We start from the raw sequence: 48,453 nt of genomic DNA on the forward strand, positions 1-48,453 counted from the left end.
GGCGCCTGTCTGCTCTACTGGTTCTTCGGACAGTATCTGCCGTCACCGCTCAACCATCGCGGCTATGGCTTCGACCAGATCGTCACGCATCTGTCGTTCGGCACCGAAGGCTTTTACGGCGTGCCGATCTACGTCTCGGCGACCTACATCTTCCTGTTCATCCTGTTCGGCTCGTTCCTGGAGCGCGCCGGTATGATCCAGCTGTTCACCGACGTCTCGCTCGGGCTGTTCGGCCGCACCCGCGGCGGACCGGCCAAGGTCGCGGTGTTCGCCTCGGGCATGATGGGCACGATCTCCGGCTCCGGCGTTGCCAACGTCGTCACCGTCGGCCAGTTCACGATCCCGCTGATGATCAGGTTCGGCTATCGCCGCGCCTTCGCCGCCGGCGTCGAGGCCACGGCCTCGATGGGCGGCCAGATCATGCCGCCGGTGATGGGCGCGGTCGCCTTCATCATGGCGGAGACGCTCGGCGTCCAATATTCGGAAATCGTGAGGGCGGCCGCGATCCCCGCGATCCTCTACTTCGCCTCGGCGTTCTGGATGGTGCATCTGGAAGCCGGCAAGCACGGCCTCACAGGCATGAAGAAGTCGGAGACCCCGAGCGCCTGGAAGGCACTGGTGAAGGGTTGGTACCTTGTGCTGCCGCTCGCCGCGCTGGTCTACATGCTGTTCGAAGGCTTTACACCGCTCTATGCTGGCAGCATGGGCCTAGCGCTGACGGTCGCGCTGATCCTCGGCGCGAGCATCACGGCGGGCGTCTCGGCCACCGCGATCCGTTACATCTTCTGGATCGGGCTCGCGCTCGTCGTCGCCGCGCTGTCGCGTGACGGCCTTCAGATCGTGCCGGTCGGGTGCGTCGTCGTCGCCCTGATCCTCATCACCGCCTTCGTCCGCGGCGGCGTGGCGGCGCTGCGTGCCTGCCGTGACTCGCTTGCCGAGAGTGCAAAGTCCGCCATCACGGTCGGTATGGCCTGTGCCATCGTCGGCGTCATCATCGGCATGATGTCGCAGACCGGCGTCGGCACCATCTTCGGCGGCTGGGTGATCGGGCTCGGCGAGAAGAGCCTGTTCCTGGCACTGATCATGACCATGCTGCTCTCGATCCTGCTCGGCACCGGCATCCCGACCATCCCGACCTACATCATCACCGCCGCGCTCGCAGCGCCTGCGCTGGCCAAGCTCGGCGTGCCGCTGATCGCAAGCCACATGTTTGCGTTCTATTACGGCATCATGGCCGACCTCTCGCCGCCGGTGGCGCTCGCCGCGCTCGCGGCGGCGCCGATCGCGAAGGAGAATCCGGACAAGATCGGCTGGGAGGCGATGCGCATCGCGCTCGCCGGTTACGTCATCCCCTTCATCTTTGTCTATTCGCCGGCGCTGATGCTGCAGGCTGGCGATCCCATGGCGGCAACGCTCGGCTTCTACGGCGCGGTGGCGCTCGCGAGCTTCAAGGCGCTGGTGGCGATCGCACTGTTCGGCATGGTCGCGATCGGCTTCCTGTTCACGCGGCTGACGCTGCTCGAACGGGTGGTCGCGCTCGGCGCCGCGATGTGCCTGCTCGGCGACTTCCCGTTCAGCGACACCGCGGGCTTCCTGCTCTCGGCAGCGCTCGTGCTGTGGCAGTGGCGGCAGCGGCCGCCGGCCGTGGTCGAGGCAGTGTGAGCCTCTGCCTCGCAACAGCCGGAGGCGTGAAGGCGCTCGCGCTGTCCGCCTTTACGCTGGTGTGGACGCATTCGATCGCCAAGGTCGATTGGCAGGAGGACTGGCGCGTCACGCCCGCCGGCCTCGCGCTGGTGCAGGCCCGCGTCAAGGGCACCGGCCCCGGCATGGAGCCGCCGCCCGAGGCGCGGCTGGTCGATGGCTGGTTTCAGTGGAGGCCTGAGCGTGCGCCGATGCCGGAGGTGGTGCTCGGGAATTCCGGCGCGGCGGGGGAGTGGCGGCTGTGTCATGGTGGGGAGTGCCGGACATTGTCGGAGATTGTCGGGCATCCCATCGGTGCTAACGTCACCAAGATGAGCATCTGCAAAGATCCGTAGCCCGGATATCGCTTCGCTCATTCGGGTTACAATCAGAACAACAACACGGGAGACACGGGATGGATCGGCTCAAGGGCAAGGTTGCGATGGTGGTGGGCGCCGGCTCGATCGGGCCCGGCTGGGGCAACGGCAAGGCCACCGCGGTGACCTTTGCGCGCGAGGGCGCGCAGGTGTTTTGCGTCGATCGCAACGGTGCGGCCGCCGAGGAGACCGCGAAGATCATCACCGGCGAAGGCGGTAAGGCGACGGCGTTCACCGCGGACGTCGCGCGCGCGAGCGACATTGAGGCGATGTTGGCGGCGTGCCTGAAGGCTTATGGTCGCATCGACGTGCTCGACAACAATGTCGGCATTGCCGAGATGGGCAGCGTCGTCGAGGTCGCCGAGGAGAGCTGGGACCGCGTCTTCACCGTCAACCTCAAGAGTGCCTATCTCGCCATGAAGCACGCCATCCCCGTGATGGTGAAGCAGGGCGGCGGCTCCATCATCAACATCTCCTCGATCGCCTCGATCCGCCATGTCGGGATTTCCTATGTCAGCTACAACGCCAGCAAGGCGGCGATGAACCAACTGACGCGCTCCACCGCGGTCGAGTTCGCGAAGGACCATGTGCGCGTGAATGCGATCCTGCCCGGCCTGATGAAGACGCCGATGGTGGAGCATTCCGCGGGCCTTGCGAACAGCTACGCCAGGGGCGACGTCGAGGCAATGTGGCGCGCCCGCGATGCGCAAGTGCCGATGGGCCACATGGGCGAAGCCTGGGACGTCGCGAACGCGGCGCTGTTCCTGGCGTCGGACGAGTCGAAATATGTCACGGGGATCGAGCTGGTGGTGGACGGCGGGATCACCTCCAAGGCGGGGGCGTAAGCACAGTCTCACACTCCGCTGTCGTCCCCGGGCGGCGCTCGCTTGTCCGGGACGACAGCGGCGCTTACTGCGCCAGCGCCAGAATCCCACCGGCAAACGAATGCCACGCGGCCGTCTCGCTGATCGGCCAGTTCAGCACCTTCACCGCCAGCAGCGCGAGCGTGCCGGTGATGTAGACAGGATGCACGCGGCCTTCGGTGCGCCAGTCGCGTACCATGGCGACGACGAGCAGGAGCGAGGCGACCATGGCTGGCGCAATCGTTACCGGCACCGGCGGCGGGCCGGGCGGTCCGGGAGGGGCCAGGAAGGTCAGGAACCAGCGCGCGATCGCGGCATCGAGGATCGAAACTGCGGCGAGCAGTATCAGGCGCTTGTGAATCTCGGGCCGGCGCGTGTTCATGATCGCAAGCACGAACACAACGGCAAAGAACGCGATGCCGCTCATCGGCACGATCGAGAAGGCGATGCCGGCCTCTCGCTGCCCGAGCGCGGCGGAGTGCTGCATCACATGCACGGACGCAAGGAAACCGAAGATCGTCATTGCGGTCGCGAGCGAAACGCCGACCATCCCGAGCGCGCGGTGATTGACCACGCGGCCCGACGCGGCGAGCCAGGTCTGGATCACGAAATAGAGAGACCAGGTGAAGAACAAGAGTCCGTGAAAATGAATCACCGGGCTTGCAGAAAATGTCCGGTGAGCGAGCGGCACAAAATAGGTCGGTGCGAAGCCGAGAAATGCGGTGGCGGCGCAGGCCAGGGCCATGTGGAGATAAAAATATCGTGCAGGCGACGCATCACGCGCGCGTACACGACGGTCGTCGATCAAGGTCGTCATCAGGAATGAGTCTGGAGGGGCGGCGTTTGGTTCAAGCCGCTAGCCATCTGTATGGGTTAACGCGCGCTGCACCGAGCTTACCCGCCCGCGCTCAATTCTGCGAGATCGAGCTCGCCCTCAAGGCGGTGGAAAGCATCGTCGCCGATCACTTCGGTGGCGCGGAGGTGGAAAATCGATTTGCGCGCGGCTTCGATGGCGCGGCGGCGCAGGGGATCGGCGGGAAGCTCGCCATTGGGGATGCCGCCGTGGGGATCGTCGTCGGCCTGCATCAGGAGGGCACGATATTCGAGCCGCAGGATTTCGGCTTCCTCCGACGGATCGTCCTCGATCGCATCGAGCGCCGCGCGATAGGCGACCGCGCGGGCGCGCGCGACCTCGATGCCGACGGGATCATCGTCCTTGAGGCCGAAGGCGAGGATCAGCGGCCGCAAGGTCAGGCCCTGGATGATAAGCGATCCCAGCACCACGGCGAAGGCGATGAAGACGATGAAGTCGCGATAGGGAAAGTTTTCCGGCAGCGCAAAGGCGGTGGCGAGCGTGACGAGGCCGCGCATACCGCACCAGGAGATGATGAGGCCGCCCTTGAGCGAAACGACGGCGCCGGGGTCCTTCGGATGATAGAGCCCGTAGTTGATCAGCACGCGCAATGTCGTGCGGTAGAACGTCACCCAGAGCAGCCGCACCAGCACCACTGTGACCAGGATCCAGGCTGCCGCCACGCAATATTCCCAGCGGACCTCGGCGTCCAGCCGCGTCCAGATCGGCCGCATCTGCATGCCGATCAGCATGAAGGCGAGCACGTTGAGCACGAACACCATCGTCTCCCACACCGCATAGGACGGCACGCGCAGCCGCGCCGGCATGCGTTCGCCCGCGCTGCGCGCGAGAGCGATGGCGTAGACCACGATGGTGAGGATACCGGAGAGGCCGAGATGCTCGGCGGCGATCCAGATCATGAAGGTGGTGGCGAACTGCACGATGATCGCGCTCGGCGCCTCCGTCACGCGTTCCATGATCGGCGGGATGAGGCGGGCTGCGACAAGACCGGCGACGACGCTGCCGACCAGCGCCAGCGCCATTGTCGGCGCGACCTGGCTCCATGCCAGATGCTCGGTGGCGACCGCGCCGACGGCGATGCGATAGATCAGCAGCGAAGTGGCATCGTTGAGCAGGCTTTCGCCCTCCAGGACCTTCACCATGCGGTGGGGCAGCTTGACCTGACTGAGGATCGCGACCGCGGCCGCGGCGTCAGGCGGTGCCACGATGGCGCCGAGCGCGATGGCGGCGGCCCAGGGCATGTCGGGCATCAGCCGGTGCGCGACATAGGCCACGCCCACGGTGGTCAGGCCGACCGCGGCGACGACCAGGGTCGCAACCGGAACCCAGTTGTTGCGCAGATCCCGCAGCGAGGTGTCGAAAGCGGCATCCAGCAGGACCGGTGCGACAAAAAGCGCCAATGCCAGGTCCGGCTCCAGCGCCCAGGTCGGGCTCGACGGCACGAAAGCGATCAGCGCGCCGCCGATGGCGAGGAAGGTCGGGTAAGGGACCTTGATCCGCCGCGCCAGCGCCGATAATGCAACAGCGCCGAGCAGAAGTGCGATGATCCATTCGAATGTCGACACGCGTGTCCCCGAAACCGATTTGAGCCGTGCCACAAGGTAGTACCAATCCGGCCGTATGATGGATAGTACGGCCCCAAGGCAAGACTGAAGAAGACTTTCCGACAGCAACAAGCATGCGCTTTCAAAAACTCGTTCAATTGTCGGGGGCCGTGGTGCTCTCTGTGCTTTCGCTCAGTGCGGCCCATGCGGCGACCGGCGGTGAGCCCGCTGTCGTCGTGCAGGTCGATATCGCACCGTGCCTCGCGGCAGGCGCGGCGGACGACATGGACAAGGCGACCTCCGCCTGCGCCGCCGTCATCGACAATGAGAAGACGGCCAAGGCGGACCTGGTCAAGGCGCTGATCGCGCGCGGCGCGCTTTATGCACGGCACGACGAGATCGATCGTGCGATCGCCGACGACAGCCGTGCTCTTTTACTCGACGCCACGCTGGCGGACGTTTTCAACGCGCGGGGCGAGCTCTGGCTGAAAAAGGGCGACAAGCCCAAGGCGGTGCAGGATTTCGGCGCGGCGCTGAAGATCGATCCGAACCACGAGAAGGCCAAGGCCAATCACAAGGCGATTGCGCGCGAACTCGAACGGATCGGCGCGCAGATGGCTGTCGCCGGCAAGCCCAGCTTTAATTGCAGGAGCGCGGGCCGCGCCGTGGAGAAGGCAATCTGCGGAAATCGCGAGCTCGCCGATCTCGATCGCGAGATCTTTGCGTCGAACGCCCGCGTAATCAGGGAAGCGCGCAACGCAGCCGAGGCCAAGGCGCTCCAGCGCGAGCAGGACGATTTTGTTGCCCGCCGAAATGCAGGGTTCGCCCGGCCGGGCTACGATCTGAAGAAGGTGATGCAGGAGCGGCTGCAACGGATCAACGGGGTCGATGGGTATTGAGGGGATCTTTCGCCTCGTGAGAAGTCGTCATGCCCGGGCAAGCGCGGCCATGACGGTGTGGACGGGTCCGAATTGAACCCATCCCTTCCCCGCCGCGACAATGGTGAACACCTGATGTCACGGAGCCTACGCCATGTGCGGCATGTATCCTTCCGCGCAAATGTCCCCGTTTGCCAGAACATCGCTTCGCGCCGTCCTCTTCGGCGCTGCGATGAGCCTTGTCCTTGCCGCGCCGGCCTCAGCCGGCACCGATTGTGTGATGGGCAGCAAGGCCACTCCCGCTGAGCTGATCCCGGCATGCAGCGCCATCATCGATCAGGCCACAAATCCATCGTCCGATCGCGCCGCGGCGCTGCTGGTTCGTGCCGATGCCAATGCGCGGACCTCGGGCGGCCTCACGCAGGCCTTGCGCGACATCGACCGTGCCATTGCGCTCGACGGCAAGAATGCAAAAGCCTGGCGCCTGCGCGGCGACCTCTTGCGTGAGGCCGGCGGCGATCTCAGCCGCGCGGCGGCCGATCTCAGCAAGGCGATCGAGCTCGATCCGCAGGATGCTGAGGCCTATAAACTGCGCGGCGTGGTCTACACCAACCAGCGCCGGCTCGACCGGGCGCTGGCCGATTACGACCAGGCGATCAAGCTGAAGGGCGATGATGCGCAGGCCTGGTCGGACCGCGGCGTGACCTATTATCTCAGCGGCGACAACGAAAAGGCGATCCGCGATCTCAGCGAGGCGCTCCGGCTCGACCCGAACCGGGCGCGCAGCTATACCAATCGCGGCGCTGCCTACAAGAAGCTCGGTCAGTTCGACAAGTCCGTCGCCGATGACGGCGAGGCGATCAGGCTCGATCCGAAGGTGCCGGAATATTACGACAATCGCGGCCTGTCGCTGGCGGCGATGGGCGAGTACGACAGGGCGATTGCCGATTACGACCAGGCGCTGCGGCTGGCGCCAAGGCCGAACTTCTTCACCAACCGCGGCGATTCCTATCATCTCAAGGGAGAATTGGGGGCGGCGCTGAGCGACTACGAAGCCGCGCTGAAGCTCGATCCGAACTTCGCGCAGACCTACAACAACCGCGCCGTGCTCTACAAGAAAATGGGCGAGCGCAAGAAGGCGCTGGCCGATTACGAGACCGCGTTGAAGCTCGATCCCGGCAATGACAACGCGACAGCCGGCCGCCACACCATGATCGCGGAGATCGCGAAATTCGGCGATGAGCCGCTGCGTCCACTCGCGGCGAATTCCGGCAACGGCCCGTCCTTCGATTGCGCGACGGCGAAGCGCGAGGTCGAGAAGGTGATCTGCGCCGATCCGCAACTGGGCGTGCTCGACCGCCAGATCGCCGAGACCTACGAGCGCGTGCTGAAGGTGGTGAGCAAGCGATCGGCCGGCGATTTGCGCAAGACCCAGCGCGATTTCCTCACCACCCGCAACGCCAGCTTTGGCCGTCCTGGCTATGATCTGAGGAAGGTCATGCAGGACCGGCTGCAGCGGCTGAATGCGATGGAGAGCTAAGCACCGTTCTTTTCAGCTTGAACCGCGGCCCGTTCCCGGGAAAATAGCCGTCAAACAAGGCCGGTCCTTGATCCCTGTCATGGCGGGACGCTCGTCCCGTCGGTCAGTTCAGGGCCAGGCCAATACAGGGAACGGGAGCGCGGGAATGAACAGCCAGGGAAAGAGTCGCTATCACGAGGTCCATGCGCGCTCGCTGGCCGATCCCCAGGGTTTCTGGGCTGAGGCGGCGACGGAGATCGACTGGATCGAGCCGCCGAAGACAATCTTCGATGCTGCGCAAGGCGTCTATGGGCGCTGGTTCACCGGCGGCGTCGTCAACACCTGCTACAATGCGCTCGATCGTCATGTCGAACGCGGCCGCGCCGACCAGGTCGCGCTGATCCATGATTCGCCGCTGGCGAACAGCGTCACCAAGTTCACCTATGCCGAGCTTCTGGCCGAGGTGCAGGCACTTGCCGCCATCATGCAGGATTTCGGCGTCGCCAAGGGCGACCGCGTCATCCTCTATATGCCGATGGTGCCGGAGGCGGTGGTTGCGATGCTTGCCTGCGCGCGGATCGGCGCGGTGCACTCGGTGGTGTTCGGCGGCTTTGCCGCGAAGGAGCTCGCCACCCGCATCGACGATGCCCAGCCGAAGCTCATCCTGTCCGCGAGCTGCGGCATCGAGCCCGGCCGCATCGTGCAGTACAAGCCGCTGCTCGATGAAGCGATCAGGCTCGCGGGCGTGAAGCCGAAGGCCTGCATCGTGCTGCAGCGTCCGCAGCTCATCTGCGACCTCGCGCCCGGCCGTGACTATGATTGGGCGGGCTTGCGCCGCAAGGCGATGAACGATGGCAAGAAGGCTCCTTGCGTGCCGGTCGCCGCCACCGATCCGCTCTACATCCTCTACACATCAGGGACCACGGGCATTCCCAAGGGCGTCGTACGCGACAATGGTGGTCATCTCGTCGCGGTGAAATGGTCGATGTTCAACCTCTATGGCGTCAAGCCGGGCGAGGTGTGGTGGTGCGGCTCCGACATCGGTTGGGTCGTCGGCCACAGCTACATCGTCTACGGCCCGCTGCTGCATGGCGCGACCTCGATCATGTACGAGGGCAAGCCGATCGGCACGCCCGATGCGGGCGCGTTCTGGCGCGTCATCAGCGAGCACAAGACAGTCGCGTTCTTCACCGCCCCGACCGCGTTCCGCGCGATCCGGAAAGAGGATCCGGAAGGCAAATTCATCCGGCAATACGACCTCTCCAGATTCCGCACGCTGTTCCTCGCCGGCGAGCGCGCCGATCCGCCGACGGTGGAATGGGCGGAGCAGCAATTGAAAGTGCCTGTCATCGATCATTGGTGGCAGACCGAGACCGGCTGGTGCATCGCCGGAAATCCGGTCGGCCTCGGCATGCTGCCGGTGAAACACGGCTCGCCGACGGTTCCGATGCCGGGCTACCAGGTCGACGTGGTGGATGAAGCGGCAAGGCCCGTCGGTCCCAACATCATGGGCTCGATCGTCATCAAGCTGCCGATGCCGCCGGGCTGCCTGCCGACGCTGTGGAATCAGGATGCGCGGTTCAAGGAAGCCTATCTCAGCGAATTCCCCGGCTATTACAAAACCTCCGACGCCGGCTACAAGGATGAGGACGGCTATGTCTTCGTCATGGGCCGCACCGATGACATCATCAACGTCGCCGGCCACAGGCTCTCGACCGGCGGCATGGAGGAGATACTCGCCTCACATCCCGACGTCGCCGAATGCGCCGTGCTCGGCGTCAAGGACGCGATCAAGGGCGAGGTGCCCTGCGGCTTCCTGGTGCTGAAGTCCGGCGTGAAGCGCCCGCCCGCCGAGATCGAAAAGGAGATCGTCGCACTGGTGCGCGACCGGCTCGGTCCCGTCGCCGCCTTCAAGCTCGCCATCACCGTTGGCCGCCTGCCCAAGACGCGCTCCGGCAAGATTTTGCGCGGCACCATCAAGAAGATCGCAGACGGCGAGGCCTGGACCATGCCGGCGACGATCGAGGACCCCAAGGTGCTGGACGAGATCGGCGAGGCGCTGAAGGGGAGGGTGTGAGGCAATCTCCGCTGTCATTCCCCGCCTTCGCTGGGAATGACAGCGAGTGGGGAACGGCCTCCAGGGACTTACAATCTCCTCATTCCGCGCTAAACAGGGCCGGCCAACAAGGGACTCTCGATGCCGCTTTCCGTCGCGCCGCGCCTGCTTGCTGCCTTAGCTCTCGTCATCGCGCTCTCCGCCTGCTCGGCGCGCTACCAGACCCCGGTGGCGATGGGCGGCGACGATGACGACGCGGTGTGCCAGAGCCGCGGCTACGCGCCGGGCTCGCCCGAATACGTGGCCTGCCGCAAGGACCGCGACGTTCAGCGCAATGCCGCGGTCGCCCGCTCCGACCGCCGCCAGCGCGACCTCGGCGAGTACATGCTGAACCATCCCGATCGGCCGTGATGTCAGGTGCGGCATTATCCTGCCGCGGCACATCTGCAACATCCTGCCGCGGCACATCTGCAACGCTTCATCCAAATCGTGGCGCGCCTGTCCTGATTTGATCGGCGTCAAATCCTTCATCGTCCCCTTTCTGCTCTGACGCTGATGTCGCGCAACGAAGCGCGCCTGTGGCTGAAGGGGATTGATATGGACGGAACGATGAGAAATTTGGCGCGGATCGCGACGGTCGGCGCGATGCTCGCGGGGGCTTTTGGCTCAGTGCAGGCAGCCGATTTGCCTGTTTACAAGAAGGCGCCACCGCCGGCAGAAGCCTTCAATCCGTGGATGGTACGTCTGCGTGTGCTCGGCGTATTGCCGGACGCCGGCGGCTCCGCCGTCAGTGTCACGGGCGTGCCCTCGCTGTCGTCGCCGAATTCCGGCCTGTCGATCAGCGACCATGTCGTGCCCGAGCTCGACATCAGCTATTTCTTCACCAGGAACATCGCGGCCGAGCTGATCCTGGGTGTAACGCGGCATTCGATCAGCGGCACCGGCTCGCTCGCCAACCTGCCGATCGGCAAGACCACGCTGCTGCCGCCGACGCTGACCTTGCAATACCACTTCGACAATTTCGGCGCGTTCAAGCCGTATATCGGCGCCGGCGTGAACTACACTGTGTTCTTCAACAATTCGGCTGCGAATTCACCGGCCGCCATCGTCGACCCGCCTGCGATCGTTGCGACCACCAGCAGCCTGCACGTCAGCAACGCCTGGGGCGGCGCCGTGCAGTTCGGCTTCGACTACATGCTCGACCGGCACTGGGGTCTCAACGTCGACGTCAAGAAGCTCTGGCTGCGGCCGGATTACAGCGCGACCGTCTCAGGTCTGCCGGTCACCGGCACTGCCCATATCGATCCGTGGCTGGTCGGCGGCGGCGTGACCTACAAGTTCTGACACAAAACAAAAACGCGGCAGGTTTCCCTGCCGCGTTTTGATTGCGTCCAAGAGCGAACGAAGAGCGGAGTCTTACTCCTCCTCTTCATCCTGCTTCTTGCCGCCGAGCGTCTTGAGCTTGGCGAAGACGGCGTCGACATTGAGGTCGTCGTTCGATCGCTCGGCTGGCTCGAACTCGTCCTTCTTGGTGGTCTCGGAGGCGGGCAGCAGGGTCGCGCCGCCATAGGCCGTGTCGATCGGCTTTTCCTTGGCCGCACGGGCCACTTCGAAATCGAGCTCGATCTGTGAGCAGAGGCCGAGGGTCACGGGGTCGATCGGGGTCAGCTGGGAGGTGTTCCAGTGGGTGCGGTCGCGGACGCTGGCGATCGTGCTCTTGGTGGTGCCGACCAGGCGCATGACCTGGGCGTCCTTGAGCTCCGGATGGCTGCGCAGCAGCCAGAGGATGGCGCTCGGTCGCTCGTGGCGGCGGGAGACCGGGGTGTAGCGCGGGCCCTTGCGCTTGGGCTGCGGCGGCAGGATCACCTTGCTCTCCTGGAGACGGAGCCGGTAGTCCGGGTTCTTCTCGCCCTTCTCGATTTCCTCGCGGGTCAACTGACCGTTGGAGAGGGGGTCCATGCCCTTGATGCCCTGGGCAGCGTCGCCGTCGGCGATCGCGTGCACCTCGAGGGGATGCATTTTGGTGAAATCGGCGACCTGGTCGAAGGTCAGCGCGGTGTTGTCGAGCAGCCAAACGGCGGTCGCCTTGGGCATCAGCGGTGCGTTGCTCATGGCAAATCTCCTTTGTGCTTCGCCCACCCTTTGGGGCGAAACCGGTGGTCATCAGCGATGACAGGGAATTTCGCTATATAAGCCGGGAGGGGGTAGCCACGCAATGGTTCTGCTATAGATAGTGCCTTGACAGAGGTCGAAAGGGGGCCCAATTCCCTTAAAAGCCCTGTAAGCTCGTACTTAGCCCTTTCCATCCATCGACCGCCCCCGCCAGAAGGCGAAACGGGTGATTCGGTCCCGAGATCGCTCAATGTCAGCCAAACCAGACCTCAAGATCGTGCTTTGTTCTCCCCGCGGCTTCTGCGCCGGGGTGGTCCGGGCGATCGACACCGTGGAACGGGCGCTCGATAAATACGGCGCCCCCGTCTATGTTCGCCATGAGATTGTGCACAACAAGTACGTCGTCGATGGGTTGAAAAAGAAGGGCGCGATCTTCGTCGAGGAGCTCGCCGAAATCCCGGCAAATACCACCGCGCCGGTGGTGTTCTCGGCCCATGGCGTGCCGAAATCGGTTCCGGCCGACGCCACGTCCCGCAATCTGTTTTCGCTGGATGCGACCTGCCCGCTGGTGACCAAGGTGCACCGCGAGGCCGCGATCCACTTCAAGCGCGGCCGCGAGATCTTCCTGATCGGCCACTCGCATCATCCGGAAGTGGTCGGCACGGTCGGCCAGCTTCCGGTCGGCGCCGTGACCCTGATAGAGACCGCCGAGGACGCCAAGACCATCGCGCCGAAGGACCCGAACAACCTGGCCTTCGTGACCCAGACCACGCTGTCGATCGACGACACCGCGGAGATCGTGGCGCTGCTCAAGCAGCGCTTCCCGAACATCAACGGGCCGCACAAGGAAGACATCTGCTACGCCACCACCAACCGCCAGCTCGCGGTGAAGAAGGTGGCGCCGGTGGTGGACGCGCTCATCGTTGTCGGTGCTCCCAATTCGTCGAACTCGCAGCGTCTGCGCGAGGTCGCCGAGCGCGAGGGCTGCGGGATCGCGGTGCTGGCGCAGCGCGCCACCGACATCGACTGGACGAGGTTCGGCAACATCAGGAGCCTCGGTATCACCGCGGGCGCATCCGCGCCGGAAGTGATCGTCGAGGAGATCATGGACGCGTTCGCCGAGCGCTACACGCTGCATGTGGAAACGGTCTCGGCCGCGGAAGAGAACGAGTTCTTCCCGCTGCCGCGTCAGGTGCGCCCCGAAGCCGCCGCCGAGTAGACTTTTATGGCGGTCTACACCGACGTTGCCGCCGACGAGCTTGCGGATTTCTTGAAGCAATACGATATCGGCGAGCTGCTCTCCTACAAGGGCATCGCCGAGGGCGTCGAAAACACCAACTTCCTGCTGCACACCAGCAAAGGGTCGTTCATCCTCACGCTCTACGAGAAGCGCGTGGCGAAGAACGATCTGCCGTTCTTCCTGGCGCTGATGACGCATCTTGCCGAGCACGGCATCAATTGCCCGTTGCCGGTAAAGGGAAGCGACGGCGAGGCGCTGCGCGAGCTGTCGGGACGCCCCGCCGCGATCATCACCTTTCTCGAAGGCGTCTGGCCGCGCAAGCCCAACGCGACCCATTGCGCCGGCGTCGGCGAGGGGCTGGCCCGGATGCATCTGGCCGGCGCGAACTTTGCGATCAAGCGTGCGAACGCGCTTTCGGTTGCGGGCTGGCGGCCGCTGTTCGATGCTGCGTCAGCACGGGCCGACGAAGTCCAGCCGGGCCTACGCGCATTCCTCGCAGCCGAGCTCGACTATCTCTCTGGCGGCGTCTGGCCGAACGATCTGCCCGAGGGCGTGATCCACGCCGACCTCTTCAACGACAACGTCTTCTTCCTCGGCGACAAGCTGTCGGGGATCATCGACTTCACCTTCGCCTGCAACGACATGCTGGCCTATGACGTCGCAATCTGCCTCAACGCCTGGTGTTTCGAGCCGGATCACTCCTTCAACGTCACCAAGGCGCGCGCTTTCCTCAACGCCTACGGCCGGGTGCGCAAGCTGAGCGAAGTCGAAGAGGCCGCGCTGCCGCTGCTGGCGCGTGGTGCTGCGATCCGCTTCCTGCTGACGCGGCTGGTCGACTGGCTCAACGTGCCGGAGGGTGCGCTGGTCAAGCCGAAGGATCCGCTGGAGTATTTTCGCAAGCTGCGCTTCCACCAGAGCGTTTCCAGCGTGCGCGATTACGGGCTGATGCCGTCAGGACTGGTCGCGTGAGCGAGCTTCCCAATGTCACGATCTATACCGATGGCGCCTGCTCGGGAAATCCCGGGCCGGGCGGTTGGGGCGCCATCCTGAAGTTCGGCGACAAGGAAAAAGAGCTGAACGGCGGCGAACGCCACACCACCAACAACCAGATGGAGTTGATGGCGGCGATCTCCGCGCTCGAAGCGCTGAAAAAGCCGTGCACCGTCGATCTCTACACCGACAGCCAGTATGTGCGTCAGGGCATCACCAGCTGGATCCACGGCTGGAAGCGCAACGGCTGGCGCACCGCCGACAAGAAGCCGGTGAAGAATGTCGAGCTATGGCAGCGCCTCGACGCCGCGCTGAAAGCGCATGACGTGCGCTGGCACTGGGTCAAGGGCCACGCCGGCCATCCGGAGAACGAGCGGGCGGATCAGCTGGCACGTGATGGCGTCGCGATGGCGCGGACGCAGCAGAGGGTGGCGAAGTAGGGCGACGCGCTATCGGCGTCGCCCGGTTTCGTAGGGTGGGCAAAGCGAAGCGTGCCCACCACTTCTTCTAAATCGAGAAAAGATGGTGGGCACGGCGCTGACGCGCCTTTGCCCACCCTACGGCACTTCCCGCTTCGAAGGAGTCGGCGCCTAAAGCTTACAGCTGCCCGAGCAGCGTATCGCCGCCGGAGACCTCGACCTTGCCGGGCATCGCTTCGAGGTTCAGCTTCTTGACCACGCCGTCCTCGACCAGCATCGAATAGCGCTTGGAGCGGATGCCGAGGCCGTTGCCGGAGGCGTCGAGCTCCATGCCGATCGCCTTGGCGAAGTCGGCATTGCCGTCGGCCAGGAAGATGGCCTCGTCGCGCTGGTCGGTGTCGCGCTTCCAGGCGTTCATGACGAAGGCGTCGTTGACGGAGACGATCGCGATGGTATCGACGCCCTTGTCCTTCATGGCATAGGCGTTGAGGAAGATGCTCGGCAGGTGCATCTTGTGGCAGGTGCCGGTGTAGGCGCCGGGCACCGCGAACAGCGCCACCTTCTTGCCCTTGAAGATATCGTCGGTGGTCTTCACCTGCGGGCCTTCCGCCGTCATCACGCGGAATTTCGCCTCGGGCAGCTTTTCGCCAGTCTGGATCGCCATCGTCAGTCTCCCTGGAATTCGGTCCCGCTTTGTAGACCGTGCGGCCGGGCGGCACAATATTGCCGGAGAGGGAAGCAGTAGGGGCCTCCGCCCTTCACCGTTATGTCATCAGCCCGCAAAACCGCCTTCGTCGAGGTAGGCCTGCTCCTCCTCGGTGCTGTCGCGGCCGAGAAGGCGATTGCGGTGGGGGAAGCGGCCGAACCGCCGGATGATATCGGCGTGCTCCCGGGCGTATTTCAGGTTTTCCGTATTATCGGTGCCTTGAAACAGCGCGACGCAATGCAGCTGGTCGGGCAGGTGCTCGGAATGCATGAAGGGCATGTAGAGAAATTCGAGCAGGACCGGATCGATCCTGCGATCCGCGCCCCGCTCGACGGCGCGGCGGGCGACGTCGCGTGCCAGCGCGTCGCTGGCAAACGCTTGCGGCGTGCCGCGGAACATGTTGCGGGGAAACTGGTCGAGCACGATGACGAGCGCGAGCGCGCCGTCGTCGCTTGCCTCCCAGGATGCCAGCTCGCCGGCGGCCGCCTTCTGCCACAGCGCAAGAAAGCGGCGCCTGACCTCCGCGTCGAACGCGCCGCTGTGCTCGTACCAGCGCTCGCGGCCGGCTTCGCGCCAAAAGGCGAGAATACCGGCCGGCGTGATGTCGCCGATTTCAGTCATGCATCAACGGCTCAGCTTAAGCCGCCTGAGCCTTCTTCTCGTCGCGAAGCTCACGGCGCAGGATCTTGCCGACATTGGTCTTGGGCAGATCGGTGCGGAATTCGATCTGCTTCGGCACCTTGTAGCCGGTGAGCTGCTCGCGGCAGAATTTGACCACATCGTCCGCTGCAAGGTTCGGGTCCTTTTTGACCACGAACGCCTTCACCGCCTCGCCGGACCCACTGTCGGGAACGCCGATCACGGCGCATTCGAGCACGCCTGGATGGCTCGCGATCACTTCCTCGATCTCGTTCGGATAGACGTTGAAGCCGGAGACCAGGATCATGTCCTTCTTGCGGTCGACGATCTTGGTGTAGCCGGTCTCGTCCATGATGCCGATGTCGCCGGTGCGGAAATAGCCGTCGGCGGTCATTACCTTCGCGGTCTCCTCCGGCCTGTTCCAATAGCCCGACATCACCTGCGGACCCTTGGCGCAGATCTCGCCGGGCTGGCCGAGCGGCACCTCGTTGCCGTCATCGTCGCGGATCGAGATCCAGGTCGACGGCACGGGGATGCCGATGGTGCCGTTGAACTCGGGATTGGTCGTGGTGTTGCAGGTCAGCGTCGGCGAGGTCTCCGACAGGCCGTATCCCTCCGCGATCGAGCAGCCCGTGATCGCCTTCCACTGCTCGGCGACGGGCCGCTGCACAGCCATGCCGCCGCCATTCGAGATCTTCAGCTTGGAGAAGTCGAGCTTCTTGAAATCGGGATGGTGCATCAGGCCGTTGTAGAGCGTGTTCACGGCCGGGAAGTTGTTGACCTGGTACTTCGCAAGCTCCTTGATGAAGCCGGCGATGTCGCGGGGATTGGGGATCAGCAGATTGCAGCCGCCAGCGCGCACCGCGAGCAGGTAGCAGGCCGTCAGCGCGAAGATGTGATAGAGCGGCAGTGCGCAGACGATCAGGAGCTGGTCGACATGCGGAGGTGCTGCCATCGCAGGCTGAAGCCATGCGTCGTTCTGCAACACGTTGGCGACGATGTTGCGATGGAGCAGGGTGGCGCCCTTGGAGACGCCGGTGGTGCCGCCGGTATATTGCAGGAAAGCGACATCGCCGGGCGAGAGCTTCGGCTTGTTGAAGGCCAGAGAGCGACCGGCTGATATCGCATCGTTGAAGGACACTGCGCCCGGCAGCGACCAGGCCGGCACCATCTTCTTCACGCGGCGCACGACGAGATTGACGATCACGCCCTTGAAGCCGAGCAGGTCGCCCATGCTGCCGACAATGACGTGCTTGACCTGCGTCTTCGCGATCACCTGCTCGACGGTGTGGGCAAAGTTCTCCAGCACGATGACGGCTTCGGCACCGGAATCCTTGAGCTGATGCTCGAGCTCGCGCGGGGTGTAGAGCGGATTGACGTTGACGACCGCGAAGCCGGCGCGCAGCACGGCGGCGGTCGCGACCGGATATTGCAGTACGTTCGGCATCATGATGGCGACACGGGCGCCGCGTTGCAGGCCACGGCCTTGCAGGTAGGAAGCGAGCGCCAGCGACATCTGATCGAGATCGCGATAGCTGATCGACTTGTCCATGCAGATGAACGCCTTGCGGTCGGCAAACTTGGAGAAGCTCTCCTCCAAGAGGTCGACCAGCGATGCGTATTGGGTCGGCTCGATGTCAGCAGGCACGCCGGGCGGATATTGCTTGAGCCAGATGCGCTCCATGGAAAACTCCCCTCATTTGCCAGAGCCCGTTGTGTCTCGGGCTTGCCTCATTGCCTGCAGTATCGAGCCTGCCGGAACGGGTGGCAAGCTGTCGAGGCTTAAGACAAAGGTCCGGGAGTGGCTACTGGAATCGTCGCAAACCGCGCTCCCGCAAGTGCGAAGCGCGGGCGATGCTTTAATTCCGAGGGGCGTTAACTGTTGTTGGCCGGCTTGGCTGCAACAGGCTTGGTCGCGGCCTTCGGCTTGGCGGGCTTCGCAGGCTGATCGGCGCTTACCGCAGGCTTCGCTGCCGCATCAGGCTTGGCCGCGGCGTGCTTTGTGCCGGCCGGTTTGGCTGCGGTCTTCGCATCAGGCTTGGTACCAGATTTGGCGGCATCCGGCTTCGCCGCCGCCGTCTTGGCACCCGCGTCTTTGGGTTTGTCGGCGGCGTCGGGCTTCTTGGCGACGCGCGACTTCTTGCCACGCGGTTTGGCTGTCGTCTGCTGGTCGGCATCGGCTGCGACCGCGGCGATCAGGGCGGTGCCGGTGCGGGTCGGGCCGGTATAGACCAGCACGGGTTCGGCCGCCGCAGCCGCCGTGGCCATCAGTTCGGAGGCCTTCATCAGCGGTGGCTGCAGGCCGGCCGTGAAGAAGGTGACCTGGGCTTCGCCGCCAGTGGCGGAGGCCGATCCGGACGTGCCGCCATTGGTGGCGATCAGCGCATCGTCATCGTCGCTGGCCGGCCGCTTGCGATGGCCGCCGCACATGTCCTCGCGCAAATTCGGCGGCGAGGCGTCGACCGGCACCAGCTTGTCGACGGTCCCGAGCGAGGGGCGGAGCCAGGTGAGATTGTCTTGGGCGAAGCCGCGCTCGAGCAGCTGCGCCGCCTTCACCGCGCGCGCGGTGCCGGAATTGGCGCCGAGCACCACGGCGATCAGCCGTCGGCCGTTGCGCGTGGCGGAGGCGACGAGATTATAGCCGGAGGCACAGATGAAGCCGGTCTTGAAACCGTCGGCGCCGGGATAGCGGCCGATCAGCTTGTTGAAATTACCGGTGACGCGCTTGCCGAAGCGGATCGCCGGGATGTGTACGAAATATTCGTATTCCGGCAGGTCGCGCAGGAACGAGCGGGCGAGAATGCCAAGGTCGCGCGCGGACGTGATTTGGCCGTCGGCGGGCAGGCCGTTCGGATTGACGTAGCTCGTCTGCGTCATGCCGAGCTTTTGTGCGGTATCGTTCATCATCGCGGAGAAGCCGTCGATCGAGCCGCCGACGCCTTCGGCAAGCACCACGGCCATGTCGTTCGCCGACTTGACCATCATCATCTTCAGCGCGTTGTCGACGGTGAGCTGTGTTCCCGGACGGAACCCCATCTTCGATGGCGATTGCGAGGCGGCGGTCGGCGACACCGTGATCAGCGTGTCGAGCGTGAGCTTGCCGTCCTTCACCGCCTTCAGCGTCACATAGGCGGTCATGATCTTGGTGACCGACGCGGGATACCACGGGATGGTCGCGTTCTCCGCCTGCAACACCTTGCCGCTATCAGCTTCGATCAGCAGCAGCGCTTCGGCACTCGCCGCGCGCGGCGCGAGCAATGCGGCGCATGCGAGGGACGCAGCGAACAGGTTGAACAGCGATTTGCGAAGCAGCGGACGAAGGGCGTGCACTATCCGATTCCGGTCCTTGGAGATCCGCCTGATACGGTCGGTTCTCGTGATCTGATGTTCGGTTCTGAAATCCGGCGCCGCCGCTTGCGGCGTCGCAAACCTATACCGGCTCTTGCGTCGAGAATAGGGGCATCAGCCGGGTATTCCGCAATGAAGTAGGCCGAATTTCGACGGCCGTACGGGGACTTGCTAGGGGGATTTGACGGCTGTCGCAGCAGCCTCGGCTGCCGTCACACTGGCCCGTGTCGTCTCCTGAACCATGAACTGGGCCCTGGCGAGCTCGGCGAAATGGCCGCCTTTGGCCACGAGTTCATCGAAAGTTCCGCTTTCGATCACGCGCCCGTTCTCGAACACCAGAATTCGCGTGGCGTTGCGGATGGTGGAGAGGCGGTGGGCGATCACGAAAGTGGTGCGGCCCTTCATCACTTCGTCGAGAGCGGCATTCACCTTGGTCTCGGTCACGGCGTCGAGTGCGCTGGTGGCCTCGTCCAGGATCAGGAGCGGCGGATCCTTCAGCAGCGCGCGGGCGATCGACAGCCGCTGTCGCTCGCCGCCGGACAGCATGCGGCCACGCTCGCCGGCATTGGTACTGAAGCCGCCGCTGCGCTCGATGAAGTCAAGCGCCTGCGCACGCTCCGCGGCCTTGCGCATCTCGGCCTCCGTCGCATCCGGCTTGCCGACGCGCAGGTTCTCCTCGATCGAGCGGTTGAACAGCAGTGCTTCCTGGAACACGACGCCGATGTTCCGCCGCAGCGAGGTCAGCGTCACGCCGCGCACGTCCATGCCATCGATCCTGATGAAGCCGGATTGCGGGTCGAAGGCGCGGTGCAGCAGCGCGATCGCGGTCGATTTGCCGGCGCCGGTCGGACCGACCAGCGCGATGGTCTGGCCGGGCAGCGCGGTGAAGGAGAGATCCTCGATCGCCGGTCGCTTGCCGTCATAGGAGAAAGTGACGTCGTTGAACTCGACGAGGCCTGACAGCCGGCCGGCATCGATCGCGTCGGGCCGGTCGTGCACCGCGGGCACGGCGTCGAGCACGTTGAAGAACTCGCGCAGGCGCGGCGCTTCCATGAACACGTTGTTGATGAAGCTCACGACCTGCTCGAGCTTCTGAATCAGCATCGTCGCAAAGCTCACGAACATCACGATCTCGCCGACCGAAGTGAGCCCCTGATCGTGCAGGGCGATGCCGAGCGAAAAGATCGCGAGCACCGTGATGGTGGTGGAAGCGCGCGTGATGACGGTGACGAGCGCCCACCAGGACAGTACCGGCATCTGCGCGGCCAGCAGATCGTCGGCGATGGAGCGCAGTCCCTTCACCTCGGATTCGACGCGCACGAAGCTCTGCACCAGCGCGACGTTGCCGAGCGCGTCGGAGGCGCGGGCGGAGAGCTCGCTGTATTGTTCCTCGACCTCCATCTGCATGCCGAAGGTCTTGCGCACCACGAACGTCGTCAGCACCGTGAAGACGATGCAGAGCACGAACAGCAGGATCGCCATCCGCCAGTTCAGATAGAGCGACAGCGGCAGCAGCACCACGACCGACAGGATCGCGGCGAAATGCTCGCGGAAGAAGCCGAGCCAGAGCCGCCACAGCGCATCGGTGCCGTTGAGCATGACCTTCATCAACCGGCCCGAATGGGTGCCGGAGTGGAAGGTGAGCGGCAGTTGCAGAATGTGTTCGAAATAGTCCGTCAGCACCGCCTGGCGCTGGCGGTGGGAGAGCCGGTCCGCCTGCAAGGCCACGATTGCGCTACAGGCGATGGTGAACAGCCCGAACGCCACCCAGGCTATCAGGAACGGCCAGGCCGAGCTGGAGCCTGCCACCGTCTTGCCGGAGAGCACGTCGACGATCCGGCCGAACAGCACGGGTTCCGCGAACTGCGAGGCCGCCAGCAGCAGATTGGCGACAGCGAGCAGCCAGCCGAGCCGCGCCTCCTTGCCGAGCAGCTCGAGAACGCGGGTGTAAAGGCTGAAGATGGACATGCGGGCGAAGAACCGTGAGGAGGTCGTCAGTCAACCAGTTGAATGGCTGTAAGACTACACTGGTGTGGACGGCTCAGGCCACCTTCAAGGTGGGGATATGACTGACGTCCACCGTCTGTTCTGCGTGCCAGGTGTCGTGGGCCGCCTGCATCCGGACCCAGATTCCGGCCCCGCCTCCAAACAGCTTTCCGACGCGGACCGCCACCTCCGGAGACAGCGGCTTCTTCTCCTCCATGATGTCGTGAAGGTGCTGCCGCGAGATGCCCAACAGGCGCGCGATCTCGACCTTGGTCTTGCCCGAGGCCGGCAGCATGTCCTCGCGAAGCACCGCGCCAGGATGAACGGGACAGCGCCGGGGATTTCTCTTGGCAGTGTATTCGACCATGGCAGCTCCACGCCGAGACAGTCCCGGCTCGGTGTTAGTGATATTGCTCGAAATCGACCCGATGGGCGTCACCATTCTCGAATTCGAAGGTGATGCACCAGGGTCCATTCACATGGACCGTGTACCTGGCCGGCTTGCCGTGCAGACGATGGAAGTCGAAGCCGAGCACATTCATGTCCTCGGAAAGCGTGGCGCTGTCGAGTTGATCGAGCCGCCGCAGGATTCTGGCGTGCATCTTTGAATCGATCTTCGCTGTCTTTCCCTTGGACCAGAGATCGCCAAGAGCCTTGTTCCGGAAGGATTTTATCAAGGTGTCGCCAAAATCCGATTCCGCGGCAATGTAAGCTATTTGCTTACGAAAGTCAAGGTCGGATGCTCAGTTGATCAACCGCGCCGCGACCGGCGGCAGGAACCGGCTATCGAAAATATCGGCCGCCGCAGGCCTCTTGCGGAATTTGAAGTCCTGCGCGATCTGGTCGATCGCGCGCTCCAGGCGCGCCGGGTCGATGCCGCCGAGGCCGCTGCGTTTGACCTCGTCGGTCAGGATGTTGTCGACGAGCACGGTGCGCAGGCGCTCCAGCTCGAGATCGCGGTCGCCATCGTCGATGCGGCTTGCGGCTTCGTCTGCCGCCCGCGCCGGCTCTTTGACTGTCGCGTTGATGCCGGCGATCAGCGCGCGGACGAATCCCTTCACCGCTTCCGGCTTGGCCGCGGCGAACGCGGGATTGGCTACCACGGCAAAGCCATAGGCTTCGCAGCCATAATCGGCATAGCGCAGCACGACGAGATCGCTGCCGGGCACGCCGCGGTCGCGCAGGTTCACCGCGGAGAGATAGCTGAAGCCGGCGACGGCATCGACTTGCCCTGCGGACAGGATCGGCTCGCGGACCGCGGCGCTGATCTTGTGGAATTTTATGCGGGAGGCGTTGATGCCGTTCTGCTGGGCCAGCGCCGGCCACAGCCGCATCGACAGATCGCTGTCGGCAACGCCGACCGTCTTGCCGTCGAGATCGGGCAGCAGGTGGATGCCGCGGCTTCTGCGCGCGACGATTGCGTAGGGCGCGCGGTTGAACAGCACGAACACCGCCTTGACCGGCGCAGCTTCGTCCTTGTCGCGAAAACGAATCAGCTCGTTGATGTCGACGAGCGCAAGCTCGCTGTCGCCCTTGGCAACACGTGCGAGCGCTTCCGGCGATCCGGCCGCGCTGTTGAATGACACGTTGAGGCGCTCGGTGCCGAAGCTGCCGTCCTTCGCGGCAAGGAAGAATGGCGCCATGCTCGCATCAATCGGGCGGTCGAAGGTGAAGTGGATCGCGGCGGAGGGCGCGGCGGTCTCGGCCGCTGCGGCATCGCGCGAAGTCAACGCGGCAAGCGCGATTGCGAGGACCAGCAGGAGGGCCAGCAGGCCGCGAAGTACGATCGTTCTGAGTCCTGACATCGGTGGCGCCGGTCCCGCATTGCTGTGGTTTCGTGACGCTCGCAGCGCCGGCCGGCAGCGAACCTGCGCGCGCCAATATGAACGGCGGATGAGCAGCGGTTGCGGCATGATCACGCAACCCCGTTCAGCTTCTGTTGGGGTTGGGGAACCCAACATGCGATGCGGGTGTTTGAAAGACATGAGCCTGTCGTCAACCACCAATCGAGGTCCCAAGGAGGGTCCAGGACATGTTTGACAGATCTTCGAAGTTTGCCGGCCGCAAGACCGTTCTCGCCACCGCCGCGGTGCTGGCGCTGACCGCGGTCGCTCCGACGGCCTCCCACGCCGGCGGCCGCCACTGGCATGGCGGTGGTGGCGGCGCAGCTGCTGCCGCGGCCTTTGCCGGCATCATCGGCACTGGCCTTGCGATCGCCGCGACCCGCAACGCCTACGCCTATGATGACGGTCCCTATTATGGCCGTCCTACCTATTACAGCGGCCCGACCTACTATGGTGGCGGCCCCTATTACGGTCCGGGCCCGAATTACGAGTATCATCGCTTTGGCGGCACGGCCCCGTCCGAGGCCTGCGGCCAAGGCTACATGACCAACTGCTACTAGCTTCGGCTAGCAAGTCTTGACCATAACCGGCCGTCGCGCTTGCCGCGGCGGCCTGTTTTTGCTCTTGCTGCCGCACGTTAACGCGCTCGCCATTGGTTTGGAGTAGTTTTCAGCACCATGAGTGATTCGCTTGAGCGGCTATATCTGGCTGTGCTCGCGGCCAGAGACCTTGATCCGGCAACATCGCGTACCGCCCGGTTGTTTCAGCGTGGGCCATCCAAAATGGCGAAAAAGCTGGCTGAAGAGGCCATCGAAGTCGTCATCGACGCGGTCAACGGCGATAGCCAAGCGGTGATCCGGGAGAGCGCCGACCTTCTCTATAATCTCACCGTGCTCTGGGCCTCGGCCGGCGTGCGTCCCGAGGACGTCTGGCGCGAGATGGCGCGGCGTGAGGACATGCTCGGAATTGCCGAGAAGCTGCCGAAGTCTTCGATGAAGCTGCCCAAAGTTGCGTCACCGCGCGTCGCCGCGAGGCGGCCAATTGTCGCGATCGAGGGCCGCGTGGCGCGCAAACGCCACTAGAAACGTCACAGAACGCTCAAAAACTCGCGATGGACAAATCCGTCCCATGGTGCTTCATCGCGGCGCCATGCTGAAACGTATCTACGATTGGTGCATCGACGCCGCTCACAAGCCCTACGCGCTCTGGATCCTGGGTGCCGTGGCTTTCGCAGAAAGCTCTTTCTTTCCCGTCCCCCCGGACGTGATGCTGATCCCGATGTCACTGGCGCGCCCGCAGCGCGCCTGGCTCTATGCAATGGTCTGTACCGTCACATCGGTGCTCGGCGGCCTCCTGGGCTACGCCATCGGCGCGCTGCTGTTTGACTCGGTCGGCCACTGGCTGATCCAGGTCTATGGCCTCGGCGACAAGGTCGATGCCTTCCGCGCCTCCTATGCGGAGTGGGGCGCGGTGATCATCCTGCTCAAGGGCCTGACGCCGATCCCCTACAAGCTCGTCACCATTACCTCGGGCTTTGCCGGCTACAATCTCGTCCTGTTCATCCTGTGCTCAATCGTTGCGCGCGGCGGACGTTTCTTCATCGTCGCGATCCTGCTCAATCGTTATGGCGACTGGATCCGCGTCCGGATGGAGAAGCACCTCGGCCTCGTGGTGGCGGTCGGTGCCGCCGTGCTGGTGCTTGGCTTCGTCGTCGCAATCAAGTTGATCTAGGGCGCGCGGCGCTTTGCCGCTGCGCCGGCTTCGGCTACGGTTGCCGTCATGATGGTTCAATCCGGCAATCCGGCGATGCGGCTGGGGACGCTGATTTTCGCGACGATCTCGCTCCTGCTCGGTGCTGGCGGGACCGGATGGCCGCAATCCGCGCCGCCAACGCTCGGCTTGCAGGAGCAGGGGCCGCAGGCGGCGCCACCGCCCTCGACGCCCGCTCCTTCGGCGGCGGCGCGCGAGGACAGTCCCGGGCTGATCAACGAAATGGGCAAGCTGTTCGACAAGCTGCCCTCGATCCTGCCGCCGATCAAAAGCCCCAGCGAGACCATGAACGACCTGTCGCGGCTGGCCAAGCCCGCCAGCATGGCCTCGGGCCGCGTGGCCTGTCCGGTCTCGTCCAACGGTGCTCCCGACTGCAAGCAAGCCGCCGACCAGCTCTGCCAGAGCAAGGGCTATAAGGAAGGCAAGAGCCTGAACGCCGACTCTGCCGAGAAATGCTCGGCCAAGGTTTTGATTCCGGGCAGGCAACGTAAGCCCGACGACTGCCGCACCGACACTTTCGTGACCAGCGCGCTGTGCCAGAACTGACGTGATGGCCTGCGCGCGAGCAACCAAGGAGCGCCTATGAGCCGCACGGAGCAGGACTTCCTCGGACAGCGTGAGATCGCCGACGACATCTATTACGGCGTCCAGACCATCCGGGGGAAGGAGAACTTCCACATCACCGGCATTCCGATGAACCAGGAGCCTTACTTCGTGAAGGCGCTTGGTTACGTCAAGAAGGCCGCCGCCATGGCCAACCGCAACCTCGGTGCTGTCGACACCAAAGTGGCGGACGCGATCATCCTCGGCTGCGACCGGGTCATCGCTGGCGACATGATGGATCAGTTCGTCACCGACTTCATCCAGGGCGGCGCCGGCACCTCCACCAACATGAACGCCAACGAGGTGATCGCCAATCTCGCGCTGGAGGCGCTCGGCTTCGCGAAGGGCGATTACCAGCACGTCAGCCCCAACGATCACGTCAACTATGGCCAGTCGACCAACGACACCTATCCGACCGCCTTCCGGCTGGCGCTGATCCTGCGGCTCGAAAGCTACATGACGGCGCTGCGCCAGCTCCAGGAGGCCTTTTTCACCAAGGGCCGCGAGTTCGAGCGCGTGCTGAAGATGGGCCGCACCCATCTCCAGGACGCGGTGCCGATGTCACTCGGCGCCGAATTCCGCGGATGGGGCACCACGATCGGCGAGGAGGTCGACCGCCTTTCGGAGGCGCGTGCGCTGCTGCGCGAGATCAATCTCGGCGCCACCGCGATCGGCACCTCCGTCACCGCGGCGCACGGTTATCCGAAGCTCGCGGTCCGGCATCTGAGCGCGCTGACCGGCGTCGACTTCATTCTCGCCGGCGATCTCGTCGAAGCGACGTCGGATACCGGCGCCTATGTGCAATTGTCCGGTGTGCTCAAGCGCACCGCGAGCAAGCTGACAAAAATCTGCAACGACATTCGCCTGCTGGCCTCCGGCCCGCGCGCCGGCTTCAACGAGATCAATTTGCCGCAATTGCAGCCGGGCTCCTCCATCATGCCGGGCAAGGTCAATCCGGTGATCCCCGAAGTCGTCAACCAGACCAGCTTCCTCGTCATCGGGCTCGACACCACCGTGACGCTGGCAGCAAGTGCTGGCCAGCTCCAGCTCAACGTGATGGAGCCGGTGATCTCGTTCGCGCTGTTCTTCTCGATCCGCACCATGGAGCGGGCCGTCAACAGCCTGCGCGAGAATTGCGTGCTCGGCATCACCGCCAACGAGGAGCACACCCGCAACATGGTGCTGAATTCGCTCGGCATCGTCACCGTGCTGAAGCCGCTGCTGGGCTACAAGCAATGCGCCGAGATCGCGCGCGAGGGCTACAAGAGCGGCAAGTCGCTGCACCAGATCGTCGTCGTCGAGCGCAAGTTGCTGACGCAGGAGAAGTGGGACGAGATGTTCTCGTTCGAGCGGCTGATCAATCCGGATCTGATCGCGTAGGCGCTGCTCTCTCCACCCGTCATTCCGGGGCGACGCGTAGCGTCGAGCTCGGAATGACAGAGGAAGGAATTCCGCTGCTTGGAATTGCGGTGACGGCATCCGCCGCGGCGGCAAAACGCAATACTTGACAGTGGAAAGATTGCCTTGTTGGTATGGCTCCCAACTTCAGTTTGACCGCCTACAGAGGATCGCTCCGCAATGTCCATGCCTGCCTTGTTCAAAGGGCGCCTGTCGATCCCCGTGATCGGCTCGCCGCTCTTCATCATCTCGGTGCCCGATCTCGTGATCGCGCAGTGCAAGGCGGGTGTGGTCGGCTCGTTTCCGTCGTTGAACGCGCGGCCGCCGGAGCTGCTTGACGAGTGGCTGGCGCGGATCACCGAAGAGCTCGCGGCCTATGACCGCGCGCATCCCGACAAGCCGTCGGCGCCGTTCGCGGTCAACCAGATCGTGCACAAGTCGAACAACCGGCTCGACCACGACATGCAGCTTTGCGCCAAGTACAAGGTACCGATGGTGATCTCCTCGCTCGGCGCGCGCGAGGAGCTGAATCAGGCGGTGCATGGCTGGGGTGGCATCGTCTTCCACGACGTGATCAATCAGAAGTTTGCGCACAAGGCGATCGAGAAGGGGGCCGACGGCCTGATCCTCGTCGCCGCTGGTGCAGGCGGCCATGCCGGCACCATCTCGCCGCTCGCCTTCGTCGCAGAAACGCGAAAATGGTTTGACGGCCCGATCGCGCTGTCGGGCGCCATTGGCAACGGCAAGGCGATCCGGGCTGCGCGCATTCTCGGCGCCGACTTCGCCTATATCGGCTCGGCTTTCATCGCGACGAAGGAAGCCAATGCTGTCGAGACGTACAAGGAGATGATCGCGGGCTCGACGGCCGACGACATCGTCTATTCCAATCTCTTCACTGGCGTGCACGGCAATTATCTGAAGCCGTCGATCCTCGCCGCCGGCATGGATCCGGAAAATCTGCCGACCTCCGACCCGTCCAAGATGAACTTCGGCACCGATGCCTCCGGCGAGCGCGCCAAGCCGAAGGCCTGGAAGGAAATCTGGGGCTCCGGCCAGGGTATCGGCAGCGTCGAGGGAATCGTGCCCGCCGCCGAGATGATCGCGCGCTTCAAGAAGGAATACGACGAGGCGATCGATCCGCCGTTGTGATGGCTCTCGCAATGACCACCATCTATCGCGTCGACGGCAACAGCGTCGTCACCAGCCCTGATGCCGCCGGCCCCTGGGACCGGCGCATGCAGCACGGCTCGGCGCCAGCATCGCTGGTGACGTGGGCGGCCGAGCGGATTCCGACGCCCGTGCCGATGAACATCGCGCGCGTCACCATCGACCTGATGCGTCCGGTGCCGGTGGCGCCGCTCACGATTGAGAGCAAGGTCCTGCGCGAGGGCCGGAAGATCCAGCTCTGTGAAATCAAGCTGCTCGCCGACGGCGTGCAGGTCGTCGGCGCGACCGTGCTCAAGATCAAGGCTCAGGCGCTGCCGCTGCCGGATGACGTCAAGGAATTGCCGGTTACGTTGCCGTCGCCCGAGGATTCACTGGTCGAGGACGGCCACGCCGCCACCAGTCCGTTCGTGCGATCGGTCTCGATGCGCGCCGCACGCGGCCGCTTTGGCCGGGCAGGCGCCGGTGCGATCTGGTTTCGCGTCGACCATCCCTTGATCGAGGGCGAAGCGATCTCGCAGGCCATGCGCGCAGTCGTCGCCGCCGACTTCTCCAACGGCACCGCCTCGACGCTCGACTTCCGTGCCTGGACCTACATCAACGCCGACCTCACCGTGAATTTTTCGCGTCAGCCAGTCGGCGAGTGGATTTTGCTCGACGGCGAATCCTGGATCGGCCCCGACGGTGCGGGCCTCGCGATGTCACGGCTGGCCGATCGGCGAGGATACTTCGGCCGCGCGGTTCAGAGCCTGGTGATCGAGAAGCGGTGAGCGTGGTGGCAAGCGCCGTGATTGCGCCTTGGATCGATTGAACGGCAGGCTTCCGCCGCCGCGGAAGGGATGCAAGGTCGTGTTCGACCAGGGCATCCTGCCAGTTCAAATTCCGTAGAAGATCTTGATCTCCCACAGCACCACGATAATGGCCGTGATCAACGTGACCGCGGCGACTGCACTTTCCAGGGAAGCGACTCTCATTTCTTACTCCGCTTCCCAGCCCCATCAGCGGTCTAGTTGATTCCCCGATTCGCCTGCAATCGCGCGAGCATCGCGGGCCTGCACTCCGTTGCGCGCTGTGGTGCCGGGGCCACAACCGAACCGTAAAATCCCGGGGGGCACCCCACCATCCGGTCCCGCCCGCTCCAAAAACTCGCGCGCAGCACCTTCTTGTCGACCTTGCCGACGCCGGTCATCGGCAGCTGCTTGACGAACTGGATCTGCTTCGGCGCATGGGCCGAGCCTTTTCGCATCCTCACCAGATTGATCAGCTCGTCCGGATCGGGCTTGGCCCCCTCGCGTGGCACAACGACCGCGGTGACGGCTTCGCCCCATTTCTCGTCGGGAATGCCGACGACGGCGACCATCGCCACATCCGAGTGCTGCGACAGCACGTCCTCGACCTCGCGCGGAAAGATGTTGAAGCCGCCGGTGACGATCATGTCCTTCTTGCGATCGAGGATGAACATGTAACCGCGCTCGTCCTTGCGCGCGATGTCGCCGGTGTGGACCCAGCCGTTCTTCAGCGTCTCGGCCGTGATGTCGGGCCGCTTCCAGTATTCCGCCATCACGTGCGGGGCGCGCACGCAGATCTCACCGGCTTCGCCCGTCTTCACCTCCTGGTCGTGGTCGTCGAGAATTTTGACCTCGCAAGCCGCGATCGGGAAGCCGCAGGACAGGAACAGCTCCGGTGTTTTGGGATCGTGATCTTTCTTGCGCAGCACCGAGACCGGATAGCATTCGGTCTGGCCGTAGAGCTGTGAGAACACCGGCCCGATCCGTTCGATGCCCTCGACGAGCCGGCTCGGCGACATCGCCGACGCCCCGTAGAGCACGAGCTCCAGCGAGGACAGGTCGGTTTTGCTCAGTGCGGGATGATCGAGCAGCACGTAGATCATGGTCGGCACGAACAGCGTGAAGTTGATGCGCTCGCGCGCGATCGTCGCCAGCACGGCCTCGGGATCGAAACCCCTGAGCATGTGCACGGTGCCGCCGCGCATCAGGGTCGGCAGCACCTTCGTGCCGGCGACATGGCTGATCGGGGCGACGGCGAGAAATCGCGCGGCGTCAGGAATCTCGAAGTCGGCGAGGATCGCGGCGGCGGCGCCGGCATTTTCGCGATGATAGCGCAGCGCCCCCTTGGATTTGCCGGTCGTGCCGCCGGTGTAGTTCAGCGTGGAGAGATCGTCAGCGCCGGCGAGGCACAGCGGGCTGGCGTGGCCCTCGATCTCAATGGCCTGCAACAGATCGACGCCATAGTCGGCCGGTCCCATGGTGAAGACCGCTTTGAGCATGCTCGCCTTGGCGGCGAGCTCGCCGCCGCGATCGCGGAAGGTGGCGGCATCGACCACCAGCATTTCGGCTTCGGAATCCTCGAGCTGGAAGAGCTGGTCTGCCTGCGATCCCAGTGGATGCAGCCAGGTGACGCAGAACCTCGACAATTGCGCGGCGACACCGGCGCACCAGGTGTCGGCGCGATTGGCGGTGAGGAAGGCGACGCGCGCGCCGGGCTGCAATCCAAGCCTTGTGAACACGCCCTGGATGCGTCCGATCAGGTCGATGGTGCCCTGATAGCTCAGCGATCCGCCGGGCCAGGCGAAGGCCGTGCGGCCGGGATAGCGCGACAGCGCCCGTAGCGCCTGCGCGCAAGTCGGGGACGATGCGTGGAGCGGATCGGACATATGTTTCCTCGTTGCTTTGTCACCGGCTTCTGGCGTGCCAATGTTTGCCCCGACGCTAGCACAGGGACTGCGGGATGGAACGACAAAGCCCGATCGAGGGAGGCACGCGTGACGACAGATCGACTGCAAATTTTTCGTGATCGTCTCGCGCTGCCGCTGATCGCTGCACCGATGTTTCTGGTGTCGGGCGTCGAGCTCATGGTCGCGGCCTGCCGAAGCGGCGTGATCGGCAGCTTCCCCACAGCGAATTGCCGCAGCACGGAACAGCTCGATGCATGGCTCACCGAAATCGAAACGCGGCTGCGGCAGCATGAAGATCGACCTAGCCGCAAGGCCGCGCCGCTCTGCCCGAACCTGATCGTGCATCGCTCAAACGTTCGGCTGGAGCAGGATCTCGCGGTGCTGCTGCGGCACAAGCCCGAGATCGTCATCACCTCGGTCGGCTCGCCGGCGGCAGTGTTGAAGCCGCTGCATGATGCCGGTGCGCTGGTGCTGGCGGACGTCGCCTCGATCCGCCACGCCGAGCGCGCCGCGGAAGCCGGTGCCGATGGGCTCGTGCTGCTCACCGCAGGCGCCGGTGGGCAGACCGGCTGGCTCAACCCGTTCGCTTTCGTCCGCGCGGTGCGCGCGTTCTACGACGGCATCATCGTGCTCGCGGGCGGCATCAGCGATGGCCGCGCGCTGCGTGCGGCCGAAGTGCTCGGCTGCGATCTCGGCTATATGGGCACAAAGTTCATCGCGACGCGCGAGAGCATGGCGGACGACCGTTACAAACGGATGCTGGTCGAGAGCAGCGCCGACGACATTTTGCTGACCACCGCGTTCACGGGGCTTCAGACCAGCATGCTGAGACCGTCGATCGTCGCGGCGGGGCTCGATCCCGACGATCTGCCGGCGCGCGGGGCCATCGACATCGCCAAGGATATCGACGTCGCCGCGCGCGAGAGCCGGCCCAAACGCTGGCGCGATATCTGGAGCGGCGGGCATTCGACATCGGGCGTCACCGATGTGCTTGGGGTGGAGGGTCTCGTTGCCCGGACGGCCGCCGAGTACCGTGAGGCGCGCGGGGGGAGCGCTCTGCGCCCTCAGCACGGTTAATCCCGCATAGCTCCACGACCCCTCACTTAACGGCAGATTAACCAACCCCAGCCAAGAATCCCCCTCACGGCCGCCAATACGGACCGAGAGGGACAGGCGATGGACTTCGATTTTCTCAACAGCAAGACAGCCGCGACGCTGGACGAAATCCGCGTCCGCGTGGCTCATGCGCTGGCCCGGCATCCGCTGTGCCGCAACGTGCGTTTTGACATCCTCAGCGTCCCCCGCACCCGCCGGGGTGGCAACTGGACGGTGACGCTGCAATCGGTCGAGACGCGCGCGGTCTGGGAGGCTTCCGAGATCGTCGCAGACATCCAGGACGCCTACGATCTGGCGGCAGCCGCCTGATTCTGCTGGAGTTTCTGGCGCTGTCGCCGCAGTCCGCGCGATTGCCGCCGCGGTGGCACGGTTAAGCCTTATTTACCGCCCAGTTTCCGGGCAGTGATCACCTGGACTTGAAGTTGGGCGCGGAGAGACGTTTGTCCAAAGCCATCACCATCGTCGTGCTGACCTGTTTCCTCGTCCTCGGCGCCGCTACCACCGCCATTCTCGGCCGTGACAGCGTGCCCAGCGTCAGTGCCGAGATGATCACGCAGGCTCCCCCCAAGCAGCTTTCGACCAACCGCGCCGCCAAGGCCGACCGCCTGGTTCCCACGCTGGCACTGGCCTCGGCCGCGATCGATCCGGTTCAGGTGCCCGCCGACAGCCTCTCGCAGGCGCCGGTGCTGACCGAGCCGCTGCGCCAGGCCTTTGCCGCCGCGACGCCGTCCGACTTCCCGATGCCCAAGACTAGCGTAAACCAGGCGCCCGCCGCGGCGCAAGTTCCCGCGGTTGAAGTCCCGGCCAAGCCGAAGGCCGTCGCCAAGCCGCAGCCGCAGAAATCCTATTCACTGCTCTCCGACGTTCAGATCTCGGGCATCAGGGATCGGTTGAAACTGTCGTCGTCGCAGGAATATTACTGGCCGTCGGTCGAGAGCGCGCTGCGCAACGTCGTCCGCAAGATTTCGGCCAACAAGCTCTCCAATCCGAATGCGGCAGGTGTGCCGATCGATCCGAACTGCGACGAGGTCCAGCAGTTGAAGTCGGCGGCCATGCCGCTGCTGTTCCAGCTGCGTGAGGATCAGAAGGAAGAAGTGCGCAAGCTCGCCCGCATCATCGGGCTGGAGAAGGTCGCGCAGCAGATCTGACCCGTAAGTTCCTCCGGGAACTGCGTCCGCTTCAGGAACATCTGGCAATCGATAAGCGTTGCCCGCTCCGAACAGGGAGTGGACCCATGCGCGCCTCGACAGCTTATTTCGTCGGTGCCGGAACGATCGTCGCCGCTATCGCGATCGGTCTCGGCGGCGGCATCGTCGCTGGCAATATCATGCAACCGATCGCGCCCAAGCAGGGCCCGGACACCGGCAAGATGGCGCAGCGCGCTGAAGCCGCCACACCGGTCGCGACTAAAGCACCGTCGGAGCGCGTCCAATATCTCACCGGATCGCAAACATTCGGCGCGGCGATCGCCGCGCCCGCGCAGGCGCAGGACGAAGCCAAGCCTGAGCCAAAGCCCGACACGCCGACAACTCAGGCGAACGCTGAGCCGCCGGCGCCGCAGCCTTCGCAAGCCGCGGCAGTTGAGCCGCCGAAACCGGTGCCGCCTCCGCAAGCCGCAAAGCCCGCCGAGCAGCAAGCTTCGACAGAACCGTCCTACTCACCTGACAACGCGTACGCCAAGGCCAGAGAGCCCGACGTGAAACGTGCCGCTTCCGAGCGGCGGCGCACCGAGCGGCGCGAGCGCTGGACCGAACGCCGCCAGTACGAGTCCCGCGAGCCGCGGGGCATGCGTGACCGCACCGACTGGGACGACGTCGCACGCAACGTTCGCGAAGATTCAGATTCTCGCGATGTTGCCCGCCGTCCGCGCGGCGGCTTCCCGCGGATCATGCTGTTCGGGCCCGACGACGATTAGCGCCTAGCCGAGGATCGCCGCCGCCGCGCATTCCGCAATCAGGATCGTCGGCGTCTGGATGTTGCCTGAGATCATGATCGGGATCACCGAGGCGTCGGCGATATGCAAGCCGTCGATGCCGCGGACCTGCAAGCGTTGCGGATCGACGACGGCCAGATCGTCCGTGCCCATGCGGCAGGTCGAGGCGGCGTGATACAGCGTCGTGCAATGGCCCCGAATATAATCGGCGATCTCGGCATCGCTCACCGCCTCCGCGCTCGGCGTGATCTCGCCCTCGATCAACTCCTTCAGCGGCGATTGCGCGGCGATGCGGCGGTTGATGCGCACGCCTTCGATCATGGTCGCGATGTCGCTGCCGCTCGCATCCGACGCGAAATAGCCCGGATCGATCGCGGGATGTTCGATCGGATCGGTCGAGCGCAGCGTGATCCGGCCGCGGCTGTTCGGCCGCTGCAGCGTCGCATGCAGGGTGACGCCCGGCCTGGACGACAGGAAGCGGACATAGTCGCGGTGCGGGCTGATCGCGCCATAGAGCTGGAGGTCCGGCTCGACATCGCCGCGGCTGCGCACATGCGCGCCGGCCGCGACCCAGGGCGAGCTGCGCGGACCGCTGCGGCTGGTCTCCCACTCGGCAAGGCTTGCGGCGAGACTCTCGTCGGTCCAGGCGCCGACGCCAATCTTTTCCTTCGTATAGAAGGTGATGGGGATGTTGATGTGGTCCTGCAGATCTTTGCCGACGCCGGGCAGATCGTGCGCGACATTGACGCCAATCGCCTTCAATTCGTCGGCAGGGCCTACGCCTGACAGCAGGAGTTGCTGCGCCGAGCCAATCGCGCCGGAGGCGAGCACGATCTCGCTGGTGGCGAAGGCGCTCTTCGGCTGCCCGTCCTCGAGATATTCGACGCCGATCGCGCGGCCGCGCTCGATGATGATACGGGTGACGCGCACGCCTGTCTTCAGCGCGAGATTGGTACGCGCGAGCGCCGGGCGCAGATAGGCCTTGCCGGTACCGAAACGCTCGCCGTCCCTGATGACGAACTGAAAAAATCCCGCGCCTTCCTGGGTGACGCCGTTGAAATCGGGATTGTGCGGCAACCCGGCAGCCTGCGCCGCCTCCAGCCATTTCAGCTCATTCGGGTCGATATGGGGCACGTCGGCGACGTGCAGCGGGCCGCTTGTGCCGTGCAAGGGATCGTCGGTGAAGCGCGCATTGCTTTCGAAGGCGATGAATTTCGGCAGCACGTCGCGCCACGCCCAGCCCGCGCATCCCGCTTTTTCCCAGCCGTCGTAATCGGACGGCAGGCCGCGGATATAGATCATCGCATTGATCGCGCCGGAGCCGCCGATCATCTTGCCGCGCGGCCAGAAGATCCGCCGGCCGCGGCAGCCCGCTTGCGGCTCGGTGTAATAGCCCCAGTCGACCGCGGTGTTGAACATCGTCGGCCAGTCCGACGGAATGTCGGAAGCGAGCGGTGCGGCCCGGCCCGCCTCCAGCACCAGCACGTTGCGGTGCGGATCGGCCGACAGCCGGTTGGCCAGCACACAGCCGGCCGAGCCGGCGCCCACGATGATCGTGTCGTACATTGAAGAGCACTCCGCGCAGAAACTTATGCAGCGGAGCGCTTGCAAGATTTGTGCTTTGTTATCCCTCTGCTCTTGCAGAAGAAGGATAAAAGATCAGCCCCCGTGTGATTCCACGACCTTGCGGCATGCGTCCGAAAGCTTCGACTTGTTCTCGCGCAGGCAGGCATTCATCTGCGGCGGCTTGCCGACATGGTCGGCGCAGAATTTGCTGGCGTCACCGCGGCAGGCCATCTGCTCTTGCAGTGTCGGACCGGATTGTGCTGCGGCGGGCAGGGTGGTGGCGGCGAGCAGCAGCGCGGCAATAACCGAAGTCTTCATGAAGCACCTCTTTGGGATTGTCGGTGGTCCCGTTTGGGATCAAGCGGGCCGGACCATCTCGCGGAGACCCGCCGCCGGTCCATGCCATGTTCATGGCATCGGTTCGCGCTTCCAGCCGCTACACCCCCATCTTCATGGCATGTATCCGCGCGCCGTCTTTTGCCATTCAGGCTGCACGTCGGCTGCGAAACCCGGTGATTGCACCGGGACGCCGAACGGGAAGCAGGAGAGCAAGATGTCGAAAAAAGCGGGAGTGCTGAGCGCCGGGCTGACGATCATGATGCTGGCGAGCGCGGCGGTGGTGTCGCTGGGTCCGAGCCCGGCACAGGCGGTGGTCTATTGCAAGACGGTCGGCGTGCCCAGGGGCTGCGTGGTGCGGCCGACCGGGGCGGTGGTGGTTGCGCCGGCCGCCGCGGTCGTGGTGGCGACGCCCGGTGTCGGTGCGCCTGGTGTCGGCGTGCGCGCGGGCACGCCGATGAATCGCGGCGGTCCGGTCAATCGCGTCGGCGTGCGCTGACGATTTCGTTCGATTGAGTTGATTGCGTCGCTTCGGGCCAGGGTGCCTTGCGGACGAACCCCCCGTCCTCCGCATGAGAATAATCCGGCCCGTTCCCTCTCTCCGCGCATCCCACGCGTTCGGGGAGGGGGCTTTTCAGCCAGCAGCCGCGTCGCTGTCGGGAAAGACCTGCGGCAATTGCAGCCGCACGCGCGTCCCCGAGGAACCCGAGTTCAACTCGAACGCAGCCCCGCAACGCGCGGCGCGGCTTCTCATATTGCGCAGGCCGCGCGCGGTCTGGCTCGTGCCCTCACCGGCGAGCGCAAATCCCTTGCCGTCGTCGGCAATGCTGATCACACCATACGGCCCCTCGCCTCCATCGAGCGTCTCGATGGCGACCGCGATGTTGTGGGCGCGGGCGTGCTTGACGGCATTGGTCACGACCTCGTCGAGGATCCGCACGATCTGGATCACATGCCAGGGCCGCAGCTCCGGATGCAGCGGCAGGCCCTGCGGCGTCGCCACGCGCCAGTCGAGCGCGATGTCGTGCGGCCGCAATTGCATCGCTGCGCGCTCGCGCCAGGAGCCGAGCGCGAGCATGAGGTCGCCGCCGATATCGTCCATCGAATCGATGACGAGACGGAGATCCTTCAGCGCCGCGCGGGCGGCGTCCGTGATGGTCGCGCCTTCATGGCCGCGTTCGGAGAGCGCGACGATGCTGACGAGTTGGCCGCCGAGGCCGTCGTGGAGGTCGCGCATCAGCCGCGTGCGCTCGTTGGCGAGCGCGGCGGCTCGCGCGCGCTCTTCCTCGCGGGCAAAGCTCGCCTTCAGCCGCTCCTCGGCCTCGCGTACGCGGGTCACGAGCTGGCTGGCAAAGCCGTCGACCTGGTTCAGCGCACGGGCGAAGCGCCAGGTCAGCCCGGCACCGATCGCAACCAGCATCGCGGAATAGGACAGGCGCGAGACGAAGGTGCGTTCGTTGGTGACGATCTCGAACACCGACAGCATGTCGTGCACCCAGCAGGTCAGCACGATGGTCACCGCGCAGCCGATCGTGAAGCTGGCCGCGTCCTGCCGCCGCACCAGCGCGGCCGCGGTGACGCCGGCCATCAGAAACAGACAGATCCCGACGGTGGGGATGCCGAGAACGAGAAACAGGATGCGCGGCAGCGGCGGGCCCGCGATCAGCCCGACCACGAACACGATCAGTCCCGGCGCGAACAGCAGCGCGCCGTATCGCGGCCAGCGCCAGCCGAAGAACAGCACGGCGAACATCACGATCAGCGCGCTTTCCGTCGGCGCCGATGCCAGCAGCACTGCGGCAAGGCGCGACGTCGCGGCCGGCGGCACCGGTGGCGGCACGAACGCCTGCACCACGCCGAGCACCATCGCCGCCGCCAGCACGCCATAGACCGGTTCGCGGCGCCGCATCAGCCACATGATCGCGAGGATGACGGCGAGGATCGACTGCCAGGCGGAGAACACCACGGGCAGCGTGACGAACAGCAGCGTGCGAGTCTCGTAGGAGGGACGCAGGGCGGCATCCGGTCCGACATAGACCGTGTCGAGGAAGCCCTTCAATGGTCCCCATACGAACAGCCGCACCGTGATCTCGTTGCTGCCGTCGCGCAGCAGCGAGGCGGGAATGAGCGCGATCTCCGGCGTGTTGCGGTCCGGCCGGTTGGCATTGAAATCGCGGCGGGAGTCGAGCACGACGACGCCGTTGACGGCGACCTCGGCCGCGTTGCTGAAGCGCGGGAGGAACACGGACCATCCCGACGCCGCGTCGCTGCGCCGATAGGTGAAGGCTCCGGTGTAGAGCGGCGGGTCGGCCAGCGAATAGCGCGACGAGGTGAAATGCGGCAGCGTCACCGCTCGTGTCGCGCCGTCCTCGCGCAGCGAAAATCCGCTCAACGCAAAATCGTCGGGATCGCTCGGCTGGAGCAGCCGCAGCCCGAGGATGGTGGCGATCACGATCAGCGCCTGGAGCAGCAGATAGGGCACGAGGCGCGACACGATCAGTCGGCGCCGTGGCCGCGTGGGCGCCTTCGCCGCGATCTCGCTCACAGCTTGATCAGGCCCTGTTGCACCGCCTCGAACACCGCTTCGCCGCGGGTATGGACCTCGAGCTTGCGATAGATGTTCTTGATGTGGCCGGGCACGGTCTGCCTGGACAGGCCGAGATGGCTCGCGATCTCGGCATAGCTGAAACCTTTTGCGATGCCCCAGAGGATGTCGATCTCGCGCGGGGTGAGTTTTGCGGTGTTGAGCACGGGGCCCGGCGGCGGCTCGGCCGAATTCTGCGCAGTCCCTTGTGTTCTGCGCACGATGAAGCGGGCGATCGAGGCCGAGATCGGCGAGTGGCCGGCGACCAGGTCGCGCACGGTCGTGGCGATGTCGGTGGGGAAGGCATCCTTAAGGAGATAGCCGGTGGCGCCGACCGTGATCGCCGAGATCACGCTCTCCTCGTCGCCGAGCGCCGAGATCACCATGATCTCGGTGTCGGGACAAAGCTGCCTCATCTCGCGGATCAGCTCGATGCCGTGACCGTCGGGAAGTCTGAGATCTGTGAGCAGCACGCGCGGCGCGCCACCGTTCAGGGCTTGACGGGCCTCGCCAAGCGTACCGGCGCTGCGCACCTCGTAGCCGGCCTTGACCAGCGCATCCTGGAGACGCCAGCAGGTCGGTGCGTCATCCTCGACGAGGAGGATGGTGATGGCCTCACCCGTCTCGCCCTGTTCGCCCATGATCATCGTCCCGCACCGCGTGTCCCCCGCGGCGCGTGCCAAGTTTAACCGCCGCGGGCAGGCCGCGACACCCATAATCATGGGGCGGTTTTGGCATCATTCCTGTTTCGTTTCGTTTTGGAGCTTATCCTTGGCGGGCGGTGTGGTCGATAATCCTGACGCCTCTCCCCGGCGTGCGGGGAGAGGCGAAGTGCTCAGCTCCTACCTGCCATTGCCGCGGCACGCGCCGCCGGGGCCGATATGGTAACCGCGCGGGCAGGCATGCGCGGCCGGGTTGGCGTAGTTCCTGAGGCAGCCGCCATAGGGCCCGCGATGCCAGCCGGGTCCGCAGCCGCCGGCAACCGCGACGACATCGCCATTCGCGCTTGTGCCGATCGGCGCGAGCGGCATGGCCTGGGCAACGCCCGTGATCGCGCCGAGCGCGAAGGCAATGGCAATCAGTGTGCGCTTCATGTCTTGTTCTCCCGAATGCCGTTGCGTCAGTGGCTGGCGGCGAACGCGATGCCGGCGCGCACCTCGGTGATGGCCTGGTCGATCAACCCCATCGCCTTCTCGCGATGACCGCCCTTGTTCGGCTCGGCTTTGCCGAGCTCGGCGCGGGCCGATTGCAGAATCGCGACGGCTTCGTCCATGTGCGGCTGCGCGCCCAACGCGTAACCGATGCAGAGGCTGGTCGCGATGGCGCCGCCGAGCACGAGGCTGCGGGGTAGAGAGGTTCGCATGTCGTTGTCTCCTCCAGCGGGCGTCAGGCTGGGGCCGCCCGGTTGCCCGGATGCAGTCCCGTCTGTGGCGGGATGCTGCATCCGCTGCCTGAATAGGGTGGGCGCACGCGCGCCGTCTTGGACTGTTCGGCGCCAGAAGCGCGGCGGCTTGGACTGACCGGCGCAGCTTGATTCACGTTCGTGTGCTGATAGCCTGTAGTGGCCTACCTTCAGTACGGGTTCTCTCTTGCCTGCGAAGTTCGGCGGGTTTCGTGCACGATTTTTTTCGCAAAAGTCTTTCTTGGAAGTCCTTTCGATGTCCGTCATCAGGAAAGCGCTCTCGACCGACATGCTGCCGCAAGGCCTGTCCGACCGGCAGCGCTTCATCCGCTTCGCCGAATTGTTCGAGCATTTCTCCAACACCGGCGAGCTGGATCCGGCCGCGGACGTGCCGTTTCACGCCACGATGAATTCGATCCATGTCGGCACTACCATGCTCGGTCGCTGCGACGGCAGCTTCGTCACGGTGCGGCGCGAGAAGCGCCAGGTGATCGAGACCGGCGACGATCGTTTTTGCCTGGCGCGCAACACCGGCGATCGGCCTTCGCAAGTGATCCATCGCGGCCGAGAGTTCAGCATGCGGCCGGGGTCGATGGTGCTGCTCAAGCTGGACGAGCCGTTCTTCGCCGCCGACGGCGCCAGCCACAAGCGTTTCACCAACGTGCATCTGCCGGTCGATACGCTGCGGGCGATGGTCCCCGATGTCGACGATCTCGTCGGCTGCGAGCTGGAGCCGGGCGGAGCGCTGTCGCTGGCGATGGACTATAGCGATCTCCTGCTGCACCATCCCGATGCCGCGGACGAGGCCGGCATGGCGATCGCCGCGCATTTGCTCGATCTCGCCGCGATTGGTCTCGAGACCCGCAACGATATCACCACTGCTGCGCGGCGCCGGGGCCTGCGCGCTGTCCGGCTCAAGGCCCTGCTGTCGATTTTGGAGATGCGCTTCCACGAACCGGATTTTTCCGCGCAGAAGCTCGCCGCCGCCGCCGGCCTGTCCGAACGCTACGTCAATGAGCTGCTGTTCGAAGCCGGAGCCAGCTTCACCACGCGCCTCAATGAACTGCGCCTGCGCAAGGCCGCCGACCTGCTCGTCCACCGCGAAGGCCGCATCAGCGACATCGCCTTTGCCTGCGGCTTCAACGATCTCTCCTATTTCAACCGCTGCTTCCGCAGGCGGTTTGGGCTGACGCCGACGGCCGCACGGGGGAAGTGAGAGGCCGCTATGTCTCGACCCGCGGCGGCGGATAGCGCCGCGCCAGCGTCGACAGCGGCAGATGCCGCTCGCCCTCCGGCAGCGCCAGAAAGGCCAGCACCAGCGGCCGCTTCCAGTCACCGACGCCGAAATCCATCGCCATCCATTTCTGCGGCTCGGGGCCTTCGAGGCCCCGGACCCAGACGAAATAGCGGGGGAGGTCGTCGGCGTCCGCTTCCGTCGTGCGTCTCCTGGCCATCAACGCTGCTCGCTGCATCACTATCCGTTGCGGTAGGATATAGGTATCGGCTCGCTGAAGTCGAATTCTGAGCTGCCGGTCCCGTAAGGCTGGGCTGGTTGGTTAATGCGCAGGCCCGAAGTTATGAACGAAGCCACGATCGATAGCTGGGGTGACGCCTCGGACGTCACGAAGAGATTGGTCGGCTCGTGGTCCTTCGACCGGGTCATCGAAGGCCAGGCCACGATGCAGGGTATCGCGACCTTCACGCCGCTGGACAGCGGGCTGCTGGCCTATCGCGAGCAGGGATATCTGAAGCTTGCGAACGGCACAGAGGTGCAGGCCGAACGCGAGTACCTCTTCAGCAACAGCGACGGAGGATTCAAGGTCTTCTTCAGGGAAGATCCACCGCGGCTGTTTCACGAGATCTCGCTGTCCGCATCATCAGGAGGAGCGCTGAGCGGACGCGCAGGCCATCTTTGCAAGCGCGACGACTATCAGTCGGCCTACCTGTTCCTTTCGGATGGAACGTTCGTCGTCCGTCATGTCGTGTCTGGTCCAGGCAAGGACTACACGATGAACACGACCTACACGCGTCTGTCGTGATCAAGCCGGTGCGATGGCGACGGCCGTGCCGCCTTTCACTGCCAGAGCTGGCTCTCCGCGACGCGGTTGATGTCTTGGAGACGCCGGCTGGCGTCGGCGTTCCGGTCGATGCTCGCCACCAGCGTCAGCAGGCGCTGATAGGCGGCATCGGCGATCTCGACCGGCAGCGGGGCCTCGTCAAAGGCCTCGACATAGCTGCCGACGAGACCGCTGAGCAGGCGGCACAGACCGCGCTGGGCGGGATCGTCCCGGCCGAGCGTATCGAGCTTTTGCTGGAATGTCCGGAAGGTGCGCAGACCGTGGTGCTGTTGCGAAAGCCACGCGTGCAGGTCGTTCATGTGAGCTCCTTCGAGTTACGGAAGAAGCTGCCGGTTTATACAGGAGGGATATGACGATTGCCAGTGGAGGGGGAAGACCAGGTTCGTTGATCCAGTCCGCCTTCGCCAAGGCTTCGGCGGGACAGCCTTCGCCGCTTCGATGGTGCCGTGCCTGGCTCGCCCAGCCGTAGCTGCGAAGCAGCGAAGGCTGGTGCCCCTGGCCGATAATTGCCTAGAGCCATAACCATTTGAATTTAAGCCCACTTTTATCGTCGATTGCTGCCGATACCAGCACAAATACCAGCAGGATGACGCGCGGTACTCGTCGATAAAAATAGAACAGCAGGCTTCCGGCAGCGGGGACGCCTATGCCGTTCCGGACCCCACAATTTGCCCCGACCGGGATCGAACCCGGCTCAGACTCGAAATCTTTGGAGGAGGCAGGCGAGCGCTTCCTCAGCAGCTTTCAGTCCTCTTCGAAGCGGAGTGATTGAAGATCGTGGGTTTGCGGGCGGCGGACATCAATATGCCCGATCAGAACGCCGTTTCGAACTGAACGCGAGAACGCGATCGTCCTCTTACGTGAGGGCATAGACGCTCGCATGGGCATCGACGCGGACAGAATCCAGAAATCAACGGTCAGTTGATCGTCGGCCGCAGCGCCAAGGAGGTCGTGCGGTCTGATGGCGTAAACGCTCCGACGAGTCTTTGTCAGGAAACGACGTGCGGCTGTCCTGATCCAGAGCATGCTGTTTCTTGTCCAAAACAAGCCCTGTTGCGAAATTGGGGTCAGAACCATCCAAAAGCGACGACAGTGGCCCCTAGTCATGGCGAGCTGAAAAGGAGCAGGTGAGATGACCCCCGACATCTTCATTCCTCACGCCAGTCAGACGCAAACTCTTTCAACAATGATGGCTTGGCGAGTTCACGAGTTCGGGCCACCAGAGATTATGAAGTTCGAGCGCATCCCGCGGGTCGCGCCCGGTCCTGGCGAGGTCCTAGTCGAAGTCAAAGCCGCCGGGGTCGGACCATGGGACAGCTGGATCAGAGCTGGCAAGAGCGCTTTGCCGCAACCGCTACCGCTTACTCTCGGTTCGGACCTGTCCGGTGAAATCGTTGCTGTGGGCCCTGACGTTGACCAGCTACGAGTGGGAGATCAGGTCTACGGTGTCACGAACCCGCGGTTTGTCGGGGCCTATGCCGAGTACGCTGTGGCTTCCGCAGGGATGGTTTCGACCAAGCCAACCTCGCTCACCCACGTTGAAGCCGCCTCGGTTCCTGTCGTTGCCGTCACCGCATGGCAGGCATTGTTCGATCACGCCCAACTCAAGGCTGGTCAAACGGTCGTCATTCACGGCGCGGCCGGCAACGTTGGATCCTATGCGGTTCAACTGGCCCGTGAGGCGGGTGTGCAAACCATCGCGACGGTGTCGACAGGCGATATTTCTGTGGTGCGCGATCTCGGCGGAAACCGTGTTGTCGATTACCGGACCCAGCGCTTTGAGGAAGAAGTACGGGACACGGACGCTGTCATTGATCTGGTCGGCGGCGAAACCCAAATTCGCTCGTTCCAGGTCCTTCGTCGCGGCGGCAAGCTGGTCTCCGCAGTCTCCCGCCCGGATCAGGATCTTGCAAACCGTCATGGCGTCGAAGCCACCTTCTTTCTGGTCAACGTCACGACCCAGTATCTGGCGCGAATTGCTCGCCTCCTCAAGGACGGAAAACTACGAACAAACGTCGGGGCAGCCCTCCCCCTCGCGGATGCGCGCGAGGCTCATTTGATGTTGGAACGCGTGCTGCCTCAGCCGAAAGGAAAAATCGTGCTCGCCGTCGGAGCAAGTTAATCAGCGCCCATTTCGTCGTTGCGCTCGCGCGCAACACGCAGCCAAGCCCACACTAACTCTTGAAAGGACGCAACAATGACAACCCCAAATCTCGCCCAGGCTCTCGTCGTTCCCGATTCATTGCTCGCGAAAGAGGCGACAGACGTCCTGCGCGAGCATTCCACCGATCTGCTGTTTAATCACTCGGTCCGAGTTTACCTGTTCGCTGCCGAGCAGGGTCGTCAGAGAAATCTGCGCTTCGACCGTGAGCTCCTTTACGTCGCTGCCGCATTTCACGATCTCGGCCTGATCAAGGAGTTCTCGAGCCCAGACGAGCGCTTCGAGGTCGATGGGGCAAATGCCGCTAGACAGTTTCTTAACACCCACAACATCGCTGAAGATCAGGTACAGACTGTCTGGGAAGCAATTGCGCTGCATACCACCCCCGGCATCCCGAAGCATATGGGGCCCGAAGTGGCGCTCCTGAACTCCGGTGTGCTCCTCGATGTCATCGGCGTGGGGTTCGATCAGTTTCCAGCGGAAGTCCGCGAGGAAATCGTGGCGAAGTACCCGCGCATCAATTTCAAAGAAGGCTTCATTCAGGAGTATTTCGCCGGCTTTGCGCACAAGCCGGCGACGACGTATGGCACTGTCAACGCCGCCGTCTGCGAGCGTTTCATACCGGGATTCAAAAGCCCCAATGCCTGCGACTTGATCGCTGCTTCGCCCTTCCCGGATTCCGTAGCTTGAGTGGCATCGTCAGGAGAATAGCGATGATGAAGGGATTCGCTTATGGAACTGGTGCTCTGTCGCTTTCTTACGGGACGATAGCAAATGCACTGGGGAGAGTAACGCGAGCCGCAGTCCTCCCGCTGATAGCAGCAGCGGTTGCCCTGGGAGCTTCGCTGGCGATCGCGCAGGACCGGGAGCAGGTGAAAGTCGCCTTCGCGCACGCACTGCCGAATGTCGAAGGAAAGAAGATGGTTGCCGCGACGGTGACTTATCCTCCCGGAGCCAAATCGCTCGCTCATCACCACGCAGCGTCGGCATTTATCTACGCTTATGTGCTGTCCGGGGCCATCCGCAGTCAAGTGGGCGACGTACCCGCGAAGATCTATCACGCAGGCGAAAGCTTTTACGAAATGCCCGGTTCACATCACAGGGTCAGTGAGAACGCGAGCGACGAGGAGCCCGCCAGCTTACTGGCGATCTTCGTCGTCGATTCCAAGGACGAGCCTTTGACCACGCCAGACAAGGGGCCGTGATCACGAAAATTGCGCGACGAGCTCGCCTGTGGCCGTGATCCTCAATTGAGGAGCTGCAGGGGCTACTGGTTGGCGGCTGCGCCAGCGGACCAACCGGTAGACGTTTCGTTGTTGCTTCGCTGGTCCCGCCAAGCCTTTTGCAGTCTCCGGAACTAGTTGCATAATGGGGCGCTAGACTGGAGAGGCAAAGAGGTGCCGGTACAAGCTGTCGCAATCGTCGTCTGTGAGGGGGTCCAGGCGCTAGACGTGGCTGGGCCGATGGATGTGTTCAGCGAGGCGAACACGTTTCTCGGCAGTGCGGATCGCTACGAAGCCGTATTGGTTGCTGCGCACCGTAATCCGCTGCGCGCATCGAACGGCATCCGCATGGTCGCCGACCTGACCTTTGAAGAGGCGGCGGGCGGCTTCGACATCGTTCTGGTAGCCGGCACTCCGACGCCACCGGAAGCGGAACCCGAACCGTGCCTGCTTCAATGGGTGAAGGAGCTGCCGTGGCGCTCGAGCCTTTATGGATCGATCTGCACAGGGGCTTTTGTGCTCGGCTATGCCGGCCTGCTCGATGATCGGCGAGTGACGACGCATTGGCAGGATGCACAGGCGCTGGCGGCGAGATTCCCGAAGGCAAGAGTCGAACCGGATTTGATCTATGTGCGCGATGGACGATTGATCACTGCGGCCGGTGTGACGGCGGGGATAGATCTGGGCCTCGCGCTCGTCGGGCAGCGGCACGGCGCGGAAACGGCGCTCAAGGTCGCCAAGCGGTTGGTCGTGGTTGCCCAGCGCCAGGGCGGACAGTCGCAGTTCAGTCCCTATCTCACGGCACCTGCCGATCCTGAATTGCCCATCGCACGCATCCAGGACCATGTCATGGCCAACATTGGGGATCGCCACACGTTGGAGTCGCTTGCCGCTGTCGTCGGCATGAGCCCCCGGAATCTGGCCCGGCATTTCGGGCAGGTGACCGGGACCACACCGCACGAATTCATCGAGCGCGCCCGCGTTGATACTGCGCGCATGATGCTGGAAGCAAGCGACCGACCGCTGAAGGCTATTGCCTTCGATTGCGGCTTCGGATCGGCGGATCGGATGAGGATTGTCTTCAGCACTCGTCTGGGTGTGACTCCCGTCCAATATCGCGCCAGCTTCCGGCGAGCAGAACCGGAATAGTTCGCGAGCTATCCGAGCACGAACTGCGGGCTCCTACCGTCCTGAAGGCTCCGAGCGGCCCTTTGTCAGGAAACGACGTACCGCTGTCCTGATCCATAGCGACCCGCTCGTTGTCCGGCGCCGGGCTCTGTTGCCAAATACCGACAAGCAAGCAGCTTACTACTCACCCTAGGAGATTGCTCCATGTCCGAGATCATTGCCGGCATCCGCGTACCCGACAGCGCCATCGCGCGCGCAGCCACGCAGCTCGTGCGCGATACGGAAGACGACCTGCTCTATAAGCACAGTCGCCGTGTCTTCCTGTGGGGCGCGCTCACGGGCGAGCGCCGCGAGCTGAAATACGACCCGGAGCTGCTTTACCTCGGCGCCATGTTCCACGACATGGGCCTCACCGAGAAATATTCGAGCCCCGATCTGCGCTTCGAGGTAGACGGCGCCAATGCCGCCCGCAAATTCATGAAAACCTACGGCGTGCCCGAGCGTGACATCGAGGACGTCTGGACTGCCATCGCGCTCCACACCACGCCCGGAATCCCCGAGCATATGCGCCCGACCATCGCGCTGGTGACCGCCGGTGTGGAGATGGACGTGCTCGGCATCGCCTATCACGATTTCACGCATGAACAGCGCGACCATGTCTGCCTTCATCATCCGCGGGAGACAAATTTCAAGGAGAACATCATCGATCACTTCGCCAACGGAATTATCAAGAAGCCGCTGACGACGTTCGGAAATGTGAAGGCCGATGTCCTGGCGCTGAAGGACATGAACCATGTCCGTCAGAACTTCTGCTCGATCATCCTTGGCTCGGCCTGGCCGAACTGACCCCTCGTTGCCGCGCGTCAAGGAAGCTGAGACCGTGCGAGGATGTCCGCTCCTGAAGAAGCCGCAATCGCGGGGTGAGCGGTGTGTCGTTGCGCAGAGCCCTATCGACGGGATCTTGGCCGGCCTGCTGTCGAGTCCTGGCGAGTTGCAGGCCCTTGGAGCTGCGTGAGCCAATCCGAGATATCCAGACGGCGGTCACTACTCAGGAATATCCGATCCGAATTTCATCGGTCAGTAACGGGCGACCAAATCCAGAGGCCTCCGTTTTGCAGTCGGATCACCACGCTACGAGTTGGATATGGAAAGCCGTAAAAGATGACAATGTCGCCCTCGATCATCCAGATGTTTTCGCCGATTGAAAACAGTTAACTGTCCTCCAGCCGTGAGGTGATGCTTGCCCAGTTCGGGTGTTAGCTACACCAACATTAGATAAATGATCCGAATTACGGTGACAGTGCACTAAAATGGTTGCGATAAGGGTGCTCGTCGTGGCGCCCGAGCGGAAAGAGGCGGATCTCTGGAATGTCATGTCCTGTAACCCTTCTTTGCTAGTGTGGCGAACACCGTCGATCGTGCGGCTAATGTCAAGAATCGTCTCCAAAAAGATTCCGATTGACCGAAATTCGGAAATGGCGTATATGATGCGCCATCCCGGCCCATGGATAAGGGGCGTTTCGCGATCGTCACGATACGCGGGCGGGGTGGCGGTGGACGTGGAGTGCATCGGCGCGCAAGCAATCGCAGGGCGGGTTTGGCCCGTGAGCGGTTGAGCGGCGCGCGAACGACCGGTGCGGTCCGCGTACGGCAAAAGCGTGTCGTCCTGGCGCCCGGGGTCTGTGCGCCAAGTCTTGCGGTGACGTGGCGGCCCGACCGGGTCCGCGCGTCAGCCATCCGCAAGGCGACGGGGGCAATAGTGCAACGCTCCCCGGGGAGAGCACGTCATAAGCCGTCAACCCACTGCGCAGGGAAGGCCGGGATGTCCAGGCTGCCCTGTATGCCGCTGTGCAGCCTCTTGTAGCGCAACCTTCGCACAGTGGACCGCGGGTGCCAGCCGGCGCCCGGTCTTCCCTGCGCCCTTTCCAAGGAAGGGGCGTCAAGAGAAGCACACAGCTCGGGCGCCTTGCGCCGCGAGGCTATATCCGCGTGTTTTACGGCTGTTTGAAAATTGAGTTGAGCCCGCTCGTCTTGCTGCTCACCGCCCTTGCCACTCACCGCCAGAGTTCGCTCTCCGCCACGCGGTTGATGTCGGCGAGCCGGCGATTGGCGTCCGCGCTCGGGTCGATGCTCCCAACCAGCGTCAGCAGGCGCTGATAGGCGCCATCGGCGATTTCGACCGGCAGCGGGGCCTCGTCAAAGGCCTCGACATAGCTGCCGA

Annotated in this window: 49 protein-coding genes and 1 pseudogene (1 of these 50 running past the window's edge); 30 read left to right on the forward strand and 20 right to left on the reverse strand. The window is 64.1% G+C overall.

Annotation, left to right across the window (positions count from 1 at the left end):
- The 3 genes in view from IVB29_RS14550 to IVB29_RS14560 are tightly spaced (at most 59 nt apart) and all read left to right on the forward strand, a layout consistent with a single transcriptional unit that may run on beyond the window.
- Positions 1-1,662, forward strand: partial view of a TRAP transporter permease gene (locus IVB29_RS14550; RefSeq protein ID WP_247504043.1) — the 3' portion only. 453 nt of this gene lie to the left of the window's left edge; 1,662 of the gene's 2,115 nt are visible here — the last part of the coding sequence; its start codon lies beyond the left edge, outside the window; the stop codon is at positions 1,660-1,662.
- Positions 1,659-2,036, forward strand: coding sequence for a DUF1850 domain-containing protein (locus IVB29_RS14555; RefSeq protein ID WP_247504044.1), 378 nt, complete (start codon positions 1,659-1,661; stop codon positions 2,034-2,036). Before IVB29_RS14550 ends, IVB29_RS14555 begins: the two co-directional genes overlap by 4 nt.
- 59 nt (positions 2,037-2,095) lie before the next feature.
- Positions 2,096-2,902, forward strand: coding sequence for a glucose 1-dehydrogenase (locus IVB29_RS14560; RefSeq protein ID WP_247504045.1), 807 nt, complete (start codon positions 2,096-2,098; stop codon positions 2,900-2,902).
- 64 nt (positions 2,903-2,966) lie between these two features.
- On the opposite strand, the gene IVB29_RS14565 is transcribed toward IVB29_RS14560, so the two are convergent.
- Together IVB29_RS14565 and IVB29_RS14570 are read right to left on the reverse strand one after the other, a co-directional pair.
- A complete protein-coding gene (locus tag IVB29_RS14565) occupies positions 2,967-3,737 on the reverse strand; it encodes a hypothetical protein (RefSeq protein ID WP_247504046.1) in 771 nt (256 codons plus the stop codon).
- Positions 3,738-3,814: 77 nt separating this feature from the next.
- Positions 3,815-5,392: a sodium:proton antiporter gene (locus IVB29_RS14570; protein WP_247504047.1), complete on the reverse strand. Its 1,578-nt coding sequence runs from the start codon at positions 5,390-5,392 to the stop codon at positions 3,815-3,817.
- Positions 5,393-5,472: 80 nt separating this feature from the next.
- Between IVB29_RS14570 and IVB29_RS14575 the strand changes: the two genes are divergently transcribed.
- The 5 genes from IVB29_RS14575 to IVB29_RS14595 all read left to right on the forward strand — a co-directional run bounded on the left by IVB29_RS14575 (position 5,473) and on the right by IVB29_RS14595 (position 11,135).
- Complete coding sequence (locus tag IVB29_RS14575) at positions 5,473-6,237, forward strand: tetratricopeptide repeat protein (protein WP_247504048.1); 765 nt, start codon at positions 5,473-5,475, stop codon at positions 6,235-6,237.
- A 133-nt stretch (positions 6,238-6,370) separates the two neighbouring features.
- Positions 6,371-7,756 carry a tetratricopeptide repeat protein gene (locus IVB29_RS14580; RefSeq protein ID WP_247504049.1) on the forward strand — a complete coding sequence of 462 codons (1,386 nt, stop codon included), beginning with the start codon at positions 6,371-6,373 and terminating at the stop codon, positions 7,754-7,756.
- Between the two features lie 145 nt (positions 7,757-7,901).
- Positions 7,902-9,812 carry a propionyl-CoA synthetase gene (locus IVB29_RS14585; RefSeq protein ID WP_247504050.1) on the forward strand — a complete coding sequence of 637 codons (1,911 nt, stop codon included), beginning with the start codon at positions 7,902-7,904 and terminating at the stop codon, positions 9,810-9,812.
- Between the two features lie 120 nt (positions 9,813-9,932).
- Positions 9,933-10,202, forward strand: a complete 270-nt coding sequence (locus IVB29_RS14590) for a hypothetical protein (protein ID WP_247504051.1) — start codon at positions 9,933-9,935, stop codon at positions 10,200-10,202.
- 186 nt (positions 10,203-10,388) lie between these two features.
- Positions 10,389-11,135, forward strand: coding sequence for an OmpW family outer membrane protein (locus tag IVB29_RS14595; protein ID WP_247504052.1), 747 nt, complete (start codon positions 10,389-10,391; stop codon positions 11,133-11,135).
- Positions 11,136-11,207: 72 nt separating this feature from the next.
- Here IVB29_RS14595 and IVB29_RS14600 read toward each other — a convergent pair whose 3' ends face one another.
- On the reverse strand, positions 11,208-11,903 hold the full coding sequence (locus tag IVB29_RS14600; protein ID WP_247504053.1) for a cell cycle transcriptional regulator TrcR: 696 nt from the start codon (positions 11,901-11,903) through the stop codon (positions 11,208-11,210).
- A 250-nt stretch (positions 11,904-12,153) separates the two neighbouring features.
- Here IVB29_RS14600 and ispH point away from each other — a divergent pair, with 250 nt between their 5' ends.
- Genes ispH through rnhA form a run of 3 tightly spaced genes read left to right on the forward strand, consistent with a single transcriptional unit; the run spans position 12,154 to position 14,573 of the window.
- The gene (gene ispH, locus IVB29_RS14605) at positions 12,154-13,122 is read left to right on the forward strand and encodes a 4-hydroxy-3-methylbut-2-enyl diphosphate reductase (protein WP_247504054.1); all 969 of its coding nucleotides are present in this window, start codon (positions 12,154-12,156) and stop codon (positions 13,120-13,122) included.
- Between the two features lie 6 nt (positions 13,123-13,128).
- The gene (locus tag IVB29_RS14610; protein ID WP_247504055.1) at positions 13,129-14,112 is read left to right on the forward strand and encodes a homoserine kinase; all 984 of its coding nucleotides are present in this window, start codon (positions 13,129-13,131) and stop codon (positions 14,110-14,112) included.
- The gene (gene rnhA / locus IVB29_RS14615) at positions 14,109-14,573 is read left to right on the forward strand and encodes a ribonuclease HI (RefSeq protein ID WP_247504056.1); all 465 of its coding nucleotides are present in this window, start codon (positions 14,109-14,111) and stop codon (positions 14,571-14,573) included. The genes IVB29_RS14610 and rnhA overlap by 4 nt, the downstream gene beginning before the upstream one ends.
- A 157-nt stretch (positions 14,574-14,730) precedes the next feature.
- Here the strand turns inward: rnhA and IVB29_RS14620 are convergent, their stop codons facing one another.
- The 8 genes from IVB29_RS14620 to IVB29_RS14655 all read right to left on the reverse strand — a co-directional run bounded on the left by IVB29_RS14620 (position 14,731) and on the right by IVB29_RS14655 (position 23,036).
- Positions 14,731-15,216, reverse strand: a complete 486-nt coding sequence (locus tag IVB29_RS14620; RefSeq protein ID WP_247504057.1) for a peroxiredoxin — start codon at positions 15,214-15,216, stop codon at positions 14,731-14,733.
- Between the two features lie 108 nt (positions 15,217-15,324).
- Positions 15,325-15,879: a DUF924 family protein gene (locus tag IVB29_RS14625; protein ID WP_247504058.1), complete on the reverse strand. Its 555-nt coding sequence runs from the start codon at positions 15,877-15,879 to the stop codon at positions 15,325-15,327.
- Between the two features lie 16 nt (positions 15,880-15,895).
- Complete coding sequence (locus IVB29_RS14630) at positions 15,896-17,581, reverse strand: long-chain fatty acid--CoA ligase (protein WP_247504059.1); 1,686 nt, start codon at positions 17,579-17,581, stop codon at positions 15,896-15,898.
- 191 nt (positions 17,582-17,772) lie between these two features.
- Positions 17,773-19,227, reverse strand: coding sequence for a D-alanyl-D-alanine carboxypeptidase family protein (locus tag IVB29_RS14635; protein WP_247504060.1), 1,455 nt, complete (start codon positions 19,225-19,227; stop codon positions 17,773-17,775).
- Positions 19,228-19,416: 189 nt separating this feature from the next.
- Positions 19,417-21,213, reverse strand: a complete 1,797-nt coding sequence (locus tag IVB29_RS14640; RefSeq protein WP_247504061.1) for a glucan ABC transporter ATP-binding protein/ permease — start codon at positions 21,211-21,213, stop codon at positions 19,417-19,419.
- 73 nt (positions 21,214-21,286) lie between these two features.
- The gene (locus tag IVB29_RS14645; protein ID WP_247504062.1) at positions 21,287-21,598 is read right to left on the reverse strand and encodes a HigA family addiction module antitoxin; all 312 of its coding nucleotides are present in this window, start codon (positions 21,596-21,598) and stop codon (positions 21,287-21,289) included.
- Between the two features lie 34 nt (positions 21,599-21,632).
- Positions 21,633-21,908 (reverse strand): type II toxin-antitoxin system RelE/ParE family toxin, encoded by a 276-nt coding sequence (locus IVB29_RS14650; protein ID WP_247504063.1) that lies wholly within the window; start codon positions 21,906-21,908, stop codon positions 21,633-21,635.
- A 66-nt stretch (positions 21,909-21,974) separates the two neighbouring features.
- Entirely contained in the window at positions 21,975-23,036 is a 1,062-nt protein-coding gene (locus IVB29_RS14655) for an ABC transporter substrate-binding protein (RefSeq protein WP_247504064.1), read from the reverse strand.
- 227 nt (positions 23,037-23,263) lie between these two features.
- On the opposite strand from IVB29_RS14655, the gene IVB29_RS14660 reads away from it, so the two are divergent.
- The 7 genes from IVB29_RS14660 to IVB29_RS14690 all read left to right on the forward strand — a co-directional run bounded on the left by IVB29_RS14660 (position 23,264) and on the right by IVB29_RS14690 (position 28,780).
- Positions 23,264-23,635 carry a hypothetical protein gene (locus IVB29_RS14660; protein WP_247504065.1) on the forward strand — a complete coding sequence of 124 codons (372 nt, stop codon included), beginning with the start codon at positions 23,264-23,266 and terminating at the stop codon, positions 23,633-23,635.
- A gap of 117 nt (positions 23,636-23,752) precedes the next feature.
- A complete protein-coding gene (gene hisE / locus IVB29_RS14665) occupies positions 23,753-24,157 on the forward strand; it encodes a phosphoribosyl-ATP diphosphatase (RefSeq protein ID WP_247504066.1) in 405 nt (134 codons plus the stop codon).
- Positions 24,158-24,203: 46 nt separating this feature from the next.
- Positions 24,204-24,806, forward strand: coding sequence for a YqaA family protein (locus IVB29_RS14670; protein ID WP_247504067.1), 603 nt, complete (start codon positions 24,204-24,206; stop codon positions 24,804-24,806).
- Positions 24,807-24,854: 48 nt separating this feature from the next.
- Positions 24,855-25,391: a hypothetical protein gene (locus IVB29_RS14675; RefSeq protein ID WP_247504068.1), complete on the forward strand. Its 537-nt coding sequence runs from the start codon at positions 24,855-24,857 to the stop codon at positions 25,389-25,391.
- A gap of 36 nt (positions 25,392-25,427) precedes the next feature.
- The gene (locus tag IVB29_RS14680) at positions 25,428-26,828 is read left to right on the forward strand and encodes an aspartate ammonia-lyase (RefSeq protein WP_247504069.1); all 1,401 of its coding nucleotides are present in this window, start codon (positions 25,428-25,430) and stop codon (positions 26,826-26,828) included.
- Between the two features lie 198 nt (positions 26,829-27,026).
- The gene (locus tag IVB29_RS14685) at positions 27,027-27,995 is read left to right on the forward strand and encodes a nitronate monooxygenase family protein (RefSeq protein WP_129271064.1); all 969 of its coding nucleotides are present in this window, start codon (positions 27,027-27,029) and stop codon (positions 27,993-27,995) included.
- Positions 27,996-28,006: 11 nt separating this feature from the next.
- Positions 28,007-28,780 (forward strand): thioesterase family protein, encoded by a 774-nt coding sequence (locus IVB29_RS14690; RefSeq protein WP_247504070.1) that lies wholly within the window; start codon positions 28,007-28,009, stop codon positions 28,778-28,780.
- Positions 28,781-29,124: 344 nt separating this feature from the next.
- On the opposite strand, the pseudogene IVB29_RS14695 reads toward IVB29_RS14690, so the two are convergent.
- Positions 29,125-30,684 (reverse strand): annotated as a pseudogene (locus IVB29_RS14695) (AMP-binding protein); the annotation flags it as partial.
- A gap of 108 nt (positions 30,685-30,792) precedes the next feature.
- On the opposite strand from IVB29_RS14695, the gene IVB29_RS14700 reads away from it, so the two are divergent.
- The 4 genes from IVB29_RS14700 (at position 30,793) to IVB29_RS14715 (ending at position 33,736) form a co-directional block, all read left to right on the forward strand.
- A complete protein-coding gene (locus IVB29_RS14700) occupies positions 30,793-31,782 on the forward strand; it encodes a nitronate monooxygenase (RefSeq protein ID WP_247504071.1) in 990 nt (329 codons plus the stop codon).
- 99 nt (positions 31,783-31,881) lie between these two features.
- On the forward strand, positions 31,882-32,130 hold the full coding sequence (locus IVB29_RS14705; RefSeq protein ID WP_247504072.1) for a hypothetical protein: 249 nt from the start codon (positions 31,882-31,884) through the stop codon (positions 32,128-32,130).
- A gap of 131 nt (positions 32,131-32,261) precedes the next feature.
- Positions 32,262-32,969 carry a hypothetical protein gene (locus IVB29_RS14710; RefSeq protein ID WP_247504073.1) on the forward strand — a complete coding sequence of 236 codons (708 nt, stop codon included), beginning with the start codon at positions 32,262-32,264 and terminating at the stop codon, positions 32,967-32,969.
- Positions 32,970-33,055: 86 nt separating this feature from the next.
- A complete protein-coding gene (locus IVB29_RS14715) occupies positions 33,056-33,736 on the forward strand; it encodes a hypothetical protein (protein ID WP_247504074.1) in 681 nt (226 codons plus the stop codon).
- 3 nt (positions 33,737-33,739) lie between these two features.
- Here the strand turns inward: IVB29_RS14715 and IVB29_RS14720 are convergent, their stop codons facing one another.
- Together IVB29_RS14720 and IVB29_RS14725 are read right to left on the reverse strand one after the other, a co-directional pair.
- A complete protein-coding gene (locus IVB29_RS14720) occupies positions 33,740-35,320 on the reverse strand; it encodes a GMC family oxidoreductase N-terminal domain-containing protein (RefSeq protein WP_247504075.1) in 1,581 nt (526 codons plus the stop codon).
- 93 nt (positions 35,321-35,413) lie between these two features.
- Positions 35,414-35,638: a cysteine rich repeat-containing protein gene (locus IVB29_RS14725; protein WP_247504076.1), complete on the reverse strand. Its 225-nt coding sequence runs from the start codon at positions 35,636-35,638 to the stop codon at positions 35,414-35,416.
- Between the two features lie 235 nt (positions 35,639-35,873).
- On the opposite strand from IVB29_RS14725, the gene IVB29_RS14730 reads away from it, so the two are divergent.
- A complete protein-coding gene (locus IVB29_RS14730; protein ID WP_247504077.1) occupies positions 35,874-36,155 on the forward strand; it encodes a hypothetical protein in 282 nt (93 codons plus the stop codon).
- A 135-nt stretch (positions 36,156-36,290) separates the two neighbouring features.
- On the opposite strand, the gene IVB29_RS14735 is transcribed toward IVB29_RS14730, so the two are convergent.
- The 4 genes from IVB29_RS14735 to IVB29_RS14750 form a co-directional block, all read right to left on the reverse strand.
- On the reverse strand, positions 36,291-38,201 hold the full coding sequence (locus IVB29_RS14735; RefSeq protein ID WP_247504078.1) for an ATP-binding protein: 1,911 nt from the start codon (positions 38,199-38,201) through the stop codon (positions 36,291-36,293).
- Entirely contained in the window at positions 38,198-38,881 is a 684-nt protein-coding gene (locus IVB29_RS14740) for a response regulator transcription factor (RefSeq protein WP_247504079.1), read from the reverse strand. The genes IVB29_RS14735 and IVB29_RS14740 overlap by 4 nt, the downstream gene beginning before the upstream one ends.
- 201 nt (positions 38,882-39,082) lie before the next feature.
- Positions 39,083-39,334, reverse strand: a complete 252-nt coding sequence (locus IVB29_RS14745) for a hypothetical protein (RefSeq protein WP_247504080.1) — start codon at positions 39,332-39,334, stop codon at positions 39,083-39,085.
- 26 nt (positions 39,335-39,360) lie between these two features.
- Positions 39,361-39,603 (reverse strand): hypothetical protein, encoded by a 243-nt coding sequence (locus IVB29_RS14750; RefSeq protein WP_247504081.1) that lies wholly within the window; start codon positions 39,601-39,603, stop codon positions 39,361-39,363.
- 295 nt (positions 39,604-39,898) lie between these two features.
- Here IVB29_RS14750 and IVB29_RS14755 point away from each other — a divergent pair, with 295 nt between their 5' ends.
- Positions 39,899-40,858, forward strand: coding sequence for an AraC family transcriptional regulator (locus IVB29_RS14755; protein WP_247504082.1), 960 nt, complete (start codon positions 39,899-39,901; stop codon positions 40,856-40,858).
- A gap of 7 nt (positions 40,859-40,865) precedes the next feature.
- Here IVB29_RS14755 and IVB29_RS14760 read toward each other — a convergent pair whose 3' ends face one another.
- On the reverse strand, positions 40,866-41,096 hold the full coding sequence (locus IVB29_RS14760) for a hypothetical protein (RefSeq protein ID WP_247504083.1): 231 nt from the start codon (positions 41,094-41,096) through the stop codon (positions 40,866-40,868).
- 123 nt (positions 41,097-41,219) lie between these two features.
- On the opposite strand from IVB29_RS14760, the gene IVB29_RS14765 reads away from it, so the two are divergent.
- Entirely contained in the window at positions 41,220-41,681 is a 462-nt protein-coding gene (locus IVB29_RS14765) for a DUF6314 family protein (protein WP_247504084.1), read from the forward strand.
- A gap of 35 nt (positions 41,682-41,716) precedes the next feature.
- Here the strand turns inward: IVB29_RS14765 and IVB29_RS14770 are convergent, their stop codons facing one another.
- Complete coding sequence (locus IVB29_RS14770; protein ID WP_247504085.1) at positions 41,717-42,019, reverse strand: hypothetical protein; 303 nt, start codon at positions 42,017-42,019, stop codon at positions 41,717-41,719.
- A gap of 887 nt (positions 42,020-42,906) precedes the next feature.
- Between IVB29_RS14770 and IVB29_RS14775 the strand changes: the two genes are divergently transcribed.
- The 5 genes from IVB29_RS14775 to IVB29_RS14795 all read left to right on the forward strand — a co-directional run bounded on the left by IVB29_RS14775 (position 42,907) and on the right by IVB29_RS14795 (position 47,078).
- Positions 42,907-43,842, forward strand: coding sequence for an NADP-dependent oxidoreductase (locus IVB29_RS14775; protein WP_247504320.1), 936 nt, complete (start codon positions 42,907-42,909; stop codon positions 43,840-43,842).
- 75 nt (positions 43,843-43,917) lie between these two features.
- On the forward strand, positions 43,918-44,571 hold the full coding sequence (locus tag IVB29_RS14780) for an HD domain-containing protein (RefSeq protein ID WP_247504086.1): 654 nt from the start codon (positions 43,918-43,920) through the stop codon (positions 44,569-44,571).
- Between the two features lie 17 nt (positions 44,572-44,588).
- A complete protein-coding gene (locus tag IVB29_RS14785) occupies positions 44,589-45,086 on the forward strand; it encodes a cupin domain-containing protein (RefSeq protein ID WP_247504321.1) in 498 nt (165 codons plus the stop codon).
- A 192-nt stretch (positions 45,087-45,278) separates the two neighbouring features.
- Complete coding sequence (locus IVB29_RS14790) at positions 45,279-46,253, forward strand: GlxA family transcriptional regulator (protein WP_247504087.1); 975 nt, start codon at positions 45,279-45,281, stop codon at positions 46,251-46,253.
- A gap of 183 nt (positions 46,254-46,436) precedes the next feature.
- Positions 46,437-47,078: an HD domain-containing protein gene (locus IVB29_RS14795; RefSeq protein WP_247504088.1), complete on the forward strand. Its 642-nt coding sequence runs from the start codon at positions 46,437-46,439 to the stop codon at positions 47,076-47,078.
- Positions 47,079-48,453 lie beyond the last annotated feature (1,375 nt).

Source organism: Bradyrhizobium sp. 1, assembly GCF_023073315.1.
GTDB lineage: Bacteria > Pseudomonadota > Alphaproteobacteria > Rhizobiales > Xanthobacteraceae > Bradyrhizobium.

Coding starts and splice junctions, on each gene's coding strand:
- hisE (WP_247504066.1), top strand. CDS start 23,753: ATGAGTGATTCGCTTGAGCGGCTATATCTGGCTGTGCTCGCGGCCAGA.
- IVB29_RS14725 (WP_247504076.1), bottom strand. CDS start 35,638: ATGAAGACTTCGGTTATTGCCGCGCTGCTGCTCGCCGCCACCACCCTG.
- IVB29_RS14705 (WP_247504072.1), top strand. CDS start 31,882: ATGGACTTCGATTTTCTCAACAGCAAGACAGCCGCGACGCTGGACGAA.
- IVB29_RS14740 (WP_247504079.1), bottom strand. CDS start 38,881: ATGGGCGAACAGGGCGAGACGGGTGAGGCCATCACCATCCTCCTCGTC.
- IVB29_RS14690 (WP_247504070.1), top strand. CDS start 28,007: ATGACCACCATCTATCGCGTCGACGGCAACAGCGTCGTCACCAGCCCT.
- IVB29_RS14565 (WP_247504046.1), bottom strand. CDS start 3,737: ATGACGACCTTGATCGACGACCGTCGTGTACGCGCGCGTGATGCGTCG.
- IVB29_RS14775 (WP_247504320.1), top strand. CDS start 42,907: ATGATGGCTTGGCGAGTTCACGAGTTCGGGCCACCAGAGATTATGAAG.
- IVB29_RS14645 (WP_247504062.1), bottom strand. CDS start 21,598: ATGGTCGAATACACTGCCAAGAGAAATCCCCGGCGCTGTCCCGTTCAT.
- IVB29_RS14685 (WP_129271064.1), top strand. CDS start 27,027: ATGTCCATGCCTGCCTTGTTCAAAGGGCGCCTGTCGATCCCCGTGATC.
- IVB29_RS14655 (WP_247504064.1), bottom strand. CDS start 23,036: ATGTCAGGACTCAGAACGATCGTACTTCGCGGCCTGCTGGCCCTCCTG.
- IVB29_RS14600 (WP_247504053.1), bottom strand. CDS start 11,903: ATGAGCAACGCACCGCTGATGCCCAAGGCGACCGCCGTTTGGCTGCTC.
- IVB29_RS14595 (WP_247504052.1), top strand. CDS start 10,389: ATGGACGGAACGATGAGAAATTTGGCGCGGATCGCGACGGTCGGCGCG.
- IVB29_RS14640 (WP_247504061.1), bottom strand. CDS start 21,213: ATGTCCATCTTCAGCCTTTACACCCGCGTTCTCGAGCTGCTCGGCAAG.
- IVB29_RS14780 (WP_247504086.1), top strand. CDS start 43,918: ATGACAACCCCAAATCTCGCCCAGGCTCTCGTCGTTCCCGATTCATTG.
- IVB29_RS14630 (WP_247504059.1), bottom strand. CDS start 17,581: ATGGAGCGCATCTGGCTCAAGCAATATCCGCCCGGCGTGCCTGCTGAC.
- IVB29_RS14760 (WP_247504083.1), bottom strand. CDS start 41,096: ATGGCCAGGAGACGCACGACGGAAGCGGACGCCGACGACCTCCCCCGC.
- IVB29_RS14590 (WP_247504051.1), top strand. CDS start 9,933: ATGCCGCTTTCCGTCGCGCCGCGCCTGCTTGCTGCCTTAGCTCTCGTC.
- IVB29_RS14750 (WP_247504081.1), bottom strand. CDS start 39,603: ATGCGAACCTCTCTACCCCGCAGCCTCGTGCTCGGCGGCGCCATCGCG.
- IVB29_RS14730 (WP_247504077.1), top strand. CDS start 35,874: ATGTCGAAAAAAGCGGGAGTGCTGAGCGCCGGGCTGACGATCATGATG.
- IVB29_RS14745 (WP_247504080.1), bottom strand. CDS start 39,334: ATGAAGCGCACACTGATTGCCATTGCCTTCGCGCTCGGCGCGATCACG.
- IVB29_RS14585 (WP_247504050.1), top strand. CDS start 7,902: ATGAACAGCCAGGGAAAGAGTCGCTATCACGAGGTCCATGCGCGCTCG.
- IVB29_RS14680 (WP_247504069.1), top strand. CDS start 25,428: ATGAGCCGCACGGAGCAGGACTTCCTCGGACAGCGTGAGATCGCCGAC.
- IVB29_RS14620 (WP_247504057.1), bottom strand. CDS start 15,216: ATGGCGATCCAGACTGGCGAAAAGCTGCCCGAGGCGAAATTCCGCGTG.
- ispH (WP_247504054.1), top strand. CDS start 12,154: ATGTCAGCCAAACCAGACCTCAAGATCGTGCTTTGTTCTCCCCGCGGC.
- IVB29_RS14675 (WP_247504068.1), top strand. CDS start 24,855: ATGATGGTTCAATCCGGCAATCCGGCGATGCGGCTGGGGACGCTGATT.
- IVB29_RS14755 (WP_247504082.1), top strand. CDS start 39,899: ATGTCCGTCATCAGGAAAGCGCTCTCGACCGACATGCTGCCGCAAGGC.
- IVB29_RS14625 (WP_247504058.1), bottom strand. CDS start 15,879: ATGACTGAAATCGGCGACATCACGCCGGCCGGTATTCTCGCCTTTTGG.
- IVB29_RS14770 (WP_247504085.1), bottom strand. CDS start 42,019: ATGAACGACCTGCACGCGTGGCTTTCGCAACAGCACCACGGTCTGCGC.
- IVB29_RS14765 (WP_247504084.1), top strand. CDS start 41,220: ATGAACGAAGCCACGATCGATAGCTGGGGTGACGCCTCGGACGTCACG.
- IVB29_RS14580 (WP_247504049.1), top strand. CDS start 6,371: ATGTGCGGCATGTATCCTTCCGCGCAAATGTCCCCGTTTGCCAGAACA.
- IVB29_RS14610 (WP_247504055.1), top strand. CDS start 13,129: ATGGCGGTCTACACCGACGTTGCCGCCGACGAGCTTGCGGATTTCTTG.
- IVB29_RS14575 (WP_247504048.1), top strand. CDS start 5,473: ATGCGCTTTCAAAAACTCGTTCAATTGTCGGGGGCCGTGGTGCTCTCT.
- IVB29_RS14795 (WP_247504088.1), top strand. CDS start 46,437: ATGTCCGAGATCATTGCCGGCATCCGCGTACCCGACAGCGCCATCGCG.
- IVB29_RS14720 (WP_247504075.1), bottom strand. CDS start 35,320: ATGTACGACACGATCATCGTGGGCGCCGGCTCGGCCGGCTGTGTGCTG.
- IVB29_RS14660 (WP_247504065.1), top strand. CDS start 23,264: ATGTTTGACAGATCTTCGAAGTTTGCCGGCCGCAAGACCGTTCTCGCC.
- IVB29_RS14560 (WP_247504045.1), top strand. CDS start 2,096: ATGGATCGGCTCAAGGGCAAGGTTGCGATGGTGGTGGGCGCCGGCTCG.
- IVB29_RS14715 (WP_247504074.1), top strand. CDS start 33,056: ATGCGCGCCTCGACAGCTTATTTCGTCGGTGCCGGAACGATCGTCGCC.
- IVB29_RS14670 (WP_247504067.1), top strand. CDS start 24,204: ATGGTGCTTCATCGCGGCGCCATGCTGAAACGTATCTACGATTGGTGC.